Source organism: Vibrio sp. QJM3NY_15 (genome assembly GCF_057785995.1).
The window spans coordinates 1,845,166-1,902,836 of the sequence record NZ_CM173518.1; the positions used below are offsets into that span (position 1 = coordinate 1,845,166).

The window sequence follows — 57,671 nt, forward strand, 5'->3', positions numbered from 1 at the left end:
GAAACATCGAAGCACAACAACTTAATACACTGATCAGCCCTGAGTAAGTAAAGGCTGTCGCAACCAGCGACATGGAACAGAACAAATATTTAAATTTGGGTGACGTAGAAAACACGCTCGTCAAATATCGAATGGTCGCGATGATCATCAAACTTGCCGCCGTCCATTGTTCGAGCAAAATGAAATGGCTAGAAATAAGAACACCTGCAAAAAACAAGCATGTGACGATTTTCTTCCTTTCCTTAAATTGGAATGACAATAAATCGAAACAAATAGCGATCGCGACGAGTACTTGAGACAGATAAAAGGCTGACACGATGATTCCTTAAGTAGTGACCTAGCAGATTTAAATTATGACGTTTCCGTTCTAAATAACGACATTGCTGTTTTATGAATGATATTGAAGTTTAGACTTTTAAGGTACCGCTGATTACGGTGGTTGCAGACCCTATCAGTTTTATACGACCATTCGGCAATAGCTCTGTCGATACATACCCACCGCGGCGCGACGCTTGGTAAGCATTGAAATGCGCTTTGTTTAGTTTCTCTGACCAGTATTGTGTGAGAGCGCAATGCGCTGAACCCGTAACGGGATCTTCGTTAACACCAACCCACGGCGCAAAATAGCGCGAAACAAAATCAAGCTCAGAGTTCGACGATAATGCCGTCACAACGACGCCTCGACCTTTAATACGCTTTAGAGCATCAAAGTTTGGTGCTAAATCTAATAAAACTTGTTCGCTGACAACCTCAATAAACTGCTTGGTATCGAACTCACTGTATGACACGACTTGGTCTTCACACAGCCCTAAATATTCCAGCAAATCTTTATTAGCATCCAATCCAAGATCAAGCACAGTACTTGGGAAGTCGAGCTCGATTGTGGAGTCACAAACTGTGGCAGATAGCTCCCCTGAAAGCGTATCAAACGTCACAACCTCACCCACATTGACTAACCCTCTTTCCTTCATCACATGTGCTGTTGCCAACGTACCGTGTCCGCACAGTTTCACTTCAACTTCTGGTGTGAACCATTTCAACGTCATCGTATTGAGGGCTAAGAATGCCGTTTCTGATACTGCCATCTCTTCAGCAATCGAATACATCAACGACTCTTCTAAAGGTTCTTGTGAAATACAAACCCCAGCAGGGTTTCCTTTAAAAGCTTGTGTTGTAAACGAGTCCACTTGATATATATCTAAAACCACAACGGCTCCTAATGCTGAAACATATAATCTTGACTGCCACAATAAGTACAAATGCTCCGTGCTACAAGGAGTTAGCCGCAGCTTATCCGAGATATCACGTAACGATCAGAAAAAGGGAACTACAGATGATAAGAACCTTAGATACGAATATGTTGAAATTGCCAAAATTGTAATGGTTTAGACACGAGGAAGGTTTTAGCCGTGAAGACTAGTAGATACTGAAAATTAAGAGGAGAAGCGATATGCATAAACATTATCGTGGCGGATACGCTGGGCATCGCACCACTGGCTTAATCGATAGACCATTACATCTAAATCAGAACTTAGCCTGTTAACAAGGTTACTGACGCACCAATGCCGACTTAACAATCGTTAACCCTAAAAGACCAAGCATTACCCCTGTCACCTTATCAATGTAATAGGCAGCGCGCGTAAACTCTCGTCGAACTTTAGGTGCAGATAAAAGGAAGATAATCGCGGCATCCCACACAAACACAACCACTGTCATCCAAATACCTAACCCTAATTTAAACATGAAACCCACCTCATTATTCAGTACAACCGTGAATAAGCTCAAATAGAACAAAAGGTTTTTAGGATTAAGGATTCCCGATAGAAAACCCGTAACAAATTCTTTAAGAAAAGTGGTTTGAATGGAGACACCTTCTTCGACAACATCGATATTACTGTAATTACATTTTTTCGCTCTTATCGCTTGAACAGCAAGGTACACCAGAAACAAACCGCCAATAATTTTTAAAGCGATCATCACTGAAACCGAAGCTGCCAAAATAGAACCGACCCCAATAAGACACAAACCAATATAAACCGCATTCGCACTGGCAATGCCAAATGCAACACCCAACGCTTTTTTGCCTTTATTTCGAACCGCACTCTTCACCACGATGACAAAATCTGGACCGGGGCTTAACAACGCTAAAAAATGAGCAATCGCCACGGTAACAAAAATCCCGACTAAACCGGCATCCATAAATCAATGTCCTTATTGTAAAATTTAATGCATTATTATTGCATAAATACAACAAACATGTTCGAGTGGTTAAACGTTAATATACCAATGCCAAAACAATCAGACCGACTACTCATTTTCATCTATACCAGACTCAGATGAATTCAACCTTAGGGCTTTGAATCATTCGATAAATATTTATATGTTTCGATAACGAAAGCTAAGTACTCCGCTGATTTTTGCTTAGTGATCTTGTGCACAGAACTGATTTGTCGTTCCAATTGGTTTGCAAAAAGTTGGTATTTGCATGCAATGCATGAAGTTGAAGTAAAATTAGAGGCCTAAATTTGAACTATGTCGCAAAATTTAGGCTACGATTTAGTTAGTCACGGTACGAAAGGAATCGGTCAGTGAAGACATTCAATGTTTTAGTTGTTGCGTCATCATCCTTTTTAACTGGCACAGTGTTTAGCCAACAAAACGATATTTATATCTACAATTGGGATGAATTTTTATCCGACAGTGTGATTACCCAATTAAGCGATACCTATGATATTTCGTTGAAACAACAATATTTCTCTGATGAGTCTATTAGGGACGAAGTGTTACTGAGCGAACGTCGAGGCGCATTTGAGCTAGTGATTATAGAAAGTGTAAAGCTCAATGCGTTAGCCAAGCAGAACCTATTTCATAATCTAAGTGAAATACAACAATCCATTGCAGGTAACATTGATTCACGATGGGTTGATGGGTGTGGCGAATATGGCATCCCCTACGCTTGGGGAACATCGGGCATTTTGTACCGCAGTGATAAAGTCGACACGCCAACTTCTTGGACAACCATTCTGGAACCTGATTCAAAGAATAGTGGACGCATAAGTATGTACTACGAACCAACGGATTTGGTGAGTACCGCATTGCTCGCTAATCAATTTGATCCCTTCACCAACAACGAGCAGGAACTTCGCCTCGCCTACAAAACTCTACAAGCTCAAAAGCCTCATCTTGAAAGCAGTGAATACGTCATCGATTATATTCACCAACCCGAACGTCTCGCTAACATCGACTTCGCCTACGGGTATTCTGGAGACAGTTATGCGTTGAATGATGCCGACCCTGATGCATCTTGGGCTTACATCGTTCCTCAAGAAGGCACTACGTTATGGTTAGAGTGCATTGCAGCTATCAACAATGGCGAATTATCTCCACAAGCAAAAACCATTCTCTCATTCCTATCGCAACCCGATATCGCCGCTCAAAATGCGATGGACTCATGGTTTGCGACACCAAGCTCAAAAGCAAAAGCGCTGACTTCTCAAGAGTATCAAAATGATCCTGAGCTTTTCCCTAGCAAAGAGGTATTAGAACGCAGTTATCTGTATCAGCAACTCGAACCCAATAGCATTCAAATTCGTAACCGTATTGTCGACAGTTTGAGATAATTAATGCCTGTATTGAAGAAGCTTTATTTTGTACTCATTCCCACGCTATTGTTCGTTTTTACAATTGGTGGGATGGTTACCTATAACTTAGCCTCTAACCACGCGAAACACATGTACTTAGATGAAGTGCAATCCGACGTAAATACAGCGCTAGTGGCGGCTGAGTACGAACAACTTGGTTTATCTTTGCTAGTAAAAGATATTGGTTCGTCACTGCAGTTCTTGCGATATATTCAAAACCCAGGTGACTACACCACCCTATCTCTATTAGAGAAAAGAGTGCTTCGAGTCTTAAACCAAAGTCACGTTAATCAATTTGGTCAACGTAATATCTATGTCGTTGACCCCAAGTTCACTCTCACACTTTCGACATTACGAGCTGACCCTTTCGAAGGCTTAAAGATCCCTGACAACATCTACGAGAAAGTCTTCGATATCTATACCTCTCTGATTAATAAGAACGACTTATCCCAAGAAGGTTTCTCTTATATCTCGGTAAGCGGCGAACTAAGATACGCCTATGTCGCAGCCATCGACCCTTACTTACTCCCCCAAGACAAACGCGCGAACGAAAGCTTAAACCGATACATATTGATTGCAGATGGTCCGTTAAAACAGCTGTCTAACTTGCTTATTAAATACAACGATGATGACAATATGCAGCTTCTGATTGAACCTTCATCAGATACTGAACATGTCGAAAACACTCAGTTCGTTATCAAGTCATTTGAACAAACCAAAGACAGCATTAAAGTTGAGATGAACAGTCGCCACTTCCTCGCTCAAGTTAATATTCGCGAAAAAAAATTCAATCAGGAAAAATCCATTATCGCTCAGCAGACCTTGCTTGGTGGCTTGACGACACTATTCACTATTATGCTCATCGTACACATGGTCGTACGGTATCAATTAGTGCGTCCACTCAAAGACTTGTTGCACGAAATCTCCATTGGCGGACTCAAACTCAGATATTTTAAACGGTCATCCGGACAAAGTGAGATCGACGGACTTAAAAACGCCTACATTGACTCACTAACGGAATTGAAATTCGAAGCCGAATTCGATCAATTAACCAAATTAGCGAACCGACGCTCATTTATTCGACACCTCGATGTACGTATAAAAAGCTCAATGAGCCCACACTGTTACTTGGTTTGCTGGGACATTATCGACTTTCGTAAAATCAATGATTTATACGGTGCAAAGGTGGGTGACAATGTACTCGTTAGTCTGGCCAAAACACTAAGAGAAACCTTGCAGAATCAACAATCCTCTTTCGGCTTTAGTTGCAGCGACTATTCAATCGCAAGGCTTGGAGGAAACCAATTCATTGCCATATTGGAAATGGGTGAACACCAATCAATAAACGAAGAAATTGAGAACATTAACAACACCCTAACGGGTACGACTTTCCTAGATTACTATGGGTTCAGGCTTTCAATTGCAACTGGTGTACTACCCGTCGATACCCCTAAGTTCGAGGAGATATGGCACCGATGTATTGATGAGATGTTGATTAATGCTAAGGATCATAGCGACGGAGATAGCCGGATTGTTTACGGCGAAGAACTACTTCATTCACTTGAAAGGCATGATGTTATCGAGAAAAGGCTATTAGAGTGCTGCGCGAGTGATAACTTTGAACTTCGCTTTATGCCTATTTTCAATGCTAAGACACTTCAGATTGACGGAGCAGAATGTCTGATTCGCTGCCCTGCTCTATTTGATATAAAGGCTGGGCCGGATGAGTTCATTCCAGCCGCAGAGAAAAGTAATTTAATATCCAAACTCGACATGTGGGTGATTAGTACCGCAATCAAAAGCTATAAAGAACTGTCGGAGATTCACCAATACAAAGGCACCTTGTCCATTAACATCTCAGCGATGGAGCTCTACAACCGTAACTTTGCCGATAATATTAGAAAGGTACTCGAACGTTATCAAGTTCCTCCTGGCAACATCATTATAGAAATTACCGAAACCAGTTACGTTAAAAGCAGCAAACTTACCGTGCAGACCATTGAGAGTATCAGAAGCTTAGGTTTAAAAGTTTCCCTCGACGACTTCGGTACGGGTTACACGGCGTTTAACCAACTTCTTCATTACCCTGTCGATGAACTTAAAATTGATAAGAGCTTTATCGATAATATCGTCGACGACAAAGCTGACCGCAAGATGGTCGAGTCTATGGTTAACTTAGGGCACTCTTGTGACACCTTCGTTGTTGGCGAAGGTGTCGAATCTCTCGAACAGTATCATCACCTTCGAAAAGCCAACTGCGACCTAATACAAGGGTATTTCTTTAGCCAACCACTGACTTATATTGAGTTCATTGAATTTGTCCGTGACCATAATCCACAAGCCATCCTAGACCAGCAATCGCTTTTAGAACCAAGCTCTAACGAAAGGATTGTGGCACTTAATCAGAAACAGTAGTCGTATTTCGAAAAGCATGACTACTTAATAACCACGACCAAACCGCCTCTCTTTTATCATCTAAATAAACCTCGACAATGAGCACAGACTCACCCAGAAAGATTCAAATAACAATACCTACAGACAAACCCAAGTAAACAAAGGAAGACCCCTCTCTGATCATAAGGCAACATATTAACGAGGGTAACAAGCTAATAAACTAGTTAATAAGCTAGTGGACTTAGCTTGGCCAGTTTCACTTGACCACTACACAGTTTCATTAAAGCGTCTAACGTAGAAATACAGGGCCATTAGGATGAGGTATCAGTAAGGAGGGATAGAAACGAGACTAAACCTTATAGAAGCTTAGCCTTGCATCGAAGTCAGTAGCTCCATCATGTCTTTGGAGCTTATGTTTTTCTTATGTCTCACTACGGCGTCTATCATCAACTCTAAGTTACCCGCCGAAATGTAATCACTGAGCACATCGTTGAATTTTTCCTGAATTTCATCACTCGCGTACAAATGATCTGGAATGAAGAATAAGAACTGGCTTCCACTGCTACGGAATGAAATGGTGCTTTCAGGGATCTTGGCGGTGAGGGATTTGGCAGCCGAACTCACCACGAGATCACCATATTCAAGTCCATATTTTTGGTTAATTTCACTTAGGTTTCTGATGCGTACGAAGTAAAGGTCAAAGTTGTTGTCTTTCGGATAGTTGTTTTTGACGAACTTCATCAATGACACTCGATTTCGAAAGCCTGTGATGAAATCAGTTGAGTAGAGCTTTCTTTTAACAGAGAAATCCACATAGAAAATAGCCCCCGTCATCAGCAAAATCACAACTAGGAATAGACTACTGATTTGATGCACCATGACTAACTTATCAACCATCGAGGTGTTTTCTTCAATTACCGGGCTTTGTAAGCGAAACTTGTCGTTAATGAAGTCTACAAGTGTGTGATAACAAATATCGACCTTTTTTTGCAGAGATTCTTTAGGTAGTACACCTTGGTTAACTAATTTAATGGAGGATTCCAAGCTCTTAAACTTATCAAATTCTGTGGTGAAATAAGGTTTAAAGTTCGCCGATTTAATGAAATTGGAAGACTCAGTGCTATTAATCAATATATCAAAACGACTCCAAGTAATATCGTACGCTAACCATAACTCATCATAATCGATGGTGTCAGAGCGACTGACCATCAAGAAGTTAGCGTATTCTTTTACTAGCTGAAAAACGAACCACGTTGCTTCATTTTGTCGATTCGAAAAACTCTTATTGATGTCGTTAATGCGCGTGACACTGTAGATATTTACGGTGAGTACCACTGCCGCCAAAGATAACACGACAATTTTAATGGCAGCCAATGACAGCAGCTTTTTCATAGTAATCCCTTACAAATGAATATCTCGTATCTGCCAAATCATCTTGGCATGGAAGTCTGTGTTATCAATGTCTGGAGTCGAAGAAAGCGGATAGATCAACCAATATGGACCTTTGTCCCTAACCGACATAAATTGGCCATTTTGTTTAATCGCAATGATCGGTTGGTAATCATAGAAGTCTTCTTTAGGAACAGCGATTTTGTAGTCGTTCAATGCAACAAAAGTGACTTGCGATGAGATAGGCAAGTCCATGGTTTCGAGTATAGTTTGCAAGGTTACGCCGCTATAAACCAACTCTCCATCAACCCACGGTAACGTCGTCGTTATTTCTTTTTGAGGAAGCAATAACAGCTGTTCTCTACTTAATTGATGTTTTTGCCCTAAGTGGTCGAATACGGTGAGTTCTGATGCCGCGAAAATAGAAAATGAACACAATGAAAGTATAAACAGAAGTGCAGTTCTCATTTTAAACTCCATTTTAAAAGGTCACTAATTTGAGTCTAGTTCATATTCGCCATTTAATTGGTGTAAGTCGTTCGCTAATTTCAGTCCACCTTCCACGTTTCTCCTATATTCCATGAAATCCCATAACCCTCGGTTTACCGTGCTATTAGCGCTGCTCGATTTAAATAAAAACAGCTTTTTTGTGGTTAATAAGTAATCCAATTCCCGTGATGAATACGTAGTGACCGATAAAATTGACAATAAAAATGAGTAACTGAGTAGCGAGAACGCTTATGCATGCATAACCTTTACACCAAGGTGAGTGTTTTCTGAGGTTCATCAAGCACTCGCTCTTTTCTTCAATAAGGGAATACGTAATGAGATTAAATAAGCAAAAGTTTAACCCCATAACCGCACTTTCCATTCTGCTAATGACGGCTGTCATGAATCCAGTTTACGCAGAATCTAACGACGAGCAGTTCGAGTTAGGAAAACAAAAAGCCAAGGTGTGTATGACTTGTCATGGCGTTGATGGTATCTCAACTCAAGACCCCTATCCGAACCTTCGTGGCCAAAAAATAGGGTATCTCATTTCCTCACTAAAAGATTATCAGACAAGGGAAAGAACCAGTGGTTTGGCGATTCTCATGCAGCAACAAGCCGACACACTTTCAGATCAGGACATCCGAGATATCTCCTACTTCTATTCAATGCTCGGCAAGGAATCAAGTTCAGTTAGCGACTCAAAAACAGACAGTAATTCAAAACTGTAGGAAAGGAGCCTTGTTATGGAACAAGTGACAACGCAGTACAGCATCAAGGTCGTGAGATACTTTATCATCGCCTCTTTAATCTGGGCGATTGTGGGTATGATCATCGGCGTGATCCTCGCCGCTCAATTGTATTGGCCTGTGCTCAATTTCGATTCTCAATATTTCCAATTTGGTCGTCTTCGCCCTCTGCATACCTCAGGCGTTATCTATGGGTTTGTGGTGAATATTTTAATGGGGACTTCACTCTATATTGCCCAACGAACTGGCCATTGCGAGCTGTTCAATAAAAGCCTGTCGTGGATGGTCTTTTGGGGATGGCAATTTATTCTACTACTCGCGGTCATCTCCTTGCCTGGGGGCCACACCAGCTCAAAAGAGTATGCGGAACTTGAATGGCCAATCGACTTAATGATTGTACTGGTTTGGGTGCTCTATGCAGTGTTGTTCTTTGGCACCCTTGCCAAGCGGAAAGTGAGCCATATCTTCGTGGCTAACTGGTTTTTTGCTGCTTTCATTATCGTTGTTGCCATGATTTTCATTGTGAACAATCTTGCGATGCCGGTCTCGGCTATGAAGTCCTACTCTGTATTCGCAGGTGCTCAAGATGCGATTGTTCAATGGTGGTGGGGACATAATGCCGTTGGTTTCTTACTGACCGCTGGTGTGATTGGTATGAATTACTATTTCATACCCAAAGCAGCGGACCGACCTATCTATTCGTACCGCTTGTCTGTGATCCATTTTTGGGGCTTGGTCGGCTTTTACACGTGGGCCGGAACGCACCACTTAGTCTACTCTTCCGTTCCCATCTGGATTCAGAACATCGGAATCGTGATGTCATTGATCCTGTGGCTCCCTTCCTGGGCTGGTGCTTTCAATAGCGCAATGACCCTTCTACAAAACAAAGAAAAGCTGAAGTCCGACTACATTCTTTTATTCTTTTTCTCAGCGATTCTTTACTACTGCTTAGCAACATTCGAAGGCCCGTTACTTGCTATCCGCTGGTTCAACATGGTGGCACACAACACCGAATGGATAATCGGCCACGTACATTCCGCAGCACTCGGATGGGTGGGAATGTCAGGGATAGCGGTTTTTTACTACTTCATTCCGCGCTTGTGGGGCCAAACCGATCTTTGGTCACGACGACTGATTAAGTGGCACTTCTGGCTTGCCCATGCTGGCGTCGCCATTTATGCGATTGCGCTTTGGGTCGCGGGTATCGGCGAAGGTTATATGTGGCTCGCCCAAAATGAAAATGGCGAACTAATATACAGCTTTGTAGAGGCTATGGACTTTAAAGCACCTTGGTTGTTCTTACGATTCTTTGGTGGTGCACTGTTTGTTCTGGGTTTATTCCTAATGGCATTTAACTTATTTAAAACCGTTCGTATGCCAGTAGTACATAACGCTAAACACGCCGTTAATGAGGGAGCTTAAATGATGAGTAAAGACTTTACACATTCAATCGTCATTTTAATTTTGACCACCGTTGTCGTCGCTTCCTTCTCTCTGTTGGTTTGGGTAGTGCCTAGCATTGTCCGTGGAGACGACATTGCCAAAGGCAGTTTAGCGATGCCACTCACACCTCTTGAGTTAGCAGGACGAGACATCTACATCAGTGAAGGCTGTCATGTGTGCCATACACAAATGGTTCGCCCTCTAGAGCCTGAAGTGAAGCGTAATGGTCGTCCGAACAAAGAAGCAGACGACATCTACGAATTTCCTAACTTGTGGGGTTCTAAGCGCACGGGGCCGGACCTCACTAACTTAGGAAGAAAATATTCTGACCAGTGGCATGCTATTCATCTAATTGACCCTCGAAAAGTCGTACCGACATCGATCATGCCCGCCTACCCTTGGTTATTTGAACAGACTCTGTCAGGTGACGACATAAGCGACAAAATGGAGACCCTCCGCATACTTGGCGTTCCTTATACTGACCAAGAAATAGGCGATGCCAGATTACAAGTAAGAGGAAAAACCAAAGGTGAAGCTCTGATCCGCTATCTACAAAGCCTTGGTAAAGATACGTCACAGGAGGTATCACAATGAGTGCATTTTGGAATCTATGGGCGGTAATTTTAACCTTAATCTTCTTCGTTCTTATGGTGTCTGTTATCGTTAAATATTGGCGTAGCAATCACCAAGCCGATCAAGACCACACCCTTGGCACTTTTGATGGGATTGAAGAAAAAGATGCGCCACCGCCAAAACTACTCTTTGTTAGCTATGCTATTTCCTTTCTATTGTCTGCTGGCTATTTGGTGCTCTACCCCGGGCTTGGTGAATGGGAAGGGTTAGTCGATTGGAAGCAAAGTGACGACAAACTCAGCTCACCCAGCACAACGTTAAACGAGCAATTCTCTCAAACAACGGAAACCACCCTCGAAGGATTGTCTGGCATACCCGAAATAGTAAACAGCGGACAAATCTTGTTCCAAACTCACTGCGCGGCTTGTCATCGTGACAACGCTCAAGGTCAGAAACACTTCCCTAACCTTATTGACCAAGAATGGCTATATGGTGGTAGTGATGAAGCGATCATTCATTCGATCGCCAAAGGGCGAAATGGCGCGATGCCGGGTTGGAGCGAGATAATGCGCCCCGATGAAGTGGCTAAGGTTTCTTATTACTTAGCTTCGCTCAATCAACGCCATACTGATGTTCCAGAAGTAAAAGTGAAAGTCGGCAAAGAGCTCTTTGCGAAATACTGCTCGTCTTGTCACGCCGATGGTTCTATCGCGAATCCGGCGATCGGCGTACCTGATCTTTCCGACGATATCTGGCTGCACGGAGGGAGTATTGAAGAGATACAACACACTATCAACAAAGGCTTGAACAACCTGATGCCTGCGTTTGATAAACAGCTTACGGAGAATGAGATATTCGCACTGGGTGCTTACATCCGACATGCGGGATCAGAGCAGCAGCAAAGACTCGCGAACCTAGAAGCTCAGTCTGTTGAACGTGGTGAATATCTCGCTTATGCCGGTGACTGTGTCGCTTGTCATAGTGCAGAAGGTGGCGAACCTTTTGCTGGCGGGCTTCCTTTTGTGACACCTTTTGGCACCGTCTATTCAACCAATATTACGCCCCACACAACAGAAGGTATTGGTACTTATGACTTTGATGATTTCCGAGCCGCATTAGTTGCAGGTAAAGGTAAGAATGGTTACCTGTACCCTGCAATGCCTTACACCTCTTATCAATACCTCACCGACCAAGACATGGTCGATTTGTGGGAATACATGCAGTCAATCACCGCGGTGCCTCGCCGCAATGACGACAACAGCATGATGTTCCCATCGAATATACGTCTAGGTCTGCTCGGGTGGAACATTGTGTTCATGGATACCGACCCGATCGACTACCAAGTGCCCGAAGAGCTTAAAACGGAAGTCGAAAACGTTGAGAAATGGCAGCAAGGGAAATATTGGGTGGCTGGCCTTGGACACTGCTCTGAGTGCCACACCCCGCGAAACATTGCTCAAGCTCTGATACCAGAACGTATTTTCCAAGGCAACTTGATTGACGGTTGGAATGCGCCCGATATCACGGCCAACGAACTGTATGTTGATGGTTGGGATGAAGCGACACTGACCGATTTCTTACACACAGGTCACTCAGACAAAGGGACTGCTTTTGCCGGCATGGCAGACGTAGTGAAAAACAGCCTTAGCCTGATGACACGTGAAGATATCGAGTCGATGTCCTATTACCTACTCAGTGGTGACATCAACAACACCATCAGTAGCGACGCAGTTCCGTTGAAGCCTAAAGGGTTTGATGAAGACTCTTACGCGACTGACATTTACACCACTTATCGCCAGACATGTGGAGCTTGTCATGGAGACGATGGTAAAGGACGTGACCCTATCGCCCCTACTCTGTTGAACAACGGTATCATCATGCACAGCGATCCATTCAACACCATCGCGGTAACCGTGCGTGGCCTACAACCCACCTATCTCGACAAAGACAGAAACTTCATGCCAATGGCAAGCTTTGAAGATGTGCTGTCGGATCAAAGGTTGGCTGAGTTGATCACCTTCGTGCGATTGCACCTTGGAGATAGAGAGGAACCAGTAACGGCAGAGCACGTTCGAGAGGTAAGAGAAACGCTTGAAGCTGCAGGTTACGCAGGAGGGTTACACACCACACCTGAAATGTACGAAAGTCGAGATAAGAATATTAACATTCGTTAGTCGACAAACAGACCACGCAGGAGGCCAAATTCAGGCCTCCTGCCTTTTATTAATAAAGCAGTTTTTAATAGAACGGTCTCCAATACAACTGTATTTGAGTACAGACGAGCTTTGATACAACCGTGTTTTTGATATTCTAATCACACTCAACCTCGACACTTTATCCACCAAACGTTTTAACTAACTGATTACATAATAAAGTCAATTCACACATAATGAGATCGATATCCCAGAACAAAGATGTGACTAAGTGCATAATCTTCATTATTTTATAAAGATGTACTAAGGGACCGTCTATGGATACAACAACTCTCATCTACGATACATTGGAAGGGTTATCGAGCGCAGAGCCTCAACAGCACGCTCAAATTCGCCAAAATCTATACAACCAATTAGATTTATCATTTGAGAAGCAGTTAGCCTTGTATTCAAATGTCCTAGGACCAGCCAGTGCAGGCCGTTTAACCGACCTTGAAAGTGCGGTCACTTCCGCATGTAAGATTGTTGGTTTGAAGAAATAACCAGCCTTGATACTCAGTATCTCTTTCTAAAAAATTAAAACGCTGCGAATCCGCAGCGTTTTTTGTTTTACCACCGCAAGTACTTCCATACATAGACCTAACTCCCAGCTTCAAATTTTTGCTTCCTAGCAGCCAAACCGTATTGATAACGGTTCTCGACAAGTCCAATTCTCTCTGTTTTTCAAGTTACACGCATTCTCATTTGGTTAATCTTATGTTCCATTTTTAACAGGTGTGTAACCATCATAATAGCGCTAATGTTAGTAGCACGTTAACCACACACCGGATGGAAGAATCATGAGAGTACTTATTGAATATACACAAACAGGCAAATATCGTGATCATGCGTGGGAAGCACTAACTATTCGTTCGAAAGGCGAAATTCAAGCTGTGACTCCCTCTTATGCGGCTCAACTTATCGAACAGAACCGCGCCAGCTTATCGACTACTGAAAATCAAGATATCGTCATCCAACCATAATGAGTTTAGGAACTATCCCTCCCGGTTCTTAAACTCTCTGTTTTACTCGCTTTAGTAATCAATACGATACTGAGTAAAAACAGAGTTTGATGACATAAAAAAACGCTGCACGGATGCAGCGTTTTCTTGTTTCTAGCGAATCTTATTTCTAACGTAGATATAGATAGCCTCTAGCGTACATAGCTTTACGTAGACAGTTTGACTATTTTGGCAGGTTCTCTAACGCTTCAACCATCGTCATTAATTTATCTACAATTCGTTCGCCATCGACTCTCAAGCCATTGTGTTCATACTCGTTAGTGATCCACGCTTTTGAGTTTGGAATGTTCGCCAGCGTTTCACGGCTGTAATCCAGTTCTACATACATATCATCCGCGTAAACTGCGCATGCCATTGGAACCGTATTCTTATTCAGCTGCTCTGCGTTGTACAAAGAGCCCCAGTCCGACTTCTCGGCCAACATGTTTGCCGCTTCACGCAGTGGTTTCAACGTTTCTAGTTGGTCGAACATCCATGGGTACACCATTTCTCCGGTAAACCAGAACTCGCTACCTGATTGGTAGTTAAAGTGTGGGTACTGCTCGCGTACTCGGTGTGCAGACCAGTTAGACGCTGCACCTTGGCAGTAAATCGATTCATGCAAAATAGCGTAGATTGGGTTCGTTAGGTAGCCCTGCTCTTGCTGCATTTGATTTAAGAAACTGTAGCTCAGCTGCTTGCTTCCTTTCACTTCAACAAACGCACTCTCCAGTGTGAAATACATTGGAAGGTTTGCTTCGCCGCCACCAAGATTAATGCCGATCAACTGGAACTGTTCAACGGTAAACACCTGACCGTTTGGCAGTCTCACATCATTGTTAAGCAGGTAATCAGAGATCTCACGACACATAGCTTGTGCTTGTGGGAACTGAGCAAAGAAGGCTCTGTTTTTGTCCTCTACACGCTTGTAAGTCGCACGATAAACATCGTCAGCTTCTCGTTCAATAGAAGGAATGCCGCCCGTCACATAACAACGCTGCAAGCTCTGTGGGAACAGTGACAAATAGCTCAGTGTACAGAAGCCACCAAAGCTTTGACCAATCGTCGACCATTGCTTAACACCAAACTGTTCACGAATCGCTTCAGCGTCACGAACGATGTTATCCGCTCTGAAATGCGTTAAGTACTCAACTTGTTGTTCTGGAGACTGAAGGGCCAACGTTTCATGGCTGATCACCGTGCTGTTGCCTGTACCACGCTGGTCCAGAAGCAGAACACGATAGTTTTGTAATGCACGCTTTAGCCAACCTGATTGACCGCTCACTCGTGGAGATGGAAAGCCTGGGCCGCCCTGAAAGTAGATAAGCCACGGCAGCTCTTGCGCATCTTTAGCGAGATCAACCAGCTCACGTGCGAAGACTTGGATCTGTTGTCCATCTTTGGCTTGGTAATCGAGAGGCAACTCAAAAGAGTGCTGACGATACAGGGTGGTTCCATCAATAAAGTTAGCTTGCACGCTTCATTCCTTTTTATCTGATTCTAAAGTCATCGGTACGAATAAAAACGGCGCCCTTTGGCACCTTTCAGTTAGCAAGATACGCATAGTAGCTTGTAAATGAAACCGTTTGTTGAACATGAATGTGAGGGTGCTTCGTTTAATTGTTCAATTACCTCTCAACGGGTAACAACGTGTGTCAAAACAGTCAGTTTAGAATAGGTAGATCCAGCGAGAGATCAAAAGAATGAGGTAAAGCAAATCCAAAGCGTGAGGCAAATAAAAAGAGCTTAACGAGGTGAGGATTCGTTAAGCTCTTTGGTTTTATCTGTGTTGATAAACTAACCGAATTACTCGCTGTTAATCTATCGAACCTGTTAGTTCTAATGAACCTATTAAATCTAGCGACTACGAAGCCGTCAGTTCACCTGCACCTTGAGTCGAGCGTTCGCTACTCTGAACTAGGATTGCGGTAGCGGTCTCTTTCAGTGCCGCCCACTCCCCATCATCAACCTCAATACCATCGTTCCACGCTTTCTCTTGAGTTTTAAAAAGCGCTTCTGATTCAATGTGTGTTTGGTAGCCATCTGACAAACGTTCGATATCGAAATCCTGGACGGAAAGTTCGATGGTCATATTGTGGATATGTTCGTACGATGTCAGTGGCAAATCTGATAAAAACAGTTCTGGAGCAACGCAACCACGATTAAGAACATACAAAGTACTCTTAGGGTTAGAGCCGTTATCCCAACGTGCCATGCACGCAATACCTTTTGCTGCCAGTTTTACAAGCTCGCTGTACGCCAACCAACGGTTGTGGCAGTTATTTAGCTCAATTCTCAGCGTCTTTTTACCGACCATTTTTTCAATGGCGTAATCCATCACCACTGGCAGGTGGCACGCTAAACTCGCCTTATGCAGGTCGACTTCAACCGTGTTATCGCTGCGTACTTGAATGTCTACAGGGCAATCGTCTTCTAGCCCAATGAAGTTGCTCGCATTGTTAAAATGACGAACACCATCCAAACCCACCATTTGTAAATCTGCCACCATGTTCGCTATCACATCAGCTTCACCACATGTACGACGCATACCTAAAAAGGCTTTATTAACGGCCGCTACCAGTTCATTGTGAGAAACGATCATAACGATTTACCTCCATGTTGAGCGTTGATATTTGTAGTAGCTTTTTGTGAGTCAGCGAGCTCTGCTTCACTTGGTGCTTCACTTGGTAAGACTGGGAACACCCATTCGTCCTGATGAATTTCATCAAGCAGTGGCGCACCTTGGAAAAACGTCACTCGTACCCAGCGATCTGAGCGAGGATCAAACTTAGTCGCACCAAACATCGCAAGCTTACAGCGCAACAAGTGCATTGGTGGTGAATCTTGGTGCAACACATTCATTTGAATGTCGCCCATCGCTTTGTTACCCAGCGTCCACACACGGCGCGCGATTGCACGGTGTTGCGGCTGTTTAACAAGGAATTCGGCCAATGAAAGCTCAGGCGCAAATTGCAATAAAGCATGGTACAAACGGTAAGCTTGACGACCGATATCCAACGGCAATTCACGCTCTTCACCCAACTCTTCGCCTCGAACTCCGAGCCTTGGCTCTTCTTTGTCTTGAGAGCGATACCAGAACCAGTAGTTGTTTTCTGCTTCAGTAAAGTCGGTCGTGATCGCCCAACGGTACTTTTCTTCTAATACAACCAGAAGGTCTTGAATCTTTTTGCCGCTAGGAAGCGACAGTGTTTCGCTGCAATTCATTTGCTCTTGATGGGCGTCCACTAATTCTGGGTACAATTCCATCAAGCATGAGATAAGGATTTCTTGGGCTTCCATACTCATTTGCTTTGATTGCTCGACTAACTGCGCCCATGTATCACACTGGCTGACAGACGTTTCTAGCGATTGCTCTGTTTCTTTCAAATCATCAACAGCAGCTTTGTTTAGCTCTTGCTGTGTTTCATTGATGGTAACGACTTGTTCTAAATGACAAATCGCTTTTTTAACTAATGTACGCAGTGGCTCAATCAACGCCGTATCAGTCTGACTGGACAACACGTCCGCCAATGCATGTTCACGGGTTGTCATCCACTGATCGACAATACTTGGGTGGTTAATCAGGTATGGCGCCATGCCTAAGCCTGTCGCGTTACCAACGCCTAGGTAGCGTTGTAATCCACGATGTAAAGCAATCGCTTGTTCGCCGCCTTGTTGTTCTGCTAGGTAATGAACCCAATCTAGGCTGAACTCACGCAGCATATAAACCGCACACATTTGTGCACTGAACGACTGATTGAAATCTTCATTTTTTTCTAAGATTTTAAAGTCAGCGATGCCAAATTTGCCATTACCATAAACGGCAGTGGTTCGCAGGATGTAGCCTACTTCAGCCAGTTCTTTGGGCGTTGGTTGAACACCTTTAGCCAAGTGACTAACGATATGTTCAAACACACGTACACTTTTGTTTGCACGCGCTAAAACAAGCACATTGTTAGGATTACGGCCGGCTTCTTGAAGCGGTACATTCGCACGAAGTCTTTCAAGCAGGGTGACATCAACATCACCAAGAACAAGCGCAAACGTTACGTCCCACTTTTCAGCTATTACACGGTCATTTCGTTCGTCATCTGCAATTTCATCGCAAAAAACAACCAAATGATAAACATGGTTTGGCGTTGCTAGCTTATAGATAACATGACCAAAACCCTGAGCGTCTAATTGCCATTCATGTTTTGTCACTTTCCATTCTTGCTGCGCCATTTTACGAATCAGAGTTCTCACGAAGCTGATGCGTGTTTGGTGCATCGCACCTAGCCTTTCCGGTGCCATGACGACTGTTGCGTCACGTAATGCTGATTCAGTGTAGGTAGAACGATGTGCATCCATTTTGCTCACCACCTTATAGTTATAGGATTTTGCTAGCCATTCAGAACCGATCGTTGCCGTCATTTGAAGCATTCGTTGTTACAGTATGCTGGTTAGCTTTCACGTTATGTGGGGCAAGCGAGCTCACCCCTTATTATTTGTCCTGACTAGATCGATTGACCTAAATACTTTGCCGTCCGATGTATTTTCACCAGTTCGGGTTTGCTGTTCCTTTCGGAATTTTGGATCAGCCTTCTTTCAAAGGCTGATTTGTTCTTATTTAATTTCTTACAGTCTCTTTTTTACAGAGATCTTGCCTCACAGAGCTCTTTTCTTTAAAAAAACCAGCTTTTTAAAAACCCTGTTCTTTTGCCATCTTGATTGCGATTTGAGGCGCATTCCAGAGCGATGGCAGTAAGATTAAGGACACCGGTACCGCTGTGATAACAATGAACGATTGCAGCGCTGAAATACCGCCAGAACCTAGGGAAATCAGAATCAACGCTGTTACCCCCATCATCACACCCCAGAAAGTACGAATAATTGCATTCGGTTCTGTCTCACCACTGATAACCACACTGATGGTGTAAGTCATCGAGTCACCGGTCGTTACGATGAAGATCGTGGTTAAGATCAAGAACAGAATAGAGATAAGCATCGGCATAGGTAGCTGCTGAGTTACCGCCAGTAGTGCGCCTGGTAAGTTGAAGCCTTCGAACGCTTTACTTACGCTGCCTGGATCTGCAATTTCAAACGCAAGACCAGAGCCACCAACAATCGTGAACCAGAAGCAAGTTACAAACGGTGCGATAAGGCTAATGGTTGATACCAATTGGCGAATACTACGACCGCGTGAAATACGAGCGATGAAGATTGCCATCATTGGGCCGTAACCTAAGAACCAACCCCAGAAGAACACCGTCCACCAGCTTAACCAACCTTCATCACCACGGTATGTTGCCATTGGGATGAAGTTATCTATCATGCTGCCTACACCTTGAATGTAGCCATTGAAGATGAAGTTCGTTGGACCGAAGATAAGGATGTAAACCATCAATGCCATTGCTAAAATTACGTTGTAACGGCTTAGCATTTGCATTCCGCGGTTAAGACCACTTAATGCCGACAATGTGTAAAGCACGATAGCGAACAAGATGATGATTAGTTGTGTTGTGAAGCCATCTGGAATACCAAACAATTCGTTCAGAGCGTAGCTGACTTGCAAGCCTAAGAAACCAATCGGACCGATAGTACCCGCCGCTACAGCGACAATACAACATGCATCAATCAGTGCGCCGGTATGGCCTTTCAGTGCTCTTTCGCCCAAAACTGGGTAAAGCAAAATACGAGGTTTAAGAGGCAAACCTTTGTCGTAGTGAAGGTGCATAACCACGATAGACGTTAAGCTGCCCACAATTGCCCATGCGAGGAAACCCCAGTGCATGAATGATTGTGATAACGCATTCACTGCGCCTTGCTGTGCGTTTTCTTGTGCGCCATACAACGGCGGTGGGTTAACGTAGTGTGCGATAGGCTCTGCTGCTGCCCAAAATACACCGCCACCCGCAAGTAACGTACAGAAGATGATAGCCATCCAACGGAAGCCATCCATTTCAGGTTTCGCGATGCCGCCTAGGATAACCTTGCCTGTTCGCCCTGCCGCCAGGCCAAGACCAATAAGAAAAGTCAGAAGAAGAAGCATTTGCCAATAAGGGCCGAACACTTTTACAGACCATGCAAAGCCCGTGTTTACTAGGGTAGAGAGTAGCTCCCCGTCAAACAAAGCAAGTGTTACGAACAGAGCGATAAAACCGCCGCTGTACCAAAGTGCTGGGTTGGTTAGTCCTAATTTGTCTGAAGTAGATTCAGACTGAGGTTTTTTGCTTGCTGTGTTTGCTTGACCCGCATTTACGTTTGAAGATTTCACGCTATTGGTTAAATCAGACATACTCTGACTCCAGAGGTTTCTTTGCAGCTGTCATTTTAATGATGACTACAAGAGGTGTATTTAACACCTGCCCTATTGTTTTTTGTGTTGGGCAGGCTAATCCATGTTTGGGTTACCGCGTTGCGAAATAGACCGTTGTTCCTTTTGAATAGTTAAATTGGTTACAACAGCACTTCTAAATGAAGGTTAATTAGAAGGCTGCTAATTCAATGATTACTAGTGAGAAAGCACCTAACCCTTGCTTTGAGGCTCTAGGCCATCTTTCAAGAAGTTAAACCAGTTTTCTCCCAAGACTTGCCCAGCTTCAGACTCGCTGAAACCATGGCGCATCAATCCGTTATAAATATTTTCCATACCCGCACTACCACAGAACCAAGGCAACGCATCTGGCCAACCTGAGTTGTTCGCAGAGCCTTCACCGTAGTCCATTGCTTTAGACCAACGACCATTTCTCATCCATTCAAGAACGGCTTGAGGTTGGTTTAAGCATAGGTCACTACCAATACCTAGGTGTTCTACGCCAACCATGTCAGCGGTCGTCGCAACCATTTGGCAGAAATCTTCCAACGTACATTGGCTGCCATTTGGTAGGTGGAATGGGTACAAGCTGAATCCGATTAGGCCACCGCGTGCGGTTAGGGCTTTAATCACATCATTTGATTTGTTTCGTAGTGCATCATGAGCAAACGTTGGGTTCGCATGGCTGATACAAATAGGACGAGAAGATAGGTCAATCGCCTCAAGCGTTGAACGCTCGGCACTGTGAGACATATCGATGATCATGCCCACTCGGTTCATCTCTTCGATCGCTTGCTTACCAAAGCGCGTGATGCCTGTGTCGTTCTTCTCGTAGCAACCCGTCGCCAATAAGCTCTGGTTGTTGTAAGTAAGCTGCATGATCAAAAGACCTTGCTGACGCATTACTTCGATAAGACCAATCTCATCATCGATTGGAGAACAGTTTTGAGCACCTAGAAAAATGCCGACTTTGCCTGTCGCTTTTGCAGTTTCAACATCAGCCATTGAATGAATCGGCATGATAATGTCTGCATTCTGCTCGAATCTTAAGTTCCATTCTGCAAAGCGAGATAAGGTTTCACGAGCTGTCTCGTGGTAAACCGCGGTAGCGTGAACTGCTGTAATGCCGCTCGCCTTTAGTGTTTGGAAATATTCTCTGTTCCAATTGCAGTATTGCAATCCATCTATAACAATCCGTTGCTGGTACATAACCACTCCTATTGAAAGCTCAGTGTTCTAGCTCGGTTTTGAAAACACGCTCAAATAACATGTTTTCAAAAATGGGTTAAATCACTTGTCTAATTTCGTTTGCTGCTTTGGTTGGGATGTTGGCCTGACTCTGTGAATCAGGCCAATTCGATAGCTGGATAGCTTGGGACTTAATATCCTCAGCTATCCAATTCTTATATAGAGAGTTGATTAGTAAGGACGCTGGTAAGCTGTCTTCACGACTGTGTAGAACTCTTTCGCGTACTGACCTTGCTCACGAGGACCGAAGCTAGACTCTTTACGACCACCAAACGGTACGTGGTAATCAGTGCCTGCTGTTGGTAGGTTCACCATCACACAACCTGTTTGCGCTTGTTGCTTGAACATTGCGCTAGTACGTAGGCTTTGAGTAATGATGCCGCCCGTTAGACCAAAGCGAGTATCGTTTGTTGTCGCGATAGCTTCTTCTAGGTCAGCTACACGAATCACGCTTGCCATTGGTGCAAACACTTCTTCTTGGTTCACTTCCCAATCGTTCTTAGTATTCAAGAACAGCGTTGGAGACATGTAGAAGCCTTCGTGTTTCATGCTTAGGCGTTCGCCACCAAATGCTAGCTCACCGCCGCTTTGACGTGCTTTCTCAACCCAACCTAGGTTTGCTTCAAGTTGGTTACCATCGACAACAGGGCCCATGAATACGCCGTCTTCTAGTGCGTGACCCACTTTAAGCTCGCTCATACGCTTGATTAGTGCTTCAACGTATTGGTCGTGAATGCCATCCATAACCACTAGACGAGAAGATGCTGTACATTTTTGACCTGCGCCAGAGAATGAACCTGCGATAGTCGCATCAACAGCTGTTTGGATATCAGCATCATCAGCAACCACAAGTGCGTTCTTACTGCCCATTTCTAATTGGCAACGAACGAAGTTTGGCGCTGTAGCCGCCGCAACCTTACGACCTGTATCAACAGAACCAGTAAAGCTCACACCGTTCACTTCTTTAGAGTTGATCAGTGCATCACCTACTTTCGAACCGCTACCTAGAACAAGGTTGAACGTGCCTGCCGGCATGCCTTGACGGTGGATAATCTCGGTTAACGCAACCGCACTTGCTGGTGTTAGGTTTGCTGGTTTCCAGATAACGCTGTTACCGAAAGCCAATGCTGGAGCGATTTTCCAAGCTGCTGTTGCTGTTGGGAAGTTCCAAGGAGAGATGATGCCGATAACACCCACCGCTTCACGAGTCACTTCGACAGAAACGCCTGGGCGTACTGATTCTGCGTTGTCACCAATTTGACGAAGCACTTCAGCCGCAAAGTACTGGAAGAATCGACCTGCACGGTAAATTTCGCCACGACCTTCAGCAAAAGGCTTACCTTCTTCACGAGAAAGCAACGTACCTAGCTCATCACAACGTGCAATCAGCTCATCACCAATCGCTTGAAGTACTGCTTGCTTACGTTCAATCGGCGTTTTTTCCCACTCTGGTTGAGCGTGCTTCGCCGCTGAAATCGCTTGTTGAACTTGGTCAGCACTTGCTTGTGCAAAGTTACCGATGTTTTCAGAAATATCTGATGGGTTAATGTTCGCAACGGTGCTTACACCCGCTTGCCATTCGCCGCCAATGTAAAGTGCGTTTTCTGCTTGAACATTCTGTAATTGAGTCATCATTCTGTCCTTGTAACGGTTAGGTTGCGTTTGAGCCTGGCAACCATCTGATTAATGAATAAAACGTTAATTTATATAAGAAATAACGTTTAAATCTTGTATCTAAAACTGAACCAAGACGCTTGTATCAATAAAGATCTTTACAGACAAATAGCTTTAATCCGCAAATTGCCTCAGTTCACAGTATCTTTATTCAGGTTGAGAGGCTGATGCGTAAACCACGAACTCAACCAACATTTCTTCTCTTGCCAACCCTGCAACGACGACCGCAGCACGGTTTGGATAAGGTGCATTGAAGTATTCTCCGTATACGCTGTTTACCGTTTTTAGATATTCACGGTCTGTCACGTAAATCAGAACTTGCAGCACTGAATCCATAGATTCGCCTGCACACTCCAACGTATGAACAAGGTTGTTAAAAGTCTGACGCGTTTGCGCTTCGATACCGCCTTCTACTACTGCGCCAGTTTCATCAATTGGAATCTGCGCTGTGTATAGAGTTCCGTTATTAACGATTGCCCACTCTAGTGGTGCTTTTGAAGCGAAAAGCTCGGTTTTTACTGGGTGTTTTTTAGTTTGTGCGTTCACGATTCCATCCAACTTTGTAACAACTATGTTTCAAGATGGTTAAATACTGCACCTTGACGACTGATAAATCTAACGGTAAATTTTGTGCATTTGATAAATAAAATCTATCACCTTGCGAAATGTAAGGTATAGCAAGGGCTAGAGAAGGATCAGTGCCATGAGTATTAAGCTACAACAGTTAAAACATTTTGTTTTAGTGGTCGAAGAAGGCGGATTTCGAGCAGCATCTCACCGCGCAAATCGCTCGCAAGCGGCACTTTCTACGTCGATAAAAGAGCTAGAAAAAATACTTGGTCAGCCACTGTTTGAAACAGGCAACAAATCAACCCTGACACCTTTCGGGGAAATATGCCTGCCAAAAATCATTCAATTCCTGAATGTTTACAAAGCATTAGACAATGACCTACGCGCAGCCGCGGCAGGACAACAAGGAAGAGTTCGAATAGCAAGCGTGCCATCAGTAGCGGCAAAATTAATCCCTAGTGTTTTAGGGGCTTTTTGTGAACAGTACCCGAATGTTGAGGTAAGCTTGATTGATGATAACGCGGCGGGCGTAGAAGCAAGATTACTGTCTGGAGAGGTGGATGTTGCCCTCGGAAACAGCTCCCATTTAGAAGAAGAGAGCATCGATTTCACGCCATTACTCTCAGATCCTATCGGTGTGGTCTGCCTCAAGGACAACCCCATCGCCTCTCAACGAGAGGGAATAGAATGGCAAACTTTGTTAAAACAACCCTTCATTCGCAACGGGACTTGTACCCTACTTGACCCAACGCCTGCAAGAATGCTCAGCGAACAAGCTTTGTATTCAGTCGAAAACATTACTTCGTTGTTTTCGGTGTTAGAGCTCGGGATAGGCGTGACCACGCTGCCTAAACTGGCTTTCCCAACCAATGAAACCCGCTTGGTGTGGATTCCGTTGATTGACCCGCCTTTACAGCGTCAAATCGGTATTTTCAGATTGTCTGATCGTACGATCTCGCCACAAGCGCAGGCTTTTCATGACTTATGTATTCAATATTTAAGTTATGAGGACTAATAGAGGGGCATGATTGAGTTTGTTTGCTTAAAAAGCGGTTGTTAGAGCAACACATCAAGAAATTTCAGCTCGAATCTCCAGACTTTGGTCTTTCTATCTTGGGCTTAGGGCCCTAACCTTCAGATTTTTGCCCTATCTTCAGCTCCTTACATCCATGTGAGGAGTTGAATTTCTTCCATCATATTCATCTTAAACGCCGATTTATCCGTTTCGAATCGCTTGAAAGACGTTAAGAATGAAGTCGTGACAAACTATTTTGAAAAATAATCACTTCCAGATAGAGAACGCCGTATAGATAAATAACTCAATGCACGAAGGCTTTCATCGCTGACTAAAACTGACTTTATCCACTTGTAGAATGGCACTCAATAATCAACTTATAAATGACGCTAAGTGTTTGAATATGCTTAATTGATAAGATCGTAACTTGCCAAATTTACGTCTAACATTTTCACATAAAAACGCCCCTTTCCGCTGAAAATAAAGCATTTAAAATTTTCATGAATAAAGTTATTCAACTATTACTTTCATAAATGAAAAACACTCATTTCAAAAATGGAATTATTGATGTCGATTTTTGTCGTTTTGATCACATAATTTTAGGCGTAGTTTATATTTTGTCGGAACGATAGCGAATTAGTTTTTATCGTTTAATTTCGTCAGGAAATATAAAGCCAGAAAGATTATTTCTTTGTTAACAAGTCAAATTGCTATTAACAAGTAAGTGCTAGTAACAAAACATATTCAAACTGTGTTTTATATTAACTTACACTGTTAAATATAGGGTTTTATTATGAGGCTTAATGGGATAAGTAGCGACATCCTTGTTGCTGCTAAAAGAGTTGTTCTCTGCCAAATAGTATTAGCCGTCGGTGTAGTTTTATATGAAGTGTTTTTTGGTAATAAAGTAGATATGGAGTCTTCAGCTTTGGGTGTCGTAATCGCGATGTTACCACCGCTGTTTGGTTTTATATATGCAAGCCTAAAGGTGCACAAGAATCCTAATTATAGTTTACGTGACTTAATGCAAATGAGTCGTGTCGTGAAAATAACCTATACGTTCTTAATGTTTATCTTGGCATTCCAGTTTTTTAAATTGGATAACCCAGTAATATTATACGCATACATTTTCACAATGATTGGGTACTTCTTAACACCATTTATTACTGCCTCTACAAGATCGGAGTACGTGTAGTATGGATCAAGTCACTACCGCTCACGAATACATAGAGCATCACTTAACCTTCTTAACTACAGGTGATGGTTTCTGGGCGTTCAACATTGACTCAATGTTGATATCTTGGATTACGGGATTATTGTTTATTGGAGCTTTTCGATATGTAGTGACCAAGGGCACTAGCGGTGTTCCAGGTCGTTTTCAATGTTTTATCGAGCTTATCTTTGATTTCGTTAACAACCTAGTCAAAGAGATTTTCCAAGCGGAGGATAAATTAATAGGACCACTGGCATTAACCACTTTTGTTTGGGTGTTGTTAATGAATGCAGTCGACCTATTACCAATTGATTTAATACCAGGGTTAACTCGTGTAATGGGTTTAGAACACTTTAGAGATCTACCGACAGCGGATGTAAATATCCCAATGTCGATGGCACTCGGTGTGTTTATTCTACTGTTAACTTATACGTTGAAAAATAAAGGTTTGAAAGGCTTTATCAAAGAGCTCACTACTCAGCCATTTGATAACCCTCTTTTATATCCTGTTAACTTCGTTCTTGAATTAATAACATTAATTTCAAAGCCAATATCACTAGGCTTACGATTATTCGGAAATATGTATGCAGGCGAGATGATATTCATCCTTATCGCACTAATGCCTTGGTGGATGCAATGGGCACTCAGTGTTCCATGGGCCTTATTCCACATATTAATCGTATTCTTGCAAGCATTTATATTTATGGTACTGACCGTTGTTTATTTAGCAATGGCAACAGAAGAACACCATTAATTAATAACTAAAAATTAACTAACAAATTATTTATCGGAGATACAAATGGATATCGTAAGCGCAGTTTTATATGTAGCAGGTGCATTACTGATCGGTTTAGGTGCAGCGGGTGCAGCATCTGGTATTGGTAACTTAGCAGGTAAATACCTTGAAGGTGTTGCTCGTCAACCAGACCTTACTCCAATGCTTCGTACTCAATTCTTCATCATGATGGGCCTTGTGGATGCTGTACCGATGATCGGTGTTGGTATCGGTCTATACATCATCTTTGCCGTTGCTTAATTAAAAGCTTTGAAAAGATCGATTTGTAAATAATCAAGATTTAGTGAGGAAGGTATGAATTTAAATGCCAGCATGTTTGGTCAAGCAATCTCATTCGTGATTTTTGTTTGGCTATGCATGAAATATGTATGGCCCCCTCTCACCGCGATGTTAGACGAGCGCCAAAAAGAAATCGCTGATGGTTTACGCCACTCAGAGAATGCAGCGAAAGAGCTAGAACTAGCAAAATCAAATGGCGCACAACTCGTCGCAGATGCGAAAAAAAATGTGACCGAACTGATTGAGCAAGGCAAAAAACGCCGCAACGAAATCATCACCTTAGCTCACCAAGAAGGTGAGCAAGAAAAAGCGCGCATCTTAGAGCAAGGTAGAGCTGAGCTAGAAGGCGAACGTCAAAAGTTACGCCGTGAACTTCAGGCGGATATGGCAGACGCTGTTATTCAAAGTGCACAGAAATTGATCAGCAAAAACCTAGATTCTGAAACGAACCGAGCGTTAGTTGATCAAATGATAAGCGAACTCTAAACGGAGGCAATATGTCAGATTACACCAATATTGCTCATCCCTACGCTAAAGCATCGTTCGACTTTGCTTTAGGTGAAAACAAGTTACAAGAGTGGCACTCAATGCTGTCCATTCTGGTGACGGTAGCGGAAGAAGAAACGATCGCTAAGCAGATTTCATCAGCAGAAGGTGTTCACACACAGCAATCTGAAGAACTGGTCAATCTCATCATTCACGTTTGCCAAGGACTTGTTGATGACCACGTCATTAATCTCATTAAAGTCTTGGCTGAGAATGGCCGTCTTGCAGTGATCAGAGACTTGTTTAACTTGTTCAGCGACCTAAAGGACGAACATGAACGTGTAATCCCTGTCACTGTCACCAGTTCAGAATTGCTTACACAAGATCAAGTTACATCACTCACTGCTGCACTTGAGAAGAAATTAGAGCGTCAGGTTGAAATGGAACAGGTTATTGATGACTCGCTGGTTGGCGGGATCGTAATCAAGGCGGGTGAAACCGTCATCGATGGTTCTTTGAACACATCAATTAACCGATTGGCTCATCAACTTCACGCGAGATAGGTAACAATTATGCAATTAAATTCAAATGAAATCAGCGATCTGATTAAAGATCGCATCTCGAAATTTAATGTGAGCACCGAAGCTCGCAACGAAGGCACTATAGTCTCGGTTCGTGACGGCATCATTACCATAAACGGCCTTGCGGATGTCATGCAGGGTGAGATGATCGAGCTTCCAGGTGGCAAATACGCTCTTGCTCTTAACCTTGACACGCACTCAGTCGGTGCCGTGGTTATGGGTCCCTACACTGACCTCTCGGAAGGTATGAAAGTGAAAGGGACAGGTCGTATCTTGGAAGTACCCGTAGGTAATGGACTTCTTGGCCGTGTAGTGAACACACTAGGTGAGCCAATCGATGGCAAAGGCCCAGTGAGTTGTGACCGACTCGACCCTGTAGAAGTAATTGCACCCGGCGTAATCGAGCGTAAGTCCGTCGATCAGCCGATTCAAACCGGTTATAAAGCCGTTGATACCATGGTGCCTATCGGTCGTGGTCAACGTGAACTTATCATCGGTGACCGTCAGACTGGTAAAACAGCGTTAGCTATCGATGCGATCATCAATCAGAAAGATTCTGGCATCAAATGTGTTTACGTGGCTATTGGCCAGAAAGCCTCTACTATCGCAAACGTTGTTCGTAAACTCGAAGACCACGATGCGCTTAAAAACACCATCGTTGTTGTTGCATCAGCATCAGAATCAGCCGCTCTTCAATACCTTGCTCCTTATGCGGGTTGCACCATGGGTGAATACTTCCGTGACCGCGGTGAAGATGCACTGATTATCTACGATGACCTATCAAAACAAGCCGTCGCTTACCGTCAAATCTCATTGCTACTTAAACGCCCACCGGGTCGTGAAGCCTTCCCTGGCGACGTATTCTACCTCCACTCACGCCTACTAGAACGTGCGGCACGAGTAAATGCGGAATACGTTGAGAAGTTCACAAATGGTGAAGTGAAAGGCCAAACAGGTTCATTAACCGCGCTTCCGATCATTGAAACTCAAGCGGGTGACGTATCGGCGTTTGTACCAACCAACGTAATCTCAATTACTGATGGTCAGGTATTCCTACAAACCCAACTATTCAACTCAGGTCTACGTCCTGCTGTTGACCCAGGTATCTCGGTATCTCGTGTGGGTGGTGCAGCGCAGTGCAAGATCATCAAGAAACTGTCTGGTGGTATTCGTACATCGTTAGCTCAATACCGTGAGCTAGCGGCATTTGCTCAGTTCTCTTCTGACCTAGACGACATGACGCGCAAGCAGCTTGATCATGGTGAGCGAGTAACCGAACTGATGAAACAAAAGCAATACTCGCCGATGTCTGTCGCTGAGCAAGCAACGGTTATCTACGCAGCAGAAAAAGGCTATTTGGCTGACGTAGAGTTGCACAAAGTTGCACGTTTTGAAGAAGAGTTAATTGCTTACGCGAAAGGTCAAAACCCAGAGTTGTTCGACACCATCAACGCAAATGGTGATTACAACGATGAAATTGATGGCGCTCTTGCAAAGCTTCTCGGTGACTTTGTAGCGTTGAAAGCTTGGTAAACGCTCCGGTTTGTTGGCTGGAAATCAAAACAAATTAGGAGCAGATAATGGCAAATACTAAAGAAATTCGCACCAAGATAGGCAGTGTTAGTAACACTCAGAAAATCACCAGTGCAATGGAGATGGTTGCGGCAAGTAAGATGCGTAAGGTTCAAGACAATATGACGCTAACACGTCCATATGCCGAGAACATGCGCAAAGTTATCTCTCATGTCGCATCAGGGTCGCTGGAATACCAGCACCCCTACCTTCAACAGCGTGAACCAAAACGCGTTGCTTACATCATTATTTCGTCCGATCGAGGCTTATGTGGTGGCTTGAACTCGAATTTGTTCAAGAAAGTGTTAGAAGAAATGGAGATGTGGCGTACCAAAGGCGTTGAAGTAGAAACGACCTTAATTGGTTCAAAAGCTATCTCATTTTTCCAACGCAGCGGCAATGTTATCGCGCAAACGTCAGGCCTTGGTGACGCGCCTAAATTAGAAGACATTTTAGGTACGGTTAACGCGATGCTAGGGCATTACGACGACGAAAAAATCGACAGTTTGTATCTCGTGTATAACCAGTTCATCAACACCATGGTTCAAGAACCAACGACCTTGCAGTTGCTGCCCCACCCTTCAGATTCTGAGGCCGATGGAGGCGCGAAAAAAGCACGTCGTTGGGACTACATCTACGAACAAGCACCAAGAGACATCCTCTCTGAGCTGTTACATCGATACATTGAATCGCAAGTGTATCAAGGCATCGTAGAGAGCATTGCCTGTGAGCAAGCAGCCCGAATGGTGGCCATGAAAGCGGCGACCGATAACGCAGGCCAACTCATCGATGATTTGCAGTTGGTATACAACAAAGCGCGACAGGCTGCCATTACCCAAGAACTGAGTGAAATAGTCTCAGGAGCTCAAGCTGTCTAAGGGCAGAAAAGAGTGGGTTAAGAATAGAATTTGAGGATTTAGAGATGAGTGTTGGAAAAATAGTTAAAGTTATCGGCGCGGTGGTAGACGTCGAGTTCAGCGGCGGCAACAGCCCACGCGTGTATGATGCATTGAAAGTGACGAGCGAGGAAGCAAGCTCTCTCGTATTGGAAGTTCAGCAACAACTGGGTGGCAGTATCGTTCGTTGTATTGCAATGGGTACGTCAGATGGCTTGCGCCGCGGCCTAACTGTTGAAAACACAGGTTCTCCAATCACCGTTCCTGTGGGCGAAGAAACCTTAGGCCGTATCATGAACGTTCTTGGTCAGCCTATCGATGAATGTGGTGAAATCGGTCAGAAAGAAAGCTACGAAATTCACCGTGAAGCACCCTCTTATGAAGAACAAGCAAACAGCACTGAACTTCTTGAGACCGGCGTTAAGGTTATCGACCTTATTTGTCCGTTCGCAAAAGGCGGTAAAATTGGTCTGTTCGGTGGTGCTGGCGTAGGTAAAACCGTCAACATGATGGAGCTTATCAACAACATCGCAAAAGCCCACTCAGGTCTCTCTGTATTTACCGGTGTTGGTGAGCGTACTCGTGAAGGTAACGACTTCTACTACGAGATGAAAGAAGCGGGTGTACTAGACAAAGTAGCCATGGTTTACGGCCAAATGAACGAGCCACCGGGAAACCGTCTACGTGTTGCACTTACAGGCCTGACTATGGCTGAGCGCTTCCGTGATGAAGGTCGTGACGTACTGTTGTTCATTGATAACATCTACCGTTACACGCTTGCGGGGACTGAGGTGTCAGCACTGTTAGGTCGTATGCCTTCAGCAGTAGGTTACCAACCAACACTCGCTGAAGAGATGGGTGTGCTTCAAGAGCGTATCACTTCGACTAGACAAGGTTCTATCACGTCTATCCAAGCGGTTTACGTACCTGCGGATGACTTGACCGATCCATCACCAGCAACAACCTTTGCTCACTTAGATGCGACCGTTGTACTGTCTCGTAATATCGCTGCATTAGGCCTCTACCCTGCAATCGACCCATTGGATTCAACATCTCGCCAATTGGACCCGCTTGTGGTTGGTCAAGAGCACTACGACATTGCACAAAAAGTCCAAACAACGCTACAACGCTACAAAGAGCTAAAAGACATCATCGCGATTCTTGGTATGGATGAGCTGTCGACTGAAGACAAACAGACCGTATCTCGCGCTCGTAAGATTGAACGTTTCTTAACTCAGCCTTACCACGTAGCCGAAGTGTTTACCGGTCAGAAAGGTGTATTTGTACCGCTAAGCGAAACACTAAGAGGCTTTAAAGGCCTGTTAGGCGGCGAATATGACGATATCCCAGAGCAAGCATTCTTGTACTGTGGTTCTATCGACGAAGTGCTTAACAAAGCAAAATCACTCTAAGAGGTAGGTGCACCATGGCTATCGGAATTACAGATAATACATTTCAACTTAATATTGTAAGTGCGGAAGGTACGCTGTTTTCAGGTCCAGCGTATGCCCTAGCCGTTTCTGGCGCTGATGGTGAGCTGGGGATCCGCCCCGGTCACTCCCCGCTTCTCAGTAAAATAAAGCCAGGCGTGACAGTGTTTGTCACAGACCCTAAATCAGAGGGGCAAGTGCTTTATGTTTCTGGCGGGATGCTAGAAGTTCAGCCGGATGTGGTAACGGTGTTAGCCGATACTGCCTTGCACGGCCAAGATATTGACCGCGCTCGCGCAGAAGAAGCGAAATATGCCGCTCTAGAAAATATCAATAAGGGCAATGTAGACATCAACTTTGCACAAGCTCAGCTTGAACTCGCAAAAGCCGTTGCTCAGCTTCGCGCATCAGAACTCGATGTCTTCTCGCACTCGACACTGAGAATAAAACTTAGATGCTTAACGCTTAGTGCTTAGTGCTTGATGTGTAAATAGTCTACCCACTTAAAAACAGTTTAAGTGGGTAGACTACATCAGGAACCCTTCTCTCCTTTCCAGCTTCCCCTCCCTTTCAACCGTCCCTAGTACATCCTTTTCCACCAGCGTTTACACCATTATTTTTCAGCAAAACGCGCTTGGTGCGGATCAAGTTCATGACCAAGAGGTTGTGTGAGTGAATGATATAATTCTGGCTTACGTCCACGAATCCAGCGTCTGCCAGTACACATGTCTAACTCTTCTGCTTTTAGCTCTGCAATCACCATATCGTTATCAACACTATCGGTCTCAGCAATGATTTCACCATAAGGGCTGAGGATCATCGCATTGCCTGTTCTTACTTCATCCATATCAACGCCGACACCATTACTAAACACCACAAACATACCGTTGTCGTGCGCTCTTGCAGGCAACCAACGCATTAACCACTCGCGTCCATTCTTGCCCTGCATTTCAGCACGAATCGCCTCTGGGTTTTCATCTCGGTTAAACCATAATTCAGGGTCAATTCGCTTCATCGCATTCGGGCTTCGTGAATGACAACCGCCCGTTTGGTGTGGCGCAATCAAAATATCGGCGCCTTTCAATGCGGTGATTCGAACGTTCTCAACCAAGTTGTTATCCCAACAAATCAAGATACCGACTTTGCAGCCATGCGGCGTATCGAACACCGTGTATTGGTCTCCACTGCTCATGTGAGGGCTAACGAAGGTATGCAGTTTACGATGTTTCTGCACCTCGCCATTAGGCATTGCAAATACGTAGCTGTTGTATAACTCGCCATCAGTACCCTGCTCTATCAAGCCCGCGCCAACGCTCATGCCAAATTGCGTTGCCAACGAAATGAGTTTTTGAGTGGATTCACCGCTTGGTACGGGTTCCGCTAGCACTTCAATTTCATCGCGAGATAAAGCAGACACATGCCAGTAGCCAGTGATGCACATCTCAGGAAAACTGATGATCTCCACGTCACTGTCCACAGCCTTTTGAACGTATTGCTCTATAACCGATAAGTTATACGCCTTATCACCTGCGTGGTGGTTAAATTGAACCGACGCTACTTTGATGTCTTTCTTCATGATTCGTCCTCAAGCTTTGCTTTATCTGATTGGTATGAACCTAGTATAAAAAATCAATTCAATTCCATATAATGAAACATATTCTCAATTCAATGAGCATTTGGAATGGAATTTGATCTACTGAAGGCATTTTGTCAGCTCGCTAAATCGGGCAATTACCGTTTGGCGTCAGAGCAGCTCTACATCACTCAATCGGCACTCACTAAAAAGATTCAACGACTTGAATCCAACATTGGGGCATCTTTGTTTTCTCGTGGCAGGAATGGCGCAGAACTCACGCATGCGGGGAAAACGTTACTGGCAGAAGCCCAACGTTTGGTTCATTCAATGCAAGCGTTTGAACAACTGTCAGGCTCGGTGGTGAACGGAACTCAGGGGCATTTAAACATTGGCTTTGGCGTGTCTACATATCATGAAGCACCCAAGCTTATTGCCGCTTATAAACAACGATACTCAGACGTTCATATCACGTTAAATGACACACCTTCCAAGCAACAGACGGACGAACTGTCAAACCATGAACTCGATATCAGCTTCAATCGGATACCAGAATCATCGGATTTAGAAAGCCTAACACTGTTCAATGATTCGCTTGTGATTGCGATACACAAAGATCTTCTCAAGCAAGCGCCAAGCAAAAATCTCGTCGTCTCTGAGTTATCGAAATGGCCTTATCTAAAGCTTGCCCAACATCGCGGCCCCGGATTAGACAGACAGATTCAACAATATTGCCTTGCAAATAAAATCGACTTATCAAAGACGCAAGAAGCCGATGATATCCTGACCCTGCTTGCCTTGGTTTCTGCCAATATCGGCTTCACCATTGTACCTAGCAGTGCTCAGTTCATTAGCAATACCGATGTGGAATTCATTACTTTAGAAGGTGAATACGCCACTTGGCCCGTCGGATTGATATGGAATGGGAAGAGTGAAAGTCCACTCAGGGATAGGTTTGTGGAGTTTGTGACCCAACAGATGGGAAACGAATCATGAGTCAGCAAAGGGTTTTCATGTTCAAGTAGAGTGACAAGACACTCTACTCATAAAAAACCGGCTTCTGCCGTTAACTATAAAGATTCAGGCAGACTTGCTTTAAACCAGCTACAAATATGATGCGCGACCACCTTAGGCTGTTCCATTGTCGATAGATGACCACAATCAGGAATTACATGAAGTGATACCTGCTTTATGTGTTTTGCCATTAACAGGTGATTATCGATTGGGCATAACAGGTCATCTTTCCCAGTAATGATCAACGTCGGAACCTGAATATCGGCCAATAGTGGTCTCGCATCAGGACGAGTCGCCAACGCCTGAGCGTGAGCCTCAAACCTTTCCATGCCGATGTTATTCGCCATTTGCGTGATTCTTTGAGTAAGCATTTGGTTCGCTAGCTGATTAGGGTGAATGAGCACTGGCATCAAAATATCAGGTGTTATCGATTCAAACTCCCCGGCTTTTGCTTTATCTACCAGAGTATTTCTTTTTTCAGAAACCTCCGGTTTTTCATCGGCGGCATTAGTATCCATTAAGATCAAGCCTTTCACCCGCTCAGGTGCTTGTCTAAACACTTCAAACGCGAGGATTCCCCCCATAGATAATCCACCGAGAACAAAGCTTTCAGGGGCATTTTCTAAGACCTTCCTTGCCAAAGCTTGCATGGATGTTTGCGTTCCTAAGTCACAAGTAAAAGGAGCCACCCAGTCGGGCAGCTCTTTATTGACGTCTTGGAACAACGTTTCATCACACAACAAACCAGGTAGCCATAATAGTGGTACTTCTGGTTTCATCATTCGTTATCCTACAAAGCTTGTGGTTGGTCAGAACCAAGAACGACATAAGTAAAGCTAGTCCCACGTAGGTTTTCAAGGCTGTATGACGCGCCATCTGGAACGCTGAACACATCACCGGTGGTCAGGACGACTTGTGCTTGCTCGCCGTCTTGAACGATGTTTAACAAAGTGTCACCTTCAAAGTTAATCAGCACCTGCTTCTCACTGCGTTTATGTACTGGGATGCTCGCACCTTCAGTCAGTTCATAAGCCATGATACTCACGTCATCTACGCTTTTAACTTGGAAGTCATAGCCAGATGATGGGTGTCCTGTTAACGCAAACTGCTTAACGCCAGGCTTGTCAAAATCACCCGACACTTCTCGGTAATCCTTTTTCAGCGCAACAAATGGCATCATCTGTTCAGCCGTGTAGGTATCAAATTGACCAAGCTCATCTGCCGTTAACAGTGGCATCAGATCGGAGTCATTTGGAACGGTATCACCGTCAATGGTATCAACCAGTGTGCCGTCTGCTTTCAGGTATAAACCGTAACCTTGGCTATCGGTAATCACACTCGGGTGCCAAACCACGCCACCACCGGAATTATCACCACCTAACACAGAATACATAAAGCCGTAATCGCGCCCTACCACCTCAAAACCTCTGAAAAGGTTAGTAGGAATAGAGATAACATCACCATGTGACAACACAGCTTCATTTTCACCCTCATTGCCCCAATAAAATCTGAATTGACCTTTGAAGACAACGAACAGTTCTGCGGTATGGTGTGAATGCAGAGAGTTCTTGATACCCGGAGGCTGACCAGCTGCACCGATGTTAAAACCAGCCGTTTCACGAATATGAACATGCTGACGACTGCTTTCCGCGACTCCGGCACCAATAATGCAGAAGTTATCTTTTAGATCGCTGCCTGGAGTGCGCGCATCGATGAATGCACTCGTACCAGGAATCAGTTCCATGTAGCGGACTAAATTGTTATTAATTTTATGTTGTAGGGTCATTCTAAATTCCTTTTTACCTAACCTACGCTCTAGTTAATTCCCCCCAAAGCGCTGATGTTAGGTGCGTAAGCCGCGAACCGCAGCTTTACATTAATTACCTAACGGCCTGCCACCATCGACTGCAACGGTGTTACCAGTTGAAAATGTCAGTAGTTCTGCTGCTGCATAAACGGCATTCGCAACCTCGAGATCACTCGCCAATCGTTTTAGCGGTGTTGATTGCTCTTGCGCGTTACGCCACTCATCATCGAGACCTTTGACAAATTCGGTGTCCACTAGGCCTGGAGCCACTGCAAGCACTCGAATATCAGGAGACAAGGCACGCGCTAAAGATCGCGTCATATTCTCAACTGCAGACTTACTCGCGCAGTAAGCCACGTTACTGCCCATTGCCGTTTGTGCCGCAATTGAAGTGATGTTCACCACGCAACCTTTAGCGCTCCGTAGTAAAGGTTCGAATGCACGTACCATTGCGAATGGAGCTCGCACGTTTACACGGAAGATTTTATCTATCAGCTCATCATTGAGTGACCCTAAATCACTGTGCGCGACAAACTTGGTCATGCCAGCACAGTTCACTAACAAGTCTAAAGAAGTTGACGACTCTTTAACTTGTGCCGCTAACGCACCAATTGCAGAACTGTCTTCAACGTTCAGCTGATACATAGCGTGGCCTGAGCCTTCCAAGGTATCTAAGATCGTTTGAGCTGCACTTTCGTTGCTGTTGTAGGTAAACACAACACGGTAGCCAGATTGCGCGAGCTTGTGACATATGGCGGCACCAATGCCGCCACTGCCGCCTGTAACTAAGGCAAGTTTCGTCATGTTATGCCTCTACCAATTTTTCTTTGTAACGACGAACACGGATATCAGCTTGCTCTTTATGGCCAGCGAAACCTTCTAGTGCACATAAGCGAGAGCAGTATTCACCGACTTTCAACGACGCTGATTCTGTTACACGCTGGTAAGTACACGTTTTAATGAATTTACCGACCCAAAGACCGCCCGTGTAACGCGCTGCTTTATTCGTTGGCAAAGTGTGGTTAGTGCCGATGCATTTATCACCGTAAGAAACATTAGTCTCACGGCCTAAGAACAACGCACCGTAGTTCGTCATGTTGTCTAAGAAGTACTTAGGATCTTTTGTCATAACTTGTACGTGCTCAGAAGCAAGATCATCGGCCACTTCAACCATCTCTTCATAGCTGTCACAAAGGATAACTTGTCCGTAATTTTCCCAAGCCTTACCTGCAATTTCAGCAGTAGGAAGAATAGTCAGCTGACGCTCAACTTCTTTTACCGTCTCTTTTGCAAATGTTTCACTGTTCGTCAAAAGAACAGCTGGAGAGTTATAACCGTGCTCAGCCTGACCCAATAGGTCCGCTGCGGCTAATTCAGGGTCACAACCTTCTTCATCAGCAATAACCAATGTTTCTGTTGGACCAGCAAACAAATCGATACCAACACGACCGAACAGTTGGCGTTTTGCTTCTGCAACAAAAGCATTACCTGGACCAACAATCATATCGACCGGGGCAATCGTCTCGGTACCAAGAGCCATCGCCCCAACCGCTTGAACGCCACCGAAGCAGTAAATTTCGTCTGCACCCGCCATCGCCATAGCGGCAACAATCGCTACATTTGGTTGACCATTAAAAGGAGGAGCGCAAGCAATAACGCGTTTCACACCAGCGACTTTTGCAGTAAGAACACTCATGTGCGCAGAGGCTACCAATGGGTATTTACCTCCTGGGATGTAACAACCAACACTGTTTACCGGAACATTTTTGTGTCCTAGTACGACACCGGGCATCGTTTCAACTTCAACATCGTGCATTGAGTCACGTTGGATCTGTGCAAAATTACGTACTTGTGTTTGTGCGAATTCAATATCGTGCTTAGTTGATTCATCCAATGCGTCCACACATGCCTGAATTTGCTCATCGGTTAAACGAAACTGCTCAGGAGACCAGTTATCAAATTTCTCTGAAAGTTCACGAACTGCACTGTCACCTTTCTTTTCGATGTCAGAAAGAATGTTCTCAACCGTTTGACGTACTTGCGCGTTGTTTGATGCCGATGCTTCTTCAGTGATGCCGTGTTTTAGAATGCGAGCCATGCGTAATTCTCCTTGTGGCGTATGCCGAGTTTTTGTTAATTGCTATTAATTTCAGAGGTTATTTTTTGTTTTTGTATGTTTTTGGATACGAATGCAAAATAAACATAAACATTTTTTTAACACTTGGCAAATCACTATTTAACATGAGCAATAATTACTAAGTCACTGTTTTAATGAACTAAAATCATAAAAATAGACTAAATAACGACATGGTATGTTTGAAAAACAATCAATTAATGCCATATTGATCACATTGTTTTTACTCTTTTTTTACAACAACACATGTTAAGTTTTGCATACCTTTGCAATGGAGAGTAAAACAAATGGAAAACTTCAAAGACATACTGAAAAACACAGACCGACTCGGAACGTTCGTAAAAACACCCCATCCACACATCATTGAGGTGCTTGCATTAGCTGAGCTGCCTTTCGTTGTTTTGGATGCTGAGCACGCACCGTTTGATCGTTCATCATTGGATAGCTGTATTCTTGCCGCTCGAGCCAATCAACTGCCCTGCATAGTTCGAGTTCAAGATAGCCAGCCATCAACCTTATTGAATGCTTTAGATTGTGGTGCGACGGGCATTCAAATCCCTCACGTGTGCAGTGCTGAACAAGCTGAGAAGCTAGTAAAGATGTCTCATTACGGAGAAGGAGGACGCGGCTATGCTGGTTCGAGTCGCGCTGCGAAATACGCAACGAAACCAATGGCTAACCACCTAAAAGACAGTAAGAACAACACAGTGGTGATCGCCCAAATTGAAGACCCAGAAGGCGTAATCAATGCCGATACCATTGCAGCTGTTGACGGTATCGATGCCCTGTTCATCGGCCAAGTAGACTTGGCCGTATCTTATGGCGCTGAGAGCGTAAATGACGAATGTGTTCGAGAAGCGAGCATAAAAATAATCAAAGCAGGTCAACAAGTTAACAAACCTGTAGGTATGTTTGTTGCGAATGCTCAAGCGGCTCGCAACTGGAAAGAGCTTGGAGTCAGTTTCTTTTGTGTGGGCTCTGAACACAAAATGATCATTGATGGCTTTCGAAATGAGCAAAGCGTCATGAATTCATAAATTTTCGTTGTGATTTCAAATGTTACACGTATTGTAATTATCAAACCGAGCTCATTTAGTATCGTGCTGCGCTTGGATTTATCGCGATATAAGGAGATTCCCCATAAAAGCGAAAGTTACCTCTATTGATGTCGCCAAAATGCTCGGCGTTTCTCAATCTACCGTTTCTAGGGCATTTAGCCCAACCGCAAGTATTAGCGAAAAGAAACGCAAAATGGTTATGGATGCTGCCACCAAACTTGGTTACACGCCGAATGCCATCGCTCGTGGGCTCATTTCCAATCGCTCAGGATTAGTCGCAATCGCACTTGATAGCGAGTCGAACCCAATGTACGACTTGCAATCGCGTGCACTTGCGATGGAAATCCAAAAGCGTGGCGGTCAAGTTGTTCTTTGCCCTATCGACAAAGATGACTTAGATCTCGCCATCTCACGAGCGATTGAGTACCAAGTTGACGGTTTGATCATCGCCACCAGTCGACTGACTTCACGTGCGTTTGCACAATGTGAGAAGTTTGGCGTTCACTTGAGCCTAATTAACCGATATACCGAAGGCATCAACGCGAATAGCGCAGGCTTAGATAACCAAAAAGCAGGTATACAAGCCGCAGACTACTTACTTGATAAAGGCTATAAACAATTAGCTTACGTGAGTGGCGATGCCGGATCGATGACCAGTGACAAGCGTTGGTTAGGTTTTGCTGAAACCGTGAAAGCACGTGAGGCAGCGTCACCTATCTTCATCAATTCCAAGTACAGTTTTGAAGCAGGATTAGAAGCGGCCAAAGAGTTGATAGAACACACGTCAAAACCTGACGCTGTATTCTGCGCCAATGATATCCTCGCAATGGGCGTAATGGATGGCCTAAGACAATTGGGCTTTAGTATTCCTGGGGACTTTGCTGTTATGGGTGTCGACGATATCCCAATGGCATCATGGCCTAGCTATGATCTCACCACCATCGCGCAACCAATCGATAAGATTGTTCAAAGTGCCGTAGAAGACTTAATGCAACGTATCAATGAAAACATGGACGCGGAAGGTACATACCTATTAGAACCTGGCATCATTATCGAACGCGGTAGTACTGCACTTAGCCAATAAATCCTTTCTCGTTACACCAATAAAATCCGCTGTGATTGGTGTGCTATACGGATTGTTTTTCGGCATGTTTGTCTACATAGAGTTGGATTCCAAAAAAGATCGTGATGATAGTGAATCTAGCCATCGGGTTTGTTACTCCCCCACTCGGCGCCAACTTATTTATGGCCAGTCAGGTGGGTAACGTGCCGATTGAATCCTTGTCTCGGACGATTTTAGGTTGGATTGGTACCATGCTCGCCGCTTTGATGATCATTACCTTTATTCCAGCGATATCACTGTACCTTCCAGAGTTATTGTCTTAAGCGCTCTCATGAACAAAGCCACTTGATATTCACCTTTGAGTGGCTTTTTCAATCCAACCATCCCCAAACTTATTGTTGCATGCGAACCCATTTTTAATTAAACAAATCCAAACAAAAAATTAACAAACTGAGTAGGATTCCATCGTATAAGAATCATTACTCTAAATTTTCTCTCGTGATCACTTCGATATAGCAAATCGTCACAGAGCATTCTCTGATTTAATACCCACCTCGCCATACCACATAAAATCACAACAAATACAAGAACTTATGTAGATTTACGTTACATTTAAACCTAATCATCTTGTTCATACACACTCGATAAACAGTGAACCATCACTCAATTATCTTACAGAGAACCGTATTTTGAGAGTTGTTAAAAAACAGATCTAACCCACAATAAAGAAACATATACAAAACACTCAATTGACATAACAGCAACAAAAAGCAATATTGGATACGTAACCAAAAATAACCCAATAACTAATTTTATGACGCATCAGGAGATGATTAATGGCTATGGTTGGCTTTGATTCTAAATGGCAAGATTTTCCAGACTACATATTAGGTATCACTAAAGAAATTTGGGAAGATCGAGGTCTGAGTACTCTACATAACTATTACTCACCTGACATTATCGTCCGTACACCACTCTCCATCACAAAGGGAAACGAAAAAGTCATCAGCGCGACCATGGGCACGCTAGCTGAGTTCCCGAACCGAACCTTATTAGGTGAAGACGTTATTTGGTCAGGGACTCCTGAGCAAGGCATGCTTTCATCACATCGAATCATTTCAACAGCCACTCACACTAATGATGGTGTATTTGGTAAAGCTACGAACAAAACACTTAAGTTTCGAATTATCGCAGACTGCCATGCCATCAATAACCAAATCAATGACGAGTGGATGATCCGAGACATTGCTGCAATCTCAAACCAACTAGGTATGACGTCAAAAGAGTACGCTCGTCAACAAATCGAAATAGAGGGTGGCGTTGAACAATGCCCATACCCTTTCACTCCCCAAGTCGACATACAAGGCCCTTACCTTGGCGTGGGTAACGACAATGAATACGGTCAGCGCTATGAAGACATACTGCGACGTGTAATGAGTGCTGAGTTCTCAGTAATACCAAAGGAATATGACCGAGCTTGTATCGGTGAATACACGGGTGGTCAAACTGCGCTCTCTCATAATGAGATAGACCAGTTTTGGATGTCACTACGCTCTTCCTTTCCGAACGCTGAGTTCAAAATTCACCACCGTATTGGTCGCAATGACGAAATGATGTCCCCACGTGCTGCTATTCGTTGGTCGCTACAAGGCAAGCATGAAGGTTACGGCATGTTTGGAAAGCCTACAGGAAAAGACGTCTACATCATGGGAATCAGCCATGCAGAGTTTGGGCCTTGGGGTCTACGCAGAGAGTTTACTCTACTTGATGAAAGTGCTGTCTGGAAACAGATTTTAATCCAAATCGGTTAACCATATAAGGAAGTATTATGTTGAACAGCTTGATAGAAAATTTCTACAAAACCTATTTTAACGCTCACTCTTCAGAACGGACTCAAGTCGCCCACGAGATGCTAAATGCTGACGTTAAATGGTGTGTCGCTCATCCGATTAACGACGTCTCTGGTGTCGATGAGACTGAGCAAGCGTTTCTATTACCGCTAATAAACTCGCTACCTGATGTTGAACGACGCCCTTCAATCATTATGCAAGGTGAATACGAAGGCCGCACTTGGGTAAACTCTACGGGTTATTTTGTCGGCACATTTGCACAACCGTTATTTGGTATTCCAGCAACAGGTAAAACGCTCTACTTGCGCTACACCGAAATGGTTTGCACCCAAGATGGTCAAATTATTGAATCCTATCTAATCCCTGATTTTATTGATGCAATGAGCCAAGCTGGCGTTAATCCGTTACGCAAAAGCCTAGGTCATACTGGATTAATCCCTACCCCAGCAACTCAAGACGGAATACAGACAGGTAGCATCGCAGCGGAAGAGAGTGAGAAAAGCCAAAAGCTAGTACTAGACATGCTGGCTTGCTTGGGTCGATTTGACGGCAAGCGTCTTGATTCAATGGATCTAGAAAACTACTGGCATGACGACTTTATGTGGTACGGACCTGCTGCGATCGGTACGACACGTGGTATCCAAGGTTTCCGAGACCACCATCAAGGACCGTTTGTATTTGCCTTCCCTGATCGAAGTGTCGATATAGAGCTCAATATTTTGTCCAAAAATGACTACGTATCCACAGGTGGTTGGCCACACATGCACGGTACGCATACTGGCACCAGTGGCTGGTTAGGATTAGCACCTACAGGCAAGCACATCGAGCTTCGCGTTATGGATATCTGGCGACGAGAAGGCGAATTACTCAAAGAAAACTGGGTCGCTATCGATATAGCACACATATTGAAACAGCTTGGTTACGATCTGTTTGAGCAAATGGAAGAACAATTAAAAGGACGTGAGCATGTATGAGTTTGGAGCTTTAAACTGGACAATTCTCGGTACTTATATCGTCCTTACTTTAGTTATGGGTGCACTAGTTGGTAGACGTGTTACTTCCGCTAACCAATTTGCATTAGGCGATAGAAATATTCCATGGTGGGCCATCGGTATTTCCGTTGTGTGTACCTATGTTAGTGCAATGTCTTTCTTGGGTGGGCCGGCTTGGTCTTATAAAGAAGGCTTGTCGGTGATCGCTATCCACCTAAACTACCCTTTGGTGATTTTCTTTATCGTTGCTGTGTTTATGCCGTTTTTCTACAACAACGGCCTCACTTCAATTTATGAATATCAAGAACGACGCTTTGGTAAAGCCTCGCGTATCACTCTGTCTTTGATTTTCTTAATTAAACAGGCGATAAGCTCAGCAGCGGTCTTGTATGCGACCTCATTAATCCTCGAGTTCATTACCGGTATCGATGTTACTTACTGCATCGTCATTGTCACTGTTATCGCGCTGATCTATACCGTAATGGGGGGAATTGCCGCCGTTATTTGGACAGATGTCATTCAAGCGGTCATTTTGTTTCTTGGGGCATTCATCATTATCGAAGCCGTTTGGAATGGCATGCCACAACCAATGACCGAAGTGATGCAAGATCTAAAGTCACAAGGCATGACGAATGCATTACAAACTAATTTAGATTTAAGCCAAGTTACCACGGTATGGGCTGGCGTTATCGCAATGACGATGTTCCACACTACTGTGTATGGCGGTAACCAAATGATGGTTCAACGCTGTATGGCGGCTAAAAGTATGGGTGATGCGAAAAAAGCGATGCTAATGATGGGTTATGTTGCTTTCTTCATCTACTTCGTATTCATTCTATTAGGCGTGTTATTCAACGCTTATTACGATGGTAAAGAGTTTGAAAATGGCAACACCATTATCCTGCACTATGCTAGCGAATATGGTATGCCAGGGCTGATGGGGATTATCGCTGCGGCTATTCTTGCAGCAAGTATGTCAAGCCTAGATTCCGCCTTTAACTCTATGGCTACCGTCTCTGTGACTGACTTCTATAAACGCTTTTATAAGAAAAATGAGTCAGAGGAACATTACCTCAAAGCATCGCGTTTCTTCACGGTTATGTGGGCGTTATGTATTATCATTCCAGCCTTCATGTTTGCGACCAGCACCGGCTCAGTTTTAGAAATATTAAGTAAAGCGGGTTCATATTTTGTGGGTGCAAACTTCTGTATGTTCGTTCTTGGCTTCTACTCTAAACATATTACAGAAAAGGGACTATTAATTGGTGTCGCTGCGGGCTTCGTGGCGATTTGGTATGTAGCGGTAGCGACTGATATTGCTTGGCCTTGGTACTGTGTTATCGGGGTCTTAGTTAATGCTATTGTCGCGTACGCAGCAAGCTTACTGCTAACCGGAAAACAGACAAAAATGCACCTCTACACAATCAAAGGTCAACAAGCAGAGTACACGCGTTTGAACAAACCGATCAAAGAAGACGGTTGGTATGTTGTTCCGGGTAAAGTCGATGCACCTTGTTGGGGATTACTCGTGATGTTTGTATTCTCGCTCGTTCTACTGTGGGGGATTAACGAGTTCATTGAGAATGCACCGATGTTGATTAACTTTATCCGTATCTGCTCTGTCATTGTTGCGGCAAGTGTCATAGGTTATATGATTTACTCATTCAAGCGATCTAAGACGTCAAATGAAGTAGAACAAACCAGCTAGAGTTATCCTCAAATTAAACTAGCTCCAACAAAAAAGGCTCACTAGATAGTGAGCCTTTTTATGTCTATTCAACGCAAAACCGAGGTTTAACGTTGCTTCAGTCTTAAAAGAACAACGTTAGAAGAATTCAATCGAGTTACGGCCACTTTTGTCGTCACGTTGTGGCTTAGGCGTATCCGCTTTCTTTTTCGGTTTGTTTTCTTTCTTCTTCTCTTTTTTCTCTTTCTTCGGTTCAGCCGTTGCGCTTAGCATTTCTGCTTTGCTTTTCTTAGATTCTTTCTTCTTAGAATCCTTTTTAGACTGACCTTTCTTCGCCTTGTTATCTTTTTTAGGCGCTTCTTTCTTTTTCGGCTTGTCTGATTCTTCTTGTACTGGCTGATCACATACCACTACATAGTATTCTTGGTTGAATTCAAAGAAGTCGCCATCGTACATTTTACGACGCTTACGCGTTTCCAGCTCACCATTTACCGCTACGTAGCCTTCAGAGATAATGTGTTTAGCTTCACCGCCACCACTCACTAAGTTAGCAATTTTAAACACTTTGTAGAGTTCGATTGGCTGTGATGAAACATCAATACCAATGGCTTCAATCTCAATCTCTTCGCCTTCTTCGCCAAGCTCTTGGCCTTCGTAATCAGCGTCTTCGTAATGTTCTTGGTCCATGGTGACCTCTACCTAAATATGTACTTCTGAAATATTGGGCGCAGTGTAATCTTAAAACAAGTAAATGACCATGCCCGATTAATGTATACAGTCTTATATTGTAATTGCTTTCAGCCCACCAATTACACTCAAAAACAAAAAAGCTCATGCGCAATATCGACAGCGTATGAGCTCAAATCAGATAATGATCTTAGGGATCATATAAACCTAAAACTAAGATAGACTGATAACAGGAGTAAATTTAAACATATCTTGGAAGGTACAAAACTCCACAGGGCCATGCGTCAAAGAGCCAAACGATTGAGCTAGACGCTCACCAATACGCTTCGCAGTTTGTTGTAATTCAATCTTATCTTGTTCTTCCAACTCTATAACGCGATAGCTCAAGGTAATATGAAAGTGATAGTCATCGAAATCAGGTACGTTAATACCTGTGGCGGCTTTTAGCGCTTCACGACACTGCTTCAGAGCTTGAGTAGACTGATCGTTAGCCGGTTTAATACGAATCGCAGTACCGCCAATCGGGCAGTTGTAAACGTAGTCATACATCATTTCAAAACCGCCTTGCGCACCTACTTGGCTTGCTTCAGTCGCGAACAAGTCGGTTGTTTCCGAAAGATCGGCGGTTAGGTCTAGCTTCGATGTCCACTTATGCGCTTCACGAATTTGATCGCAAACCCCTTCAAATACCGTCATGTGCATACTTGAAATCGGCAAGAAAGAAAATTTATCACCACAATTCATCGACTTAAGTTGGTCTTGCGCCCAACGTAATTCGTCAATTAAAGGCAACGATTGATCAAGGTGACAAATAAAAGTATTGCCAGGGAATGTTCTTACGCTTCCATCTTCATGGAACTTCACACCCACACTTGGTGCATATTTCATAACAATTATCCGATGTTTTTATTAAATACCTAGCGTGCGAAATACTGGGAACATGCATGCCCCATAGGTATTTAGCGACGATCCAATTTTTGAAGGAGAGAATTGAGCCATTGCATATGAGCGTTCAGCTTCTTCCCAAACCTTGTCTAATGCGACTTCATCAATAACGGCTTGGCTGATATGTTGAGGGCAAGAACCACCAATTACTATACAATCTGGGTCGAACCAACCTAAAGTGACAACTAACATAGGCTTAAGCTGAGCAGCGGCAAAACGCACCCATTTTGATACCACAGGGTTATCTAACCCCGGAATATCTTCAGGACCATCCACTTCCAGTCCTGATGCCGCCAGTTGATCCAATAAGCCACGAATAGTGGGCTTATTTTCTTCGCCAAGCAGGTTGAAGTATGTGCCGATTTCACCCGCATTATGCCGACTGCCTCGGTAAAGTTTACGGTTGATGATCACACCGCCCCCCACACCATGACCTAACTCAAACAGCACCATGTTTTTTACTTCTGGCCACTGACCAGAATAAAACTCACCTACAACAGCAACATTACAGTCATTATCGATCCAGACTGGCCATTCAAATACGTCACCAAAGATGCTTGCTAAATCGACCCCTCGCCAATGTCCCATCTGAATAATAGTACGAATCGACTTACCATCACCTTCAGAAGGCCCAGGCATAGAAACACCAATCCCCAAGATGCGTGCATTTTGGATTTTATGTTTATCAACCAATACGTCTATTTGAGCCTTAATGTTCTTAAGTACATCTATAATTGGCGCATCTTCGGCGTAATCGATGGTTTCAGTATCAATCACTTCACCGCAGAAGTTTGCCAAAGCGACTTCAATTCGGTGAATATGGAAAGCGATACCAAATGAAAATGCTGCGTATGGGTTCAACTGCAACGGAATGATGGGCTGGCCACGACCAACTTTTTCTCTTGGTCCTTCTTTAATCATGTTCATTGCCAGTAACTCTTTAGAAATACTGGTCACAGAGCCACTACGCAAACCTGTTTTTTCAACAATTTTTGCGCGTGGTACCGAGCTATGCTGTCGACAAACCGCCAGTAATTTCTTCTGTCCTGGAGTCAATTCTAGTTGTAATGGTTTTATCGGAGTTAACATGTTCAGTTGTTCTCTATTTATGGTTCAATCAATTTATTAGGCGGTGTCGCATGATGGGTTCATCAATAACAAAGTCGGATTTAAATCGCTTCCATACCGGCTTCGTGTACTAGCTCTTTCAACATATCAATATCGTCGTGGCTAATCATATCAATGAGGCCTTCGCTCAACCATTGAATAATTTCACTATGTACGTCGTAGCCATAATATTGATTAAACCATTGAGTTGGTTTCATATTTTTGTCTTTGTTTGGCAAATACAGACGTGTGGTTAAACCTGAGCTTTTATAACCTTCGAGTACACTTCGCGTTGTATAAGGGTATTCCACACACACAGCAGAAGCATTCGATTCCAATACGGCATTTAATTGATTTTGGTAGCGAGCAAGCGTCACCACTTGTAGCTGAATGCTTGGTACACACTCTTTCACAAGGTTAACTAACGTATGATCAAATCCCAACAATTGGATGTGATCTAGTGCATTCGGAGTTTGTTCAATTAATACCGTAAGCTTTTCTGCAAAGCGATGGTGATTGCGCCTTTGTTTCGCTTCAACAATCAGCCCAACACCATGTTCAATTGCCCACTCAAGTACTTCACTAAACTTGGGAATTGAAGTCTTTTCAAATGACGAATGGAACCAACCACCGAAATCCAACGCTTCTAATTCTGCCAACGTCATTTGCTCAACATAACCGCTCCCATCAGAAGTACGGTTAACGCTTGGATCATGAATCACCACCAGCTCTTCATCGTCTGTCATCGCGATATCAATTTCAATACAGCTGGTATTTCTCTCAACAGCGCTAATAAAAGCAGGCATGGTATTTTCAGGGCAACGAATGCAATCGCCTCGATGGCTATTTACTAGAACCTGTCCTTTTTTTGCCACATCAAAACTGAACATAAAACACCATCAATTAAACTACTTAAAAAAGTTTAATCTAGAATAGCGAAATATTACGCTTACTGTCAACGAAGAAGCGCCTACAAAACCCGAAAATAAAAAACCATTTAAAACAATTACTTATTAAACTTTCCGTGATCGATGAATGATTTTTACGCGAAAATACTCGATCGATAATAAAACTGAAATAAACTACAAATAATCTATCTGGAAATTTAAACTTTTTAAAAAAGGTTAATCATGGCAATTTTGGAACTTCGTTCTGTCACGAAAACTTATGGTGATTTTTACGCATCAAAAGAGATCTCATTCTCTGTAGAACAAGGCGAGTTTGTCACGCTACTTGGCCCAAGTGGTTGTGGTAAAACAACATTGCTGAAAATGATTGGAGGATTTCAAACACCAACATCCGGTGAAATTTTGATGAACGACCGCGTTGTTAATCAAATCCCTCCAGAGAAACGTGAAACAGCAATGTGTTTTCAATCTTATGCTTTGTTCCCACATTTAAGTGTTTCTCACAATATCTGCTTCGGTATGGTTCAGCAGAAGATCGACAAGAACGAGCAAAAACGCCGCTTAGCTGAGATTTTATCTCAGGTTGGTTTGGTTGAGCACAAAGACAAATTGCCAGCACAGTTATCAGGAGGTCAACAACAGCGTGTCGCATTGGCTCGTGCCATGGTAACTCGCCCTGACATCATTCTTTTTGATGAACCTTTATCTAACCTTGATGCAAAAATGCGTGAAGGTGTACGTTTCGAAATTAAAGAACTGCAACGCCAACACAGCCTAACGTCTATCTATGTCACACACGACCAAGCTGAAGCGCTAGCGATGAGTGACCGGATTGTAGTGCTTAATGGTGGCAACATAGAACAGATAGGTACACCTGAAGATATCTATTACCGCCCAGCTAACCGCTTTGTTGCCGACTTCATCGGTGCTGCCAATATTCATCAAGCCTATGTAGAACAAACTTCGGAAAACAACCAATACCGCGTGAGTTGTAACATGGGTGAATTTGTCGTTGAATCATCAGAAAAACCACAAGCCAATGAAGTTTTTGTTTGCTGGCGCCCTGAAGATGCAGGAATTTGTAAAAAGGGTGAAGCCAACAGCTTTGACGTGACTGTTGAATCGTCAGCTTTCCAAGGAAATAATTTAGATGTATTTGGTTTTGTTGGAACAGATACAAAGCAAAGAATTCGCCTTCAACTAGGCGGAAGAGTATCAGCAGAACCAGGTGAAATCATTCATGTAAAACTGCCTGAATTTGGCATGCGCTTCTTAGAGGGAGTGAATGGATGAATATAAAGCCCTATTTACTGCTCATTCCTGGGGTCGGCACTATCACCTTACTCATGGGAAGTGCTTTGTACGTAGTAATCGCGCAGAGCTTTGGACTCTTTAGTGTCATGGGAGAAACCAACGGGACACTAGAATACTGGCAAACAACTCTTAGCGACCCAATTTTATGGCGCTCAGTGGCTTACTCATTAAGAACTTCAGTGCTCGGTACATTAGGCGCAGTCATGCTAGCCTACCCTATTGCACTTTGGCTACACAAACCAATGCCTGGTAAGCCTGCCATTATTGGTGTACTTCGTGCCCCTATGTTTGTTCCAGGATTGGTCGCAGCGTTTCTACTTATGAACGTGATCGCTTACCACGGTATTTTCAACGAGTCATTACTAGCTCTCGGCATTATTGATAAGCCGATGCGTCTATCCAACGACAAGTTCGGTTGGAGTATTGTGGTATTGCAAGTTTGGAAAAACTTACCCTTTGCCCTAATCCTGATCAGCGGCTCAATTGCCAGTATCCGTGGCGATCTAATGGATGCAGCTCTAGACCTTGGTGCCACTCGTTGGGCAAGATTCTGTCAGGTGATTTTTCCGTTAACAATTCCAGCACTACAAGCTGCATCTATTCTGATTTTCATTGGCGCACTTGGTGATTTCTCGTTTGCTTCCGTAGCAGGTTCACGTAGTAGCTACTCACTGGCTATGTTAATGAACATTACTGCAACCCAATACTACGAATGGGAAAACTCCGCAGTCATTGCCATGGTGATCATGATACTTGCCGGTTTGTCTGCCGTTGTCCTGACTTTACTTACTCAACCATTTGCTACACGTAAAAGCGTTGTTGTGGATATGGAGAAAGCATCATGAGTCGCCTGCGCAACTTAACGAACACCCAATGGGTCATGTTGATCTCGATTAGCTTCTTTATACTAGTGAATTTGCTTTGGCTCGGTGTGCCATTTGCTATGGCTATCATTTGGTCTCTAGTAGATCCAAACCACCCATGGAGCTACCCAGACCTACTTCCGCAAGTTTTATCGTTTGGACGTTGGATAGAAGTATGGGAAACCACCTCTCTACCAGAAGCCCTACGTAACAGTTACTCTGTTGCTCCTGCCGTTGCTATCTTAACCATAACTCTAGCGATGCCGACCGCGTACGCATTTGGACGTATGGAGTTTCGCGGTAAAAAGTTGGCCGAGATGGTGTCACTACTGCCTATGGTTATGCCTTCTATGATTTTAGCGGTCTTTTTTAGTGCGATGCTCCTTGAGCTGGGTCTAACCGATCCATACGTAAACATTGTCATTGCGCATACAGTACTGGCTCTGCCTTACGCAATTCGTATTTTGTCAGCAGGCTTTAAAGCCATTCCACAAGATTTGATTGATGCCTGTTCAGACATGGGAGCTGGTAAAATTGGTACTTTCAAACACGCATTCTTGCCGATGCTAAAACCAAGCTTACTTGCATCATCAATCTTCTGCTTGGTAATCAGTATTGAGGAGTTCAACATGTCTTACGTACTGGGTGCCCCTGACTTTATTACCGTTCCAACAATCTTATATTCGTTTTTGGGTTACTCATTTATCAGACCTGATGCTGCCGTTGTATCACTGATTCTAGTCATTCCAAATGTACTACTAATGTTACTAATTGAACGTTTATTGAAAGGAAATTACTTGTCTCAATCGACGGGTAAAGCTTAATTTCGTGAGGATACAATGAAAAAAACTCTACTAGCAGCACTACTTAGCACCACAGCATTTTCTAGTTTTGCATACGATGTGAATACAATGACGTGGGATGAAATTGAATCTAAGGCAAAAGAAGAAGGCTCGGTGACTTTCTCTGTATGGTACCTACAACCAGGTTGGAGAAAGTTCGTCAAAAGCTTTGAAGAAGAGACTGGCATTAAAGTTCGTATCCCAGAAGGTACTCACGATGGTAACCGTAACAAGCTTCAAGCTGAAAGCCGTCGTGATAAAGGCTCAATGGATGTCGTAGCACTTGGCCCAACAGCGTTGAACACATTCAAACTAGAAAACACGCTGTTAAGCTTAAATAAGCTTCCAGAAATTCAAAAGCTGAACCAGGCGGCAGAAGGGATTAACTCTAAAGGCTATGGCGTCACGTTCTGGGGTAACCAAACCGGTCTAGCTTACGATCCTAGCCGTATCAAAGAGTCTGATTTACCACAGACCTTTGAAGAGATGGAAAGCTACATCAAAAGCAACCCAATGGCATTTGGTGTGAACGATCCAAACGGTGGTGGTGCAGGTCAGCGCTTTATCGAATCCAGCATCCGTCACGTATCGGGTGATTTTGACATGACGAACAAACTAGATAAAAAAGTCGTGAAATCTTGGGCTCAAACTTGGGATTGGTTTGAAGCTAACGAAGAAGACATGCTTATCACAGCATCCAACGCAGATAGCCTAACTCGTATTAATGACGGTGAAATTACATTAGCACCGGCATGGGAAGACCACTTAGCTGGTTTACAGAAACGAGGCGCAATCACAGATCGCATTAAGTTCTATATCCCTGAATTTGGCATGTCTGGCGGTGGTAACTTTGTCACTGTAGCGAAAAACAGCCAGCATCAAGCCGCATCACTCGTCTTTATCAACTGGTTGACGTCAGCAGACACACAAACGGCATTGAACGCTGAGTTTGGCACTGCGCCACAACACCCAGATGCAGACTCTTCTAAGGCGCTGATCTCACAAGATATGCGCAACAACTCAACCGAACCGTTTAACTCTGAGTACAGTGCTTATCTGAAGAAGCAATTCACTCGTAATGTACTAATGCGTTAAATTTAGATATTTCGATGCAATGCCTTAGCCTTTACCAGTAATTAAAACTAAAAAAGAACGATACGCTAAGTATCGTTCTTTTTTATTAGGCATTGTACAAACATGAATAAAGTCAGTTTATGTTAGATAGCGAAACTAACTGCTGCGTATATTCATGCTGGGGATTGCCGAATAAAGTTTCCGTATCGCCTTTCTCAATCACCTCGCCTGCTTTCATGACAATAGTGTAATGACACAAGGATTTCACGACATTCAAATCATGACTGATAAAGAGATAAGTCAGACCATACTTTTCTTGAAGTGACTTCAGCAAATCCAGCACCTGCGCTTGAACGGTTCTGTCGAGTGACGATGTTGGTTCATCTAGCAAGATAAACTCTGGCTTCAGAATCAAAGCACGAGCAATCGCGATACGCTGCCTTTGGCCGCCAGAGAACTCATTTGGGTAACGGTGACGAGTTTCTGGGTCTAGGTCGACCTCTTTCATTACGTCGCAGATGCGTTGGTCAAGCTCGTTCTCATCCAATTGTTGATGCACTAACAAACCCTCGCCAATCACTTGAGCGACTGACATTCTTGGATTCAACGCCGAGAATGGGTCTTGAAAGACCACTTGCATACGGCTTCGAAACGGTAGCATCTGTTGACGGTTTAAGCCTTGAATTTGTTCGTCAGCGTAGGTAATTGAACCTTCACTCTCCACCAACTTCAATATCGCCATACCAGTTGTTGATTTACCAGAGCCACTCTCTCCAACTAGACCGATTGAGTGCCCCTTTTTCAAGCTGAACTCCATGTCGGTGACTGCTTTAACATGCGAAATAGTCCGCTTGAATAAGCCTCCCGTAATTGGGAACCAAACACGCAGTTGGTCGACGTTGAGCAGAGGTTCACTTTGCGGAGAAACTGGAACGGGCAAGCCTTTAGGGTCAGAGTTGATAAGCTTTTGTGTGTAAGGGTGCGCAGGCGCGTTGAAGAGTGTTTTACAGTCATTGCTTTCAACTAAGCGGCCATCTTTCATTACCGCCACTCTGTCAGCAATTTTACGAACGATACTCAAATCATGAGTGATAAAGAGCATCGCCATACCGAGTTCTTGTTGCAGGTCTTTCAACAAATCCAAAATCTGCGCTTGTACCGATACATCCAATGCTGTCGTGGGTTCATCAGCGATAAGTAGCTCAGGTTCGTTGATTAGTGCCATTGCGATCATCACGCGTTGACGCTCTCCACCAGACAACTCATGCGGGTAGGCTGAAATCTTTTGCTCTGGGTATCGAATGCCAACCTTTGAAAGCCACTCTATCGCCAAGGCTTGCGCTTTATTGGTTCGCATTCCTCGGTGAATAGAAAGAGTTTCAACCAGTTGCTTGCCGACTCGATGAAGTGGATTAAGCGAAACCATAGGCTCTTGGAAGATCATTCCAATACGGCCACCACGAATCCCGCGCAGCTGTCTTTCAGAACAACTCAGGATATCGGTACCAGAGAAGTTAATCTTACCGTTTAAGTAGTGCGACGAACCTTTAGGCAAAAGTTTTAGAATCGAGTTAGCTGTAACCGATTTACCGGAGCCACTCTCGCCCACCAGCGCGAGTGTCTCACCTTTGTATATCTCCAACGAGACATCTTGCGTCACTTGTTCTATCGAGTCTTTACGCCCGAAACCGACAGACAATTCATCTATGGTCAGAACTGGAGATACATTAGAAGCCTCTGCTGTTGACCCTGAAGTAGGAGCTGTATTTGAAGTCATAACTTATCCTTACTTCTGTTGATGTGGGTCGAAGGCATCACGTACCGCTTCACCAACGAAGACAAGTAACGTAAGCATCAGTGAAAGCACGACGAAGGCAGAAATACCAAGCCAAGGCGCTTGCAAGTTAGCTTTACCTTGCGCCAATAGCTCACCTAATGAAGGCGAACCCGCAGGAAGACCAAAGCCTAAGAAATCTAACGACGTTAATGTGGTGACTGATCCAGAAAGAATAAACGGCATCATGGTTAACGAAGCAACCATCGCGTTGGGTAGCATGTGACGAAGCATAATGCGTTTGTCGTCAACACCCATGGCTTGCGCGGCGCGCACATAATCGAAGTTTCGGCAGCGTAAGAATTCTGCTCGCACGATGCCGACTAAACTCATCCAACTGAACAGCACCATAATTCCGAGCAACCACCAGAAATTAGGTTCGATAAAACTGGAAAGGATAATCAGCAAGAACAGAGTCGGCATGCCAGACCAAACTTCAATGAAGCGCTGCCCGAACAAGTCGACCCAACCACCGTAGTAACCTTGTGTCGCTCCGACTACGACACCGACCACACTCGATACTATCGTCAGAATAAAACCAAACAGAACCGAAATACGGAAGCCATAAATGATACGAGCTAATACATCTCGCCCTTTATCATCGGTTCCTAGCCAGTTCACCGAATCGGGTTCCGATGGCACCGCGCCGGAAATATCGAAGTTTATCGTGTCGTAGCTAAACGGAATGATTGGCCACACAATGTATCCGCTGTCTTCAATGAGTTCGATAACATATGGGTCTTTGTAGTCGGCTTCGGTTTCAAACTCGCCACCAAATTCTGTTTCGGCATATTCATTGAGAACAGGCACAAACCACTGATTATCATAAGAAACCAATAATGGCTTATCGTTGGCAATGATCTCAGCGAACAGGCTCAAGCCAAACAAGATGGTAAATATCCAAAGGGATATAAAACCACGTTTGTTTGCTTTAAAACGTAACCAACGAGCTTCTGCTAAAGGGTTGTTAAACATTTATTATCAATACCTTGTTATTCGTTCGCCATTAACGCGCTTCAAAATCAATTCGAGGATCAACCCAGGTATACGTTAGGTCGGAGATAATGCTCAGCACCAAGCCAAGCAAGGTCATGATATAGAGAGAGCTGAACACCACGGGATAATCTCGTTGAATGGTCGATTCAAAGCCAAGCAAACCGATGCCTTCGAGTGAAAACATCACTTCAATCAACATAGAACCCGTGAAGAAAATACTAATAAATGCGCTTGGGAAGCCCGCAATAATGATCAGCATGGCGTTACGGAAAACGTGCTTGTAGAGAATACTGCTCTCGTCCAAGCCTTTCGCTCTCGCGGTCACCACATATTGCTTATTGATCTCATCAAGGAAGGAGTTTTTGGTCAGCATGCTCAGTGTGGCAAAGCCGCCGATGACCATCGCAAAAATAGGCAATGCTAAGTGCCAGAAATAGTCGCCAATTTGCTGATACCAATTAAGCTGATCAAAGTTACTCGATACCAAGCCACGCAATGGGAACCAACTGAAGTAGTTACCACTCGCGAACAAAATAATCAGGATAATCGCAAACAAGAAGCCCGGAACGGCATAGCCAACAATCACGACCGCACTCGACCAAATATCGAAGCGAGAACCATGATGTATCGCCTTCATGATGCCTAAGGGTATTGAAATCACATAGATGATCAACGTGCTCCACAACCCTAAGGAAATGGAGACAGGTAAACGCTCGATGATTAAATCAATCACGTTACCGCCCTTAAACAGGCTTTCACCAAAGTTAAAGGTCGCGTAATTTTTCAACATGTCGAAGTAGCGAACATGAATCGGCTTATCAAAACCAAACTGCTTTTTGATCTCTTCAACCACTTCAGGATCAAGTCCGCGAGAGCCTTTATAGCCACTGGCAGAAGCTTGGTCACTTTCACTTAAATCAACTTCTTGTCCACCACCAGAAAAGCGCTCCATGATTCCAGAGTTATGCCCTTCTAACTGAGCAACGGCTTGCTCCACCGGACCTCCTGGAGCAATCTGGATAATGAAAAAGTTGATGGTGATGATCGCCCACAGCGTGGGGATCACTAACAGTAAACGTCGAAATATATACGCGGCCATGCTAACTAACTCCTAGCGACGTTTTTCAGGAAGCAATGCCGCCTTCTCTTCTGAAATCCACCATGTATCGATACCTAAATCGTATTTAGGCAATACATCTGGACGCTCAAACTTGTCCCACATTGCAACGCGATATTCACCAACGTGCCATTGAGGGATGTTGTAGAAATTCCACTGCAATACACGGTCTAGCGAACGACCTAACGTAAGAAGCTTTTCAGGATCCTGTTGGTTACGCGCAATTTCTTCTGTTAACGCGTCAACCACTGGATCCATCACACCGGCAGTATTGTAAGTAGAATCAATGTAGTTAGAGTTCCAAACAATCATTAAGTTCGGGCTAGGATAAGGGTTTGCAGAAAATGACGAAGACACCATATCGAAATCGCGGTCACGTAAGCGCTTGATGTACTGGGTGGTATCGATGGTACGGATCTTCATTTCGATACCCATGCGTTTCAGGTTCTTTTGAACAGGTGTTGCGATACGTTCTGTGGTTGGGCTGTAAATCAGCAACTCAAATGACATCGGCTTGCCGGTCTTTTCGTTGGTCATGACTTTGTCTTTTAGCACCCAACCGGCCTCTTTCAATAACTTGAAAGCGGTACGCATTTGGCTACGAATACGGCCACTGCCATCGGTGACTGATGGCTGGAACTCTTCGGTAAACACTCGCGGTGGAATTTGGTCTTTGTATTGAGACAACAATTCAACTTCAGCTTCGCTTGGTAAACCTTTCGCTTCATAGTCGGTGTTTTGGAAGTAACTACGAGTACGCTTGTACTGGCCATAAAACATGTTCTTATTCATCCACTCAAAGTCCATCGCGTAGGTTAACGCTTCTCGAACTTTAGGATCTGAGAACACAGGAGATTGAATATTGAAGACAAAACCTTGA

Annotated in this window: 52 protein-coding genes and 2 pseudogenes (2 of these 54 only partly in view); 29 read left to right on the top strand and 25 right to left on the bottom strand. The window is 44.0% G+C overall.

Annotated features, from left to right (window positions below; translation table 11 throughout):
- From AC3CKG_RS24315 to AC3CKG_RS24325, 3 genes are all read right to left on the bottom strand, one after another.
- Positions 1-316, bottom strand: partial view of a YgjV family protein gene (locus AC3CKG_RS24315; protein ID WP_017105975.1) — the 5' portion only. The gene continues 188 nt to the left of window position 1, outside the view; the window shows 316 of its 504 coding nt (coding positions 1-316); the start codon lies at positions 314-316; its stop codon lies beyond the left edge, outside the window.
- A gap of 91 nt (positions 317-407) precedes the next feature.
- A complete protein-coding gene (locus AC3CKG_RS24320; protein ID WP_102559481.1) occupies positions 408-1,208 on the bottom strand; it encodes a PhzF family phenazine biosynthesis protein in 801 nt (266 codons plus the stop codon).
- A 340-nt stretch (positions 1,209-1,548) separates the two neighbouring features.
- On the bottom strand, positions 1,549-2,199 hold the full coding sequence (locus AC3CKG_RS24325) for a LysE family translocator (RefSeq protein WP_017111930.1): 651 nt from the start codon (positions 2,197-2,199) through the stop codon (positions 1,549-1,551).
- Positions 2,200-2,588: 389 nt separating this feature from the next.
- Here AC3CKG_RS24325 and AC3CKG_RS24330 point away from each other — a divergent pair, with 389 nt between their 5' ends.
- Entirely contained in the window at positions 2,589-3,620 is a 1,032-nt protein-coding gene (locus AC3CKG_RS24330; RefSeq protein ID WP_065112902.1) for an ABC transporter substrate-binding protein, read from the top strand.
- A 3-nt stretch (positions 3,621-3,623) separates the two neighbouring features.
- Positions 3,624-6,056, top strand: coding sequence for a putative bifunctional diguanylate cyclase/phosphodiesterase (locus tag AC3CKG_RS24335; RefSeq protein WP_488529548.1), 2,433 nt, complete (start codon positions 3,624-3,626; stop codon positions 6,054-6,056).
- 345 nt (positions 6,057-6,401) lie between these two features.
- On the opposite strand, the gene AC3CKG_RS24340 is transcribed toward AC3CKG_RS24335, so the two are convergent.
- Positions 6,402-7,427, bottom strand: coding sequence for a diguanylate cyclase domain-containing protein (locus AC3CKG_RS24340; protein ID WP_017111928.1), 1,026 nt, complete (start codon positions 7,425-7,427; stop codon positions 6,402-6,404).
- A 9-nt stretch (positions 7,428-7,436) separates the two neighbouring features.
- The gene (locus AC3CKG_RS24345; RefSeq protein WP_032501250.1) at positions 7,437-7,892 is read right to left on the bottom strand and encodes a putative pterin-binding protein; all 456 of its coding nucleotides are present in this window, start codon (positions 7,890-7,892) and stop codon (positions 7,437-7,439) included.
- Between the two features lie 356 nt (positions 7,893-8,248).
- Here AC3CKG_RS24345 and AC3CKG_RS24350 point away from each other — a divergent pair, with 356 nt between their 5' ends.
- From AC3CKG_RS24350 to AC3CKG_RS24375, 6 genes are all read left to right on the top strand, one after another.
- On the top strand, positions 8,249-8,644 hold the full coding sequence (locus AC3CKG_RS24350; RefSeq protein WP_065104758.1) for a c-type cytochrome: 396 nt from the start codon (positions 8,249-8,251) through the stop codon (positions 8,642-8,644).
- A 15-nt stretch (positions 8,645-8,659) separates the two neighbouring features.
- Positions 8,660-10,084 (top strand): cytochrome-c oxidase, cbb3-type subunit I, encoded by a 1,425-nt coding sequence (gene ccoN, locus AC3CKG_RS24355; RefSeq protein WP_099166663.1) that lies wholly within the window; start codon positions 8,660-8,662, stop codon positions 10,082-10,084.
- Positions 10,085-10,699 carry a cbb3-type cytochrome c oxidase subunit II gene (locus tag AC3CKG_RS24360; protein ID WP_017098968.1) on the top strand — a complete coding sequence of 205 codons (615 nt, stop codon included), beginning with the start codon at positions 10,085-10,087 and terminating at the stop codon, positions 10,697-10,699.
- Positions 10,696-12,852: a c-type cytochrome gene (locus AC3CKG_RS24365; protein WP_488529549.1), complete on the top strand. Its 2,157-nt coding sequence runs from the start codon at positions 10,696-10,698 to the stop codon at positions 12,850-12,852. Before AC3CKG_RS24360 ends, AC3CKG_RS24365 begins: the two co-directional genes overlap by 4 nt.
- 296 nt (positions 12,853-13,148) lie before the next feature.
- On the top strand, positions 13,149-13,373 hold the full coding sequence (locus AC3CKG_RS24370) for a PAS factor family protein (RefSeq protein ID WP_017111922.1): 225 nt from the start codon (positions 13,149-13,151) through the stop codon (positions 13,371-13,373).
- A 297-nt stretch (positions 13,374-13,670) separates the two neighbouring features.
- Entirely contained in the window at positions 13,671-13,853 is a 183-nt protein-coding gene (locus tag AC3CKG_RS24375; RefSeq protein WP_004730424.1) for a hypothetical protein, read from the top strand.
- A 202-nt stretch (positions 13,854-14,055) separates the two neighbouring features.
- On the opposite strand, the gene AC3CKG_RS24380 is transcribed toward AC3CKG_RS24375, so the two are convergent.
- From AC3CKG_RS24380 to AC3CKG_RS24410, 7 genes are all read right to left on the bottom strand, one after another.
- Positions 14,056-15,348, bottom strand: a complete 1,293-nt coding sequence (locus AC3CKG_RS24380) for an alpha/beta fold hydrolase (RefSeq protein WP_488529550.1) — start codon at positions 15,346-15,348, stop codon at positions 14,056-14,058.
- Between the two features lie 387 nt (positions 15,349-15,735).
- Entirely contained in the window at positions 15,736-16,473 is a 738-nt protein-coding gene (locus tag AC3CKG_RS24385) for a DUF3726 domain-containing protein (RefSeq protein ID WP_488529551.1), read from the bottom strand.
- Positions 16,470-18,284, bottom strand: a complete 1,815-nt coding sequence (locus AC3CKG_RS24390; RefSeq protein ID WP_488529552.1) for a hypothetical protein — start codon at positions 18,282-18,284, stop codon at positions 16,470-16,472. The genes AC3CKG_RS24385 and AC3CKG_RS24390 overlap by 4 nt, the downstream gene beginning before the upstream one ends.
- A 268-nt stretch (positions 18,285-18,552) precedes the next feature.
- Positions 18,553-20,148: a BCCT family transporter gene (locus AC3CKG_RS24395; protein ID WP_017111918.1), complete on the bottom strand. Its 1,596-nt coding sequence runs from the start codon at positions 20,146-20,148 to the stop codon at positions 18,553-18,555.
- A 231-nt stretch (positions 20,149-20,379) separates the two neighbouring features.
- The gene (locus AC3CKG_RS24400) at positions 20,380-21,375 is read right to left on the bottom strand and encodes a membrane dipeptidase (protein WP_029222845.1); all 996 of its coding nucleotides are present in this window, start codon (positions 21,373-21,375) and stop codon (positions 20,380-20,382) included.
- A 210-nt stretch (positions 21,376-21,585) separates the two neighbouring features.
- Positions 21,586-23,046, bottom strand: coding sequence for an aldehyde dehydrogenase family protein (locus tag AC3CKG_RS24405; RefSeq protein ID WP_488529977.1), 1,461 nt, complete (start codon positions 23,044-23,046; stop codon positions 21,586-21,588).
- Between the two features lie 189 nt (positions 23,047-23,235).
- Positions 23,236-23,634 carry a RidA family protein gene (locus tag AC3CKG_RS24410; protein WP_004730412.1) on the bottom strand — a complete coding sequence of 133 codons (399 nt, stop codon included), beginning with the start codon at positions 23,632-23,634 and terminating at the stop codon, positions 23,236-23,238.
- Between the two features lie 157 nt (positions 23,635-23,791).
- On the opposite strand from AC3CKG_RS24410, the gene AC3CKG_RS24415 reads away from it, so the two are divergent.
- The 10 genes and pseudogenes from AC3CKG_RS24415 to AC3CKG_RS24460 all read left to right on the top strand — a co-directional run bounded on the left by AC3CKG_RS24415 (position 23,792) and on the right by AC3CKG_RS24460 (position 32,367).
- Complete coding sequence (locus tag AC3CKG_RS24415) at positions 23,792-24,673, top strand: LysR family transcriptional regulator (RefSeq protein ID WP_017099346.1); 882 nt, start codon at positions 23,792-23,794, stop codon at positions 24,671-24,673.
- Positions 24,674-25,466: 793 nt separating this feature from the next.
- Entirely contained in the window at positions 25,467-25,868 is a 402-nt protein-coding gene (locus tag AC3CKG_RS24420; RefSeq protein ID WP_004730409.1) for a hypothetical protein, read from the top strand.
- 1 nt (position 25,869) lies between these two features.
- A complete protein-coding gene (atpB, locus tag AC3CKG_RS24425) occupies positions 25,870-26,640 on the top strand; it encodes a F0F1 ATP synthase subunit A (RefSeq protein ID WP_076670020.1) in 771 nt (256 codons plus the stop codon).
- A gap of 45 nt (positions 26,641-26,685) precedes the next feature.
- Complete coding sequence (atpE, locus tag AC3CKG_RS24430) at positions 26,686-26,922, top strand: F0F1 ATP synthase subunit C (protein WP_004730405.1); 237 nt, start codon at positions 26,686-26,688, stop codon at positions 26,920-26,922.
- 54 nt (positions 26,923-26,976) lie between these two features.
- On the top strand, positions 26,977-27,447 hold the full coding sequence (locus AC3CKG_RS24435) for a F0F1 ATP synthase subunit B (RefSeq protein WP_004730401.1): 471 nt from the start codon (positions 26,977-26,979) through the stop codon (positions 27,445-27,447).
- A gap of 11 nt (positions 27,448-27,458) precedes the next feature.
- A complete protein-coding gene (locus AC3CKG_RS24440) occupies positions 27,459-28,010 on the top strand; it encodes a F0F1 ATP synthase subunit delta (protein ID WP_009844933.1) in 552 nt (183 codons plus the stop codon).
- Between the two features lie 9 nt (positions 28,011-28,019).
- On the top strand, positions 28,020-29,561 hold the full coding sequence (atpA, locus tag AC3CKG_RS24445; protein WP_012600780.1) for a F0F1 ATP synthase subunit alpha: 1,542 nt from the start codon (positions 28,020-28,022) through the stop codon (positions 29,559-29,561).
- 47 nt (positions 29,562-29,608) lie between these two features.
- On the top strand, positions 29,609-30,478 hold the full coding sequence (gene atpG / locus AC3CKG_RS24450; protein WP_012600781.1) for a F0F1 ATP synthase subunit gamma: 870 nt from the start codon (positions 29,609-29,611) through the stop codon (positions 30,476-30,478).
- A gap of 44 nt (positions 30,479-30,522) precedes the next feature.
- The gene (atpD, locus tag AC3CKG_RS24455) at positions 30,523-31,908 is read left to right on the top strand and encodes a F0F1 ATP synthase subunit beta (RefSeq protein ID WP_004730394.1); all 1,386 of its coding nucleotides are present in this window, start codon (positions 30,523-30,525) and stop codon (positions 31,906-31,908) included.
- Positions 31,909-31,922: 14 nt separating this feature from the next.
- Positions 31,923-32,367, top strand: a pseudogene (locus AC3CKG_RS24460) (F0F1 ATP synthase subunit epsilon).
- 172 nt (positions 32,368-32,539) lie between these two features.
- Here AC3CKG_RS24460 and AC3CKG_RS24465 read toward each other — a convergent pair.
- Positions 32,540-33,502, bottom strand: a complete 963-nt coding sequence (locus AC3CKG_RS24465; protein ID WP_488529553.1) for a nitrilase family protein — start codon at positions 33,500-33,502, stop codon at positions 32,540-32,542.
- A 105-nt stretch (positions 33,503-33,607) separates the two neighbouring features.
- Here AC3CKG_RS24465 and AC3CKG_RS24470 point away from each other — a divergent pair, with 105 nt between their 5' ends.
- Complete coding sequence (locus AC3CKG_RS24470; RefSeq protein WP_372185474.1) at positions 33,608-34,495, top strand: LysR substrate-binding domain-containing protein; 888 nt, start codon at positions 33,608-33,610, stop codon at positions 34,493-34,495.
- Between the two features lie 74 nt (positions 34,496-34,569).
- Here AC3CKG_RS24470 and AC3CKG_RS24475 read toward each other — a convergent pair whose 3' ends face one another.
- The 4 genes from AC3CKG_RS24475 to hisD form a co-directional block, all read right to left on the bottom strand.
- Positions 34,570-35,292, bottom strand: a complete 723-nt coding sequence (locus tag AC3CKG_RS24475; protein ID WP_372185550.1) for an alpha/beta fold hydrolase — start codon at positions 35,290-35,292, stop codon at positions 34,570-34,572.
- Positions 35,293-35,303: 11 nt separating this feature from the next.
- The gene (locus tag AC3CKG_RS24480) at positions 35,304-36,299 is read right to left on the bottom strand and encodes a cupin domain-containing protein (RefSeq protein WP_076670008.1); all 996 of its coding nucleotides are present in this window, start codon (positions 36,297-36,299) and stop codon (positions 35,304-35,306) included.
- 90 nt (positions 36,300-36,389) lie between these two features.
- The gene (locus AC3CKG_RS24485; RefSeq protein WP_488529554.1) at positions 36,390-37,124 is read right to left on the bottom strand and encodes an SDR family NAD(P)-dependent oxidoreductase; all 735 of its coding nucleotides are present in this window, start codon (positions 37,122-37,124) and stop codon (positions 36,390-36,392) included.
- A 1-nt stretch (position 37,125) separates the two neighbouring features.
- Complete coding sequence (gene hisD / locus AC3CKG_RS24490) at positions 37,126-38,418, bottom strand: histidinol dehydrogenase (protein ID WP_017111909.1); 1,293 nt, start codon at positions 38,416-38,418, stop codon at positions 37,126-37,128.
- 323 nt (positions 38,419-38,741) lie between these two features.
- Between hisD and AC3CKG_RS24495 the strand changes: the two genes are divergently transcribed.
- The 6 genes and pseudogenes from AC3CKG_RS24495 (at position 38,742) to AC3CKG_RS24520 (ending at position 45,125) form a co-directional block, all read left to right on the top strand.
- Positions 38,742-39,491 carry an HpcH/HpaI aldolase family protein gene (locus AC3CKG_RS24495; RefSeq protein ID WP_017111908.1) on the top strand — a complete coding sequence of 250 codons (750 nt, stop codon included), beginning with the start codon at positions 38,742-38,744 and terminating at the stop codon, positions 39,489-39,491.
- 139 nt (positions 39,492-39,630) lie between these two features.
- Complete coding sequence (locus tag AC3CKG_RS24500; protein WP_488529555.1) at positions 39,631-40,596, top strand: LacI family DNA-binding transcriptional regulator; 966 nt, start codon at positions 39,631-39,633, stop codon at positions 40,594-40,596.
- A gap of 98 nt (positions 40,597-40,694) precedes the next feature.
- Positions 40,695-40,898: pseudogene (locus AC3CKG_RS24505) on the top strand (TRAP transporter large permease subunit); the annotation flags it as partial.
- Positions 40,899-41,411: 513 nt separating this feature from the next.
- Positions 41,412-42,386 carry a nuclear transport factor 2 family protein gene (locus AC3CKG_RS24510; protein ID WP_017111905.1) on the top strand — a complete coding sequence of 325 codons (975 nt, stop codon included), beginning with the start codon at positions 41,412-41,414 and terminating at the stop codon, positions 42,384-42,386.
- A gap of 17 nt (positions 42,387-42,403) precedes the next feature.
- Positions 42,404-43,399 (top strand): nuclear transport factor 2 family protein, encoded by a 996-nt coding sequence (locus AC3CKG_RS24515; RefSeq protein WP_102311695.1) that lies wholly within the window; start codon positions 42,404-42,406, stop codon positions 43,397-43,399.
- Positions 43,392-45,125: a sodium:solute symporter family transporter gene (locus tag AC3CKG_RS24520; RefSeq protein WP_372110366.1), complete on the top strand. Its 1,734-nt coding sequence runs from the start codon at positions 43,392-43,394 to the stop codon at positions 45,123-45,125. Before AC3CKG_RS24515 ends, AC3CKG_RS24520 begins: the two co-directional genes overlap by 8 nt.
- 117 nt (positions 45,126-45,242) lie before the next feature.
- On the opposite strand, the gene AC3CKG_RS24525 is transcribed toward AC3CKG_RS24520, so the two are convergent.
- The 4 genes from AC3CKG_RS24525 to AC3CKG_RS24540 form a co-directional block, all read right to left on the bottom strand.
- Positions 45,243-45,791: an RNA-binding S4 domain-containing protein gene (locus AC3CKG_RS24525; protein ID WP_102315037.1), complete on the bottom strand. Its 549-nt coding sequence runs from the start codon at positions 45,789-45,791 to the stop codon at positions 45,243-45,245.
- A 213-nt stretch (positions 45,792-46,004) separates the two neighbouring features.
- Positions 46,005-46,679 (bottom strand): DUF1868 domain-containing protein, encoded by a 675-nt coding sequence (locus AC3CKG_RS24530; RefSeq protein ID WP_488529556.1) that lies wholly within the window; start codon positions 46,677-46,679, stop codon positions 46,005-46,007.
- Between the two features lie 21 nt (positions 46,680-46,700).
- The gene (locus AC3CKG_RS24535; RefSeq protein WP_488529557.1) at positions 46,701-47,825 is read right to left on the bottom strand and encodes an ROK family protein; all 1,125 of its coding nucleotides are present in this window, start codon (positions 47,823-47,825) and stop codon (positions 46,701-46,703) included.
- An 80-nt stretch (positions 47,826-47,905) separates the two neighbouring features.
- Positions 47,906-48,733 (bottom strand): glycerophosphodiester phosphodiesterase, encoded by an 828-nt coding sequence (locus tag AC3CKG_RS24540; protein ID WP_488529558.1) that lies wholly within the window; start codon positions 48,731-48,733, stop codon positions 47,906-47,908.
- A gap of 240 nt (positions 48,734-48,973) precedes the next feature.
- Between AC3CKG_RS24540 and AC3CKG_RS24545 the strand changes: the two genes are divergently transcribed.
- Genes AC3CKG_RS24545 through AC3CKG_RS24560 form a run of 4 tightly spaced genes read left to right on the top strand, consistent with a single transcriptional unit; the run spans position 48,974 to position 52,865 of the window.
- Positions 48,974-50,044 carry an ABC transporter ATP-binding protein gene (locus tag AC3CKG_RS24545; protein ID WP_102282226.1) on the top strand — a complete coding sequence of 357 codons (1,071 nt, stop codon included), beginning with the start codon at positions 48,974-48,976 and terminating at the stop codon, positions 50,042-50,044.
- Positions 50,041-50,910, top strand: coding sequence for an ABC transporter permease (locus AC3CKG_RS24550; RefSeq protein ID WP_102299885.1), 870 nt, complete (start codon positions 50,041-50,043; stop codon positions 50,908-50,910). The genes AC3CKG_RS24545 and AC3CKG_RS24550 overlap by 4 nt, the downstream gene beginning before the upstream one ends.
- The gene (locus AC3CKG_RS24555; RefSeq protein ID WP_102518042.1) at positions 50,907-51,752 is read left to right on the top strand and encodes an ABC transporter permease; all 846 of its coding nucleotides are present in this window, start codon (positions 50,907-50,909) and stop codon (positions 51,750-51,752) included. Before AC3CKG_RS24550 ends, AC3CKG_RS24555 begins: the two co-directional genes overlap by 4 nt.
- A gap of 15 nt (positions 51,753-51,767) precedes the next feature.
- Positions 51,768-52,865, top strand: a complete 1,098-nt coding sequence (locus tag AC3CKG_RS24560; protein ID WP_488529559.1) for an extracellular solute-binding protein — start codon at positions 51,768-51,770, stop codon at positions 52,863-52,865.
- A gap of 112 nt (positions 52,866-52,977) precedes the next feature.
- On the opposite strand, the gene yejF is transcribed toward AC3CKG_RS24560, so the two are convergent.
- The 4 genes in view from yejF to AC3CKG_RS24580 are tightly spaced (at most 31 nt apart) and all read right to left on the bottom strand, a layout consistent with a single transcriptional unit that may run on beyond the window.
- A complete protein-coding gene (gene yejF / locus AC3CKG_RS24565; RefSeq protein ID WP_488529560.1) occupies positions 52,978-54,621 on the bottom strand; it encodes a microcin C ABC transporter ATP-binding protein YejF in 1,644 nt (547 codons plus the stop codon).
- 9 nt (positions 54,622-54,630) lie between these two features.
- Positions 54,631-55,653, bottom strand: a complete 1,023-nt coding sequence (locus AC3CKG_RS24570) for an ABC transporter permease (protein ID WP_102268575.1) — start codon at positions 55,651-55,653, stop codon at positions 54,631-54,633.
- A gap of 31 nt (positions 55,654-55,684) precedes the next feature.
- Positions 55,685-56,773, bottom strand: a complete 1,089-nt coding sequence (locus tag AC3CKG_RS24575) for a microcin C ABC transporter permease YejB (RefSeq protein WP_004730359.1) — start codon at positions 56,771-56,773, stop codon at positions 55,685-55,687.
- A gap of 12 nt (positions 56,774-56,785) precedes the next feature.
- A protein-coding gene (locus AC3CKG_RS24580) for an extracellular solute-binding protein (protein ID WP_488529561.1) crosses the window boundary here: on the bottom strand, positions 56,786-57,671 show its end. The gene runs 1,010 nt beyond the window's last position; only the last 886 of its 1,896 coding nucleotides appear in the window; its start codon lies off the right edge, out of view — the gene reads right to left on this strand; it ends in the stop codon at positions 56,786-56,788.

Coding starts and splice junctions, on each gene's coding strand:
- atpE (WP_004730405.1), top strand. CDS start 26,686: ATGGATATCGTAAGCGCAGTTTTATATGTAGCAGGTGCATTACTGATC.
- AC3CKG_RS24365 (WP_488529549.1), top strand. CDS start 10,696: ATGAGTGCATTTTGGAATCTATGGGCGGTAATTTTAACCTTAATCTTC.
- AC3CKG_RS24395 (WP_017111918.1), bottom strand. CDS start 20,148: ATGTCTGATTTAACCAATAGCGTGAAATCTTCAAACGTAAATGCGGGT.
- AC3CKG_RS24405 (WP_488529977.1), bottom strand. CDS start 23,046: ATGACTCAATTACAGAATGTTCAAGCAGAAAACGCACTTTACATTGGC.
- AC3CKG_RS24475 (WP_372185550.1), bottom strand. CDS start 35,292: ATGAAACCAGAAGTACCACTATTATGGCTACCTGGTTTGTTGTGTGAT.
- AC3CKG_RS24385 (WP_488529551.1), bottom strand. CDS start 16,473: ATGATCGTTTCTCACAATGAACTGGTAGCGGCCGTTAATAAAGCCTTT.
- AC3CKG_RS24550 (WP_102299885.1), top strand. CDS start 50,041: ATGAATATAAAGCCCTATTTACTGCTCATTCCTGGGGTCGGCACTATC.
- AC3CKG_RS24340 (WP_017111928.1), bottom strand. CDS start 7,427: ATGAAAAAGCTGCTGTCATTGGCTGCCATTAAAATTGTCGTGTTATCT.
- AC3CKG_RS24360 (WP_017098968.1), top strand. CDS start 10,085: ATGATGAGTAAAGACTTTACACATTCAATCGTCATTTTAATTTTGACC.
- AC3CKG_RS24535 (WP_488529557.1), bottom strand. CDS start 47,825: ATGTTAACTCCGATAAAACCATTACAACTAGAATTGACTCCAGGACAG.
- AC3CKG_RS24375 (WP_004730424.1), top strand. CDS start 13,671: ATGAGAGTACTTATTGAATATACACAAACAGGCAAATATCGTGATCAT.
- AC3CKG_RS24440 (WP_009844933.1), top strand. CDS start 27,459: ATGTCAGATTACACCAATATTGCTCATCCCTACGCTAAAGCATCGTTC.
- AC3CKG_RS24400 (WP_029222845.1), bottom strand. CDS start 21,375: ATGTACCAGCAACGGATTGTTATAGATGGATTGCAATACTGCAATTGG.
- AC3CKG_RS24510 (WP_017111905.1), top strand. CDS start 41,412: ATGGCTATGGTTGGCTTTGATTCTAAATGGCAAGATTTTCCAGACTAC.
- AC3CKG_RS24465 (WP_488529553.1), bottom strand. CDS start 33,502: ATGAAGAAAGACATCAAAGTAGCGTCGGTTCAATTTAACCACCACGCA.
- AC3CKG_RS24520 (WP_372110366.1), top strand. CDS start 43,392: ATGTATGAGTTTGGAGCTTTAAACTGGACAATTCTCGGTACTTATATC.
- AC3CKG_RS24485 (WP_488529554.1), bottom strand. CDS start 37,124: ATGACGAAACTTGCCTTAGTTACAGGCGGCAGTGGCGGCATTGGTGCC.
- AC3CKG_RS24540 (WP_488529558.1), bottom strand. CDS start 48,733: ATGTTCAGTTTTGATGTGGCAAAAAAAGGACAGGTTCTAGTAAATAGC.
- yejF (WP_488529560.1), bottom strand. CDS start 54,621: ATGACTTCAAATACAGCTCCTACTTCAGGGTCAACAGCAGAGGCTTCT.
- AC3CKG_RS24495 (WP_017111908.1), top strand. CDS start 38,742: ATGGAAAACTTCAAAGACATACTGAAAAACACAGACCGACTCGGAACG.
- AC3CKG_RS24345 (WP_032501250.1), bottom strand. CDS start 7,892: ATGAGAACTGCACTTCTGTTTATACTTTCATTGTGTTCATTTTCTATT.
- atpB (WP_076670020.1), top strand. CDS start 25,870: ATGGATCAAGTCACTACCGCTCACGAATACATAGAGCATCACTTAACC.
- AC3CKG_RS24350 (WP_065104758.1), top strand. CDS start 8,249: ATGAGATTAAATAAGCAAAAGTTTAACCCCATAACCGCACTTTCCATT.
- AC3CKG_RS24325 (WP_017111930.1), bottom strand. CDS start 2,199: ATGGATGCCGGTTTAGTCGGGATTTTTGTTACCGTGGCGATTGCTCAT.
- AC3CKG_RS24420 (WP_004730409.1), top strand. CDS start 25,467: ATGAGGCTTAATGGGATAAGTAGCGACATCCTTGTTGCTGCTAAAAGA.
- AC3CKG_RS24470 (WP_372185474.1), top strand. CDS start 33,608: ATGGAATTTGATCTACTGAAGGCATTTTGTCAGCTCGCTAAATCGGGC.
- hisD (WP_017111909.1), bottom strand. CDS start 38,418: ATGGCTCGCATTCTAAAACACGGCATCACTGAAGAAGCATCGGCATCA.
- AC3CKG_RS24515 (WP_102311695.1), top strand. CDS start 42,404: ATGTTGAACAGCTTGATAGAAAATTTCTACAAAACCTATTTTAACGCT.
- AC3CKG_RS24500 (WP_488529555.1), top strand. CDS start 39,631: ATGCTCGGCGTTTCTCAATCTACCGTTTCTAGGGCATTTAGCCCAACC.
- AC3CKG_RS24545 (WP_102282226.1), top strand. CDS start 48,974: ATGGCAATTTTGGAACTTCGTTCTGTCACGAAAACTTATGGTGATTTT.
- AC3CKG_RS24575 (WP_004730359.1), bottom strand. CDS start 56,773: ATGGCCGCGTATATATTTCGACGTTTACTGTTAGTGATCCCCACGCTG.
- atpD (WP_004730394.1), top strand. CDS start 30,523: ATGAGTGTTGGAAAAATAGTTAAAGTTATCGGCGCGGTGGTAGACGTC.
- AC3CKG_RS24480 (WP_076670008.1), bottom strand. CDS start 36,299: ATGACCCTACAACATAAAATTAATAACAATTTAGTCCGCTACATGGAA.
- AC3CKG_RS24370 (WP_017111922.1), top strand. CDS start 13,149: ATGGATACAACAACTCTCATCTACGATACATTGGAAGGGTTATCGAGC.
- AC3CKG_RS24390 (WP_488529552.1), bottom strand. CDS start 18,284: ATGACGGCAACGATCGGTTCTGAATGGCTAGCAAAATCCTATAACTAT.
- AC3CKG_RS24560 (WP_488529559.1), top strand. CDS start 51,768: ATGAAAAAAACTCTACTAGCAGCACTACTTAGCACCACAGCATTTTCT.
- AC3CKG_RS24525 (WP_102315037.1), bottom strand. CDS start 45,791: ATGGACCAAGAACATTACGAAGACGCTGATTACGAAGGCCAAGAGCTT.
- AC3CKG_RS24555 (WP_102518042.1), top strand. CDS start 50,907: ATGAGTCGCCTGCGCAACTTAACGAACACCCAATGGGTCATGTTGATC.
- AC3CKG_RS24570 (WP_102268575.1), bottom strand. CDS start 55,653: ATGTTTAACAACCCTTTAGCAGAAGCTCGTTGGTTACGTTTTAAAGCA.
- AC3CKG_RS24530 (WP_488529556.1), bottom strand. CDS start 46,679: ATGAAATATGCACCAAGTGTGGGTGTGAAGTTCCATGAAGATGGAAGC.
- AC3CKG_RS24415 (WP_017099346.1), top strand. CDS start 23,792: ATGAGTATTAAGCTACAACAGTTAAAACATTTTGTTTTAGTGGTCGAA.
- atpA (WP_012600780.1), top strand. CDS start 28,020: ATGCAATTAAATTCAAATGAAATCAGCGATCTGATTAAAGATCGCATC.
- AC3CKG_RS24335 (WP_488529548.1), top strand. CDS start 3,624: ATGCCTGTATTGAAGAAGCTTTATTTTGTACTCATTCCCACGCTATTG.
- AC3CKG_RS24435 (WP_004730401.1), top strand. CDS start 26,977: ATGAATTTAAATGCCAGCATGTTTGGTCAAGCAATCTCATTCGTGATT.
- atpG (WP_012600781.1), top strand. CDS start 29,609: ATGGCAAATACTAAAGAAATTCGCACCAAGATAGGCAGTGTTAGTAAC.
- ccoN (WP_099166663.1), top strand. CDS start 8,660: ATGGAACAAGTGACAACGCAGTACAGCATCAAGGTCGTGAGATACTTT.